Raw genomic sequence first — 55,851 nt, forward strand, 5'->3', positions numbered from 1 at the left:
TCCGCGTCCTCATCGTCGAAGACGCCGACCGCCTCACCGAGGCGGCGGGCAACGCGCTGCTGAAATCCATTGAGGAGCCGCCGGTGCGCACGGTGTTCCTGCTGTGCGCGCCCTCGGCCAACCCCGCCGAGATCTCGGTGACCATCCGCTCCCGCTGCCGCCTGGTCCCGCTGCGGCAGCCGTCGGTGCGGGCCGTCGCCGAGCTCCTGGAGCGGGTGGACGATGTGGACCCGTCGCTGGCGCTGCTGTGCGCCGCCGCGGCCCAGGGCCACGTGGGCCGCGCCCGCCGACTGGCCACCGACCCGCAGTCGCGCGACCGCCGCGACGCCATCCTCAACGTGCCGCGCCAGCTGTCCAACATCGCCGCCTGCTTCGTCGCCGCCGACGCCCTGATCGCCGCGTCCGAGTCCGAGGCCGACGACGCCACCAGCGATCTGGCCGACCGCGAGAAGACCGAGCTGGAGACCGCGCTCGGCAAGGGCGGCACGGGAAAGGGCGCCGCCAAGGCCGCCCGCGGCAGCGCGGGGCAGCTGAAGGACCTGGAGCGCCGCCAGAAGATGCGCCTCACCCGCGCCCAGCGCGACACCCTGGACCGCGCCCTGGTCGACCTGGCCGCCTTCTACCGCGACGTCCTGATGCGCCGCCTCGACGCCACCGTCGACCCGATCCACCCCGACGCGCGCTCCGATGTGGATGCCGCCTCCACCCGCTGGACCCCCGAGAGCATCATCCGCCGCATCGACGCGATCCTGGAGTGCCGCAAGGCGATCGAGCGCAACGTCCGCCCCCGAATAGCGGTGGAGACCATGATGGTCGGTCTGTGGCAGGGGTAAATCGGCCCCGGGACAAAGTAACCAACTAGTCACCGTTTCACGCTGTGTGCATATCCGTTGACGCTCGAGGTGTTGCGCAATAGATTGACGATTGTCAATCCGTCCGCCCCGGCATCGAACGGCATTCGACTCTGACGCCGCGTGCTTCCTGGTGCCGTGATGATCAAGGAATCATCATGCGAAAGTCCATTATGTATGGCGGTGGCGCCGCCCTGGCGACCCTCGCCCTGTTCGCCCTTCCCGTCCCCGCCCAGGCCAGTGGCCACTGGGACAACCCGCCCGGCGACCACATCGTCATCGACGTGGCCACCGTCAACGGCTCGGGCTGCCCCAAGGACACCGCCGCCGTGGCCGTGTCGCCCGACAACACCGCCTTCACCGTCACCTATAGCGCCTACCTGGCCCAGGCGGGCGGCAACTCCGATCCCACCGACTTCCGCAAGAACTGCCAGATCGACCTGAACGTGCATGTGCCGCAGGGCTTCACGTACGCCATCGCCAGCGCCGACTACCGCGGCTTCGCCAGCCTCGAGGCCGGCGCCACCGCCCTGCAGAAGGCCAGCTACTACTTCCAGGGCATGCCCGACACCACCACCGCCGAACACCCGGTGTCCAGCCCGTACGCCGACAACTGGGAGTACAGCGACTCCACCGACGTGGGCCAGCTGGTCTACAAGCCCTGCGGCGAGGAGCGCAACTTCAACATCAACACCGAACTGCGGGTGTCGGCCGGAACCGACTCCTCCAAGAAGAGCTTCATCGAGATGGACTCCACCGACGGCGACGTGAACACCGTCTACCACTTCGCGTGGAAGACGTGCCCGTAAAGCCCTGGCTCCACAGTGGCCGTCGGCGGGCGCGACCCGCCGGCGGCTCACCGGCCCGTCATGCGCAGCACGTCCAGGGCCTCGTCCAGCTGCTCCTCCGTCAGGGTTCCCGCGTCCACGTGGCCGCGCTCCAGCACCACCTCGCGGATGGTGCGGCGCTGCGCCAGCGCCTGCTTGGCGATCGCGGCGGCCTCCTCGTACCCGAGGTAGCGGTTCAGTGGCGTCACAATGGACGGCGAGCCCTCCGCGTACTCCCGCATCCGCTCGACGTTCGGCTCCAGCCCCGCGACGCAGCGCTCGGCGAAGACCCGGGAAACGTTGGCCAGCAAGCGAATCGACTCCAGGATGTTGCGGGCCATCACCGGCATCATGACGTTCAGCTCGAAGTCGCCCCCCGCGCCGCCGTGGGCCACCACGGCGTCGTTGCCGATCACCTGCGCGGCCACCATCCGCACCGCCTCGCACAGCACCGGGTTCACCTTGCCGGGCATGATGGACGATCCCGGTTGCAGGTCCGGCAGCCGCAGCTCGGCCAGGCCCGCGCGCGGACCCGAGCCCATCCAGCGGATGTCGTTGGCGATCTTGGACAGCCCCACCGCGATGGTGCGCAGCTGCCCCGACAGCTCCACCAGCGCGTCGCGGGCGCCCTGCGCCTCGAAGTGGTTGCGGGCCTCGGTCAGCGGCAGGCCCGTCTCCGAGGCCAGCCGGTCGATGACGGCCGCGGCGAAGCCCGGCGGGGTGTTGACGCCGGTGCCCACCGCCGTTCCGCCCAGCGGCAGCTCCGCCACCCGCGGCAGCGTCGACTCCAGGCGCTCGATGCCGTGGCGCACCTGCGCGGCGTAGCCGGAGAACTCCTGGCCGAGGCGCACCGGCGTGGCGTCCATCAGGTGCGTGCGGCCCGACTTCACCAGCGCGTCGAACCGGCTCGACTTGTCCGAAAGCGACTGGGCCAGGGCGTCGAGGGCGGGCGCCAGGTCGTGCACCACCGCGTCGGACGCGGCGATGTGGATCGACGAGGGGAACACGTCGTTGGACGACTGCGAGGCGTTGACGTGGTCGTTGGGGTGCACCGGGGTGTCGCTGTTGGCCGAGGCCAGCGTCGCGATCACCTCGTTGGCGTTCATATTGGACGACGTGCCCGAGCCCGTCTGGAAGATGTCCACAGGGAAGTGTTCGTCGTAGGTGCCCTCGGCGACCTCCGCGGCCGCCGCCACGATCGCCTCGGCGATGTCGGGCGACACCACGCCGAGCTCGGCGTTCACCCGCGCCGCCGCGCCCTTGATCCGGGCCAGGGCCTGGATGTGGCGCCGCTCCAGCCGCACACCCGAGATCGGGAAGTTCTCCACGGCGCGTTGGGTTTGCGCCCTCCACGCCGCCCAGGCCGGCACCCTCACCTGACCCATGGTGTCGTGCTCGATACGCACATTCTCCGTTTCGGTCATGACGCCATCCTCCCTCACTGGGTCACCCGTTCGGCGGTAATCTGGGCCACGCCTATAACACCAGGGGAGGCGCTGCCCGTGTCGGCACCCGACGAGCCGAAGTACGAATTTCCCGATCCGCCACCGCCGTTGGCACCTGTCCCGGCGGTGAAGAGTTTCGACATGCGCGGGGCACGGGTGATCATCGGCTTGGCCGGGCAGGGTTGGCGGGGCGATCTGCGGGCCGACGATCCGCTGATGCGCGGCGGCACCCTCATGGTCCCCGTACTGTCCGAAAGCGACTTCTACCGTTCCGAGGACGAGGGCTCCGAGGCACTGGCGGCCCTGCATCCGGCCGAGCACGTGTGGGTGGAGAAGCCCGACGAGGACGCCGAGCGGATCACCGCGCCGCGCCACCTGTTCGAGCGGCTGGTGGATGCCGAGACGCCGCCCAACCGCTATCCGGTGCCCGCCAGCGAGATGCACGGCCTCACGGGGCGTCGGGTCTGGTACTGGCGGGACGGCTCCTTCGCCTCGGATCTGCGGTGCGTCACCGAGGCCTTCGAGAACTCCAATGGGGACATCGCGGTTCGTCTGTGCCCCGAGCGGGACTGGTACCGTTGGGCCCGCACGGGCAAGGCGCCCATCATGGACGAAGCGCTGATCCATCTGGTGTGGGCCGAGGGCTGAGATTGCCTCATTGTGATGCCGCGCAACGGCTCCGATGATCGTTGGGCCGATGGATACGTTCGGTGGACATTTCGCTGAATACAGTCACCGTCACGGGGCGGAGCCCGGTAAATACACGGAATATTAATAGTTCTGCCAGGCAATACTTCGAACGGTGGTCGCGTCCGCACAATCGGCGCGGTACACTGAACCTCTTATGTATGCGGCATCCCTCGCTCATCTTCGCGACATGTGCCTGGCGCTACCCGAAACCGCCACTGCCGGCACCGGTGGAGACCCGATCTTCAGCGTCAGAGGGCAAACCTTTGCCATTGGCCACCGGGTCGGCGACCGAGAATCGGTGTGGTTCAAGGTATCGGCGAGCACCCGCAGCAGACTGCTCGGCCGCGGTGGCGGCCGTCGCTTCTTCACACCGCCGTACGTGGGCCAGCACGGCTGGCTCGGCGCCTGGCTCGACGACCACTGTGACTGGTCCGAACTGGACTCTCTCCTGCGCGAGTCCTACCGCATGACCGCGCCCGAGGCGCTTCGGGAAGCCTTGCAGCCCTAAGAGTCGCGAGACGTTGATCAGGCTCATCGCCTCGGCGCGCGTCTTGGCGTTGTCCCGCAACGTTCCGCGCACCGCCGAGGTCAGGGTCCTGGCCCCCGGCTTGCGAATCCCGCGCATCGACATGCACATGTGTTCACACTCGACGACCACGATGACGCCGCGCGGGTCCAGGTCGCCCATCAGCTGATCGGCGATCTGCGAGGTCAGGCGCTCCTGCACCTGGGGGCGGCGGGCGTACGCCTCCACCAGACGCGCCAGCTTCGACAGCCCCGTGATGCGCCCGTGCTCCCCCGGGATATATCCAATGTGGGCAACACCCGTGAACGGCAGCAGGTGGTGTTCGCAGAAGCTCGCCACCTCGATGTCGCGCACCACCACCAGTTCCTCGTGCTCCTCGGCGAAGGTCGTGGTCAACACCGCGGCCGGGTCCACCCGCAGACCCGCGAACAACTCCGCGTACGCCCGCGCCACCCGCGCGGGGGTGCGCTTCAGGCCCTCGCGGTCCGGGTCCTCCCCCACCGCGTACAGAATCTCGCGCACCGCGGCCTCGATGCGCTTCAGATCGACCCGTTGCTCAACCGGCTGCCCGCCCAGGCGGCCGTTGACAATGCGGGCCGCCTCGTGGTCCAGTTCCTCGTCATGCACGCGCTCAAGACTAGAGGCTGTGGCCTTTGTATGGATTCGTCGCTTCATGATTGTCGTCACCCCCCCCAGAGAGGAAAAATCATGAACCCCATGAGCAGGAGGCGCGCCCTGGTGCTCGGCGGCGGCGCCGCCCTGGCCGGCGGCATCGCCGTCGGCGCGTCCGGACTAGCCGGAGCCGACACCGAAACCCGGGCGAGCTGGCGGAAAATAGGCGTCGTCACCGCGAATATCGGACGCAAGCACCCCTCCAAGCGCGAGGCGGCGATCCGCGCCGTCCGCGACGGCGTCAGCATCGACGGCAAGCGGGTGCGCCCGTTCGTCGGCTGGCAGGAGATCCGCGAGGGCGACGCCGACGCCCGCGAGCCCGGCTGGATCGACCACTACTTCGGCACCGCCTACACCAACGTGTTCAACGGAAAGTCCCCCGCGCACATGGTGCCGCTGTCGGTGCCCAAGGAGTTCGACGTCGTGGACAAGCGGACCACGTACTGCCACGGCGGCCTCGCGCACGTCTCGCCCGCCCGGTACATCACCGAGGCGCTGGTGGCGGCCAAGGACGACCCGAAGCTGCGGTTCGTCTTCGCCAACACGCACTACGTGGCGGGCGCCTTCAACGGCAAGACCGACGGCCACGAGAAGTGGCGCGACGACGCCTGGCACAAGCACTTCGTCAAGCACCGCGACAAGGTACTGAAGTACTGGCGCGACCGCGGCTTCCCGGTGATCTGGACCGGCGACGTCAACCGCCAGTCGATGCCGCTGCTGATGCCGAAGTTCGAAAAGCGGGCCTTCGGCAAGGGCATCGACCAGATCGGCTGGGTGCCCGGCGGCAACGGCGTCGAGATCCGCCTGGTGTCGACGCACGCCATCGACATGGCCGTCGACGACCACAACGCCCGCGTCGCGGTCCTGAAGATCCGGCGCGGCTGAAAGGCAGGAGGCGCGACGCAAGCCGCCCCGCACCGGCGTCGGTGCGGGGCGGCTTGTTCGGTCGCTCAGCCCTGCGGCTGGTCCCCGGTGTCCGGAACGTTCACCGGCGGCTCGGGGGCCTGTGTGGACTCATCGTCGGGCTCGGCGCCCGCCGGCAGATCCACCGGGCCCCGCTCCGACGGGCGGCGCTTGCCCGACCCGTTGAACGGCGCCATCGGCGGGCGCTTCACCACGTCCGAGGCGATCCGCTCCAGGTCCTCGCGCTGCAGGGTCTCCTTCTCCAGCAGCTCGACGACCATCCGGTCCAGCACGTCGCGGTAGTGGTCGAGGATCTCGTACGCCTCGTCGTGCGCCAGCTCGATGAGGCCGCGAACCTCCTCGTCGATCGTCGCGGCGATCTCGTCGGAGTAGTCGCGCTGGTGGCCCATGTCGCGGCCCAGGAACGGTTCCGACGACGAGGTGCCGTACTTCACCGCGCCCAGCTTGGCGCTCATGCCGTACTCCATGACCATCGCGCGAGCCAGCTGGGTCGCCTTCTGGATGTCGTCCACCGCGCCCGTGGTCGGGTCGTGGTAGACGAGCTCCTCGGCGGCCCGGCCGCCCAGCGCGTACGCCAGGGTGTCGATCATCTCCGAGCGGTTCTGCGAGTACTTGTCCTCCGTGGGCAGCACCAGGGTGTGCCCGAGGGAACGGCCGCGCGGCATGATCGTCAGCTTGTGCACCGGCGCCGAGTGCGGCAGCGCCAGCGCCACCAGGGCGTGTCCGCCCTCGTGGTAGGCCGTGGACTTCTTGTCCTCGTCGCTCATGATCCGGGTCTTGCGTTCCGGACCGGCGACCACGCGGTCGATGGACTCCTCCAACGCGTCGGCGGTGATCGCCTTCTCGTTGGCGCGAGCCGTGAGCAGCGCGGCCTCGTTGATGACGTTGGCCAGGTCGGCTCCGGAGAAGCCCGGCGTGCGACGCGCGATCGTCTCCATGTCCACATTGGGCGCGAAGGGCTTGCCCCGGGCGTGGACCTGGAGGATGGCGCGGCGTCCGGCCATGTCGGGCGCGTCCACCGGGATCTGGCGGTCGAAGCGGCCCGGGCGCAGCAGCGCCGGGTCCAGGATGTCGGGACGGTTGGTGGCGGCGATCAGGATCACGCCGCCCTTGTTGTCGAAGCCGTCCATCTCGACCAGCAGCTGGTTCAGGGTCTGCTCGCGCTCGTCGTGGCCGCCGCCGAGACCCGCGCCGCGGTGGCGACCCACCGCGTCGATCTCGTCCACGAACACGATGGCGGGGGCGTTCTCCTTGGCCTGCTGGAACAGGTCGCGGACCCGCGAGGCGCCCACACCGACGAACATCTCGACGAAGTCGGAACCGCTGATCGAGTAGAACGGGACTCCCGCCTCGCCCGCGACAGCGCGCGCCAGCAGGGTCTTACCGGTGCCCGGTGGACCGAACAGCAGCACGCCCTTGGGAATCTTGGCGCCCAGTGCCTGGTACTTGGCCGGGTTCTGCAGGAAGTCCTTGATCTCCTGGAGTTCCTCCACGGCCTCGTTGGCGCCGGCGACGTCCTCGAAGGTGGCCTTCGGGGTGTCCTTGGTGATCTGCTTGGCGCGGGACTTGCCGAAGTTCAGGACGCGCGAACCGCCGCCCTGCATCTGGGACATGAACAGCAGCAACAACACCACGATGATGGCGATGGGCAGCAGCTGAATCAGGAAGGACATCAGGATGCTGTCCTGAGTCACCTCGGTGTTGTAACCGGGGACCTTCTTCTCGACGTTGTCGTACAGCTTCCCCATCCGCTGGCTGGGGTAGTACGCCTCGATCTTGTTGGTCTCGTCTCCGTCCTTGGACACGACACCGTCGCTGTTGACCTTGATGGACTTGTCGAGGTCGAGTTGGACGACCTGTTCCTTGTCCTTGATCAACGCCTTTTTGACATTGCCGTCGGCGATCTGCTGATTGGCCACCTTGCTGGTGGCGTCGGCGTAGTCGCTGCCGGAAGTGGCGATGCTGCCGACGATCACGGCGCCGAGAATAATGAGGATGATCCAGACCAGTGGCCTGCGGAACAAACGCGTACGCTCCATACTGTTGCGGACGCTTTGGCGCGTCCGGCCCCTCCTGCACTCGACGGTTGGGTGCGGTGGCGCGACCAAGGGCAGGCCACACCACCGGTTTTTAGTGGTCTACGACGGTACACCGTACCGCCTACCCACTCACCGACGTGGCGGGCACGGTTCTCAGCCCCGTCTCAGTTTCTGTCGCCAAGATCATCCGCTGCCAGGTGGCGCGCGCCGAGCGGGGGTGGCGCGGCTTACGGCGAGGTCAACTGGCAGGCTTGGCCCATGACGCCTTCACAGCAGCCGCCCATCGAGGCGCCGTCACACTGGTACGACGCGGACATCGACCGGATCATCGTGTCCGACAACGAGATCCGCGATCGCACCGCCGAACTCGCCAAGCAGATCGACGCCGACTACGCCGACTCCGAGGGGCTGCTGCTCGTCGGGCTGTTCAAGGGGGCCGTGATGTTCATGGCCGACCTGGCGCGGGCGTTGTCCATCCCGGTGGAGATGGAATTCATGGCCCTGTCGTCGTACGGGCAGCGCGTGACCTCGTCGGGCGTGGTTCGGGTGCTGAAGGACCTGGACAGCGACATCACGGGGCGCGACGTCCTGGTGGTGGAGGACGTCGTGGACTCGGGGCTCACCCTGTCCTGGCTGCTGAAATACCTCCCGACGCGGGGCCCGCGCTCGGTCGAGATGGTGTCGATGCTTCGCAAGCCCAAGGCACTGGGCTCGGGCATCGGTGTGAAGTACGTCGGCTTCGACGTGCCCGACGAGTTCGTCGTCGGCTATGGCCTTGATTACAACGAGCGCTATCGCGAGCTGCCGTTCGTCGGCGTGCTCAACCCATCCGTTTATTCAGGCGCTTCCTGACGTCGGGTCGGCGTGAGCCACAAGCGATCGCGCTCACGCCGTACCTCCACTCCCCCGGGCAACTGCACCGCCTTCTGGCCCCTCCACGCCGTGACCAGGGCGTCGAGCGCTTCGATGTGGACGAAGAACAGGTCGTCGGCGTCGGCGCCCTCCTCGATGACCCAGGAGCGCAACGCCCTGGTGCGCACGGCGCGCGGGACGGACGACAGCTCGCCGAGGCGCAGGCTTGGGGGGACTCCCCCTGCCGCGGCATGGTGGGAGGGGGCGGTCAGGTCTGGGGTGTCTTCGATATCCCGATCGCCGCGGCCGAGGGAGGTCGTGACGCGAGCGGCGGCGAGCGTTTGGGCGGCGTAGCGGTCCAGGGCGGCGAGGTCGTCGGTGATGAGGGTCGCGGTGCGGGCGAGGTTGGGGATGAGGCGCTCGCCGAGGGCCGCGGTGAGGTCGCCGAGGGACGCGCGCAGACGGGAGCGCAGGTAGGCGGGGTCGGCGTTGTGGGGGTCGTCCCACACGGGCAGCGACAGCTCGGTGCAGGAATCGCGGGTGTCGGTGCGGCGCACCCGAAGCAGGGGGCGGCGCAGCTTGCCGCGGCGGGCGGGCATCGCGGCGATGCCGCGGGGGCCCGAGCCCCTTGCCAGGGCCAGCAGGACCGTCTCGGCCTGGTCGTCCAGGGTGTGGCCCAGCAGGACGGCGGCGGCGTTGTGCTTGCGGCGCAAGCGATCCAGGGCGGCGTAGCGGGCGGTGCGGGCGGCGGACTCGGGGCCGCCGTCGGTGACGTCGACGTCGACGGCGGCGATGTCGACGGGGTCGAGGCCGCCCGCGCGCGCCCAGTCGGCCAGGGCGGCGGCGCGGTCGGCGGAACCGTCCTGGAGGCCGTGGTCGATCGTGGACAGTCCGACGCGCAGGCCGAGGCGGGGGGCGGCGAAGGCGCAGGCCGCCGCCAGGGCCATCGAATCGGGGCCGCCCGAGCAGGCGACCAGCAGCAGGGAGTCGGGTTCGAGGTCGGACAGTCCACGCCGAACGGCCACCCGCACGCGCGCGGTCGCGGGGGGGACCCTGGGCATCAGCCCGCGACCCGATCGATCCAGCGCTCGGGGTGGGAGATCTCGTCGCTGGTGGGCAGGGCCTCGGGCGCCGACCACACCAGGTTGAAGCGCTCGACGCCGACCTCGTCGACCACGGCCTCGGTGAACTTCTTGCCCTGGATGTACTGCTGGAGCTTGAGATCCATGCCCAGGAGGCGGCGCAGCACCTTCTGGGCGGGGTTGGCGGTGGCGCGGCGGGCGTCGAAGCGTTCGCGCAGGGTGGCGACGTCCGACACGACCTGGGGGCCGACCGCGTCCATCACGTAGTCGGCGTGTCCCTCCAAAAGGGTCATCAGGGCGGTGAGGCGCTCGACGATCGCGCGTTGCTCGGGCGAGGTGACCAGGTCGACGATGCTGGAGCCGTTGTCGGCGCCGCGCAGGGCGTCGGCCAGGAACTCCACGCCGCGGCGGGCGCGGTCCATCAGGCCCAGCCCGCTGCCCGGGGCGGCCGAGGCGAAGGCGTCTATTTCGGACATGAAGTGGCCGCGCAGCCACGGGACGCCGAACTGGGCGGCATGGGTCGCCTCGTGCAGGCACACCCACATGCCGAAGTCGGCGGGGTCGACGCGCAGCTCGCGTTCGACCTCGACGATGTTCGGCGCCACCAGCAACAGCTGCCCGTTGGCCTCGCCGAAGACCTCGTACTGGCCCAACACCTTGCTGGACAGGAAGCCCAGCACGGCCCCCGCCTGCGCGCCCGCCACCCGCGAGCCCACCAGGCGGGTCGCGGAACTCGGCTCGCCAGAAAGCTTGCGCGCCATGGGATCGAGCACCTTCTTCAGGCCCTCGATGTTGGCGGCGGCCCAGGCGGCGCGGTCGACCACGCGGGTGGCGTGGGGCGTCGACGGCGACAGCGACGTGAAATCCGCCACCCGATCGGTCGCCTCGGCGGCGCACTCCCGCAACCGCGTCACGGCCGCGGTCGCGTGCTCCAATCCGATGTCGGGGCCCGCCCGCCCGATGGTGCGCGCCGTCGCGGCGGCCAGGTCCCAGTCAACGAACTGCGTCATGCCACCAACGGTAGGCGATCGGCGCGCACACCACCCTCATCCGCGAGGACCCGAACCGCGAGCCCGAGTCGACGCCAGCGGTGCGGCGGGCTAGATCGGGCCTCGGGGTTCCGTGGCCGAAGCTCGCGGAGAAGAAGGACCAGGCCAATCGGATGGCCCAGGGCTCGATCGCCGAGTCCACGCCGGCGCTTCCGCGGCGGACCTCCCCCTGCCACGGCATTGACGGGGGACAGTCCAGCCATCGACGCCGATCTTGGCCTCGACCCTGTGAGTCCACAGTGGCCTAGTCGGGCCCGACGTAACACCACGACCACTCCCGTTCACGAGGTCGTCCACAACACCGCGACGGGAGGTGCGGCCACAGCTGACGGGCCCATCACGGCGCGGGCGACCACACCCCAGACGCCACCGACCCCGCCGATCACCGAACCCGCCAGTCACCCCGACCCAGCGCGTCCACAGTGGCGCTCGTGGGTTACGACGCATTGCCACGACCAAACCCACTCACAGGGCCATCCACAACTCCGCGACGGGAGGTGCGGCCACAGCTGACGAACTCGTCACGGCGCGGCCGACGGCACCCCAGACGCCGCGGGGCGCGTCGCGCGCCACGGCGCGACCCTCCCGGGCCCCCGCGCCGCGTTCGTGTGACACGCTGACGGACGTGTCTGACTTGTACGACGAGCAAGCCCCCGCCTCCGCCGAGCTGTTCGATCGGGCGCGCAGGGTGGTGCCGGGCGGGGTGAACTCGCCCGTGCGCGCCTTCCGCAGCGTCGGGGGAACGCCGCGATTCATGGTGCGCGGAACGGGCTGCTTCCTTTACGACGCCGACGATCGGCGCTACGTGGACCTGGTGTCGTCCTGGGGTCCGCTGATCCTGGGTCACGCGCACCCCGCCGTGATCACCGCGCTCACCGACGCCGCCGCGCACGGCACCAGCTTCGGGACGCCCACGCCCGGGGAGGTGACGCTGGCCGAGGAGATCGTGGCCCGCACCCCCGTGGAGTCGGTGCGGCTGGTCAACTCGGGCACCGAGGCCACGATGAGCGCGCTGCGTCTGGCGCGCGGGGCCACGGGGCGCGACAAGGTGATCAAGTTCGCGGGGTGCTACCACGGGCACGTGGACGGTCTGCTGGCCGCCGCGGGCTCGGGGGTGGCCACACTGGGGCTGCCCGACTCGCCCGGCGTGCCGTCGGGGACCACCGCGGACACGATCGTGTTGCCGTACAACGACATCGCCGCCGTCCGCGAGGCGTTCGCCTCCCACGGCGACGCGATCGCCTGCGTCATCACCGAGGCCGCCGCGGGCAACATGGGCGTGATCCCCGGGCGCAACGACTTCAACAAGGCGCTGTACGAGGAGTGCCACGCGCACGGGGCGCTGCTGATCCTCGACGAGGTGATGACGGGCTTCCGCGTCGCCGCGGGCGGGGTCGCCGACCGCGCCGACCTGTACACCTACGGCAAGGTGATGGGCGGCGGGCTGCCCGCCGCCGCGTTCGGCGGGCGCACCGACCTGATGGAACAGTTGGCGCCCAGCGGTCCCGTGTACCAGGCGGGCACCCTGTCGGGCAACCCGTTGGCGTGCGCGGCGGGCCTGGCCACGCTGCGGCAGTGCACCGACGAGGTGTACACGCGCCTCGACGAGACCGCCGCCCGCCTCAAGCAGCTGGCGTCGGAGGCGTTGACCCGCGCGGGCGTGAAGCACCGGGTCTCCTCGGCGGGCAACATGTTCAGCGTCTTCTTCACCGAGGGTCCCGTCAACGACTACGACGACGCCCGCCGCCAGGACACCGCCGCCTACGCCGCGTTCTTCCACGAGATGCTGCGCCGCGGCGTCTACCTGCCGCCCAGTTCCTTCGAGGCGTGGTTCGTGTCGGCGGCCCTGACCGACGAGGCGATGGACGTCATCGCCGAAGCGCTGCCGCCCGCCGCGGAGGCGGCGGCCTCCGCGGCGAGTTAGGGGCGTTACCCCCGGCCCGCGGCCCTTTGGGCCTCGACGAAGGGCAGGCGGTCGAAGATCAGCCAGACGCGGGCGATCCTGCCGTCGGTGACGGTCAACCATTCGGCGCCCGGTGCGCTGTCCCTGACGTCGGTGCCCGCCTCGTACATCAGCAGAGCGCTGTCGCCCGTGCCGTGCGATGCCAACAGCTCGGCGTGCTTCACGCGCTTGGCGAAGCCCCCGAAGAACTCGGCGTAGGACTCGGCGCCCGCGATGGGGCCCGAGGGCACCGTGCACTCGACGTCGGGCGCCAGATACCCCCAGGCCCGTTCGAGGTCGCCCTGGCTCCAGGCGCGGTAGTACTCCAGCGCGACGCGCAGTCCCTCGTCGACGTGATCGTTCATGTCTCCTCCTCTTTGTAGGCTTTGGCGACGTGGAGACACCCGAACCTCGTCGATCGGAACGCACGGTGACCGACATCACGTCGACCCTGGAGGCCGCGCGCCGCGGTGACCACGGCGCCTTCGAGGCCCTCACCCGCCCCCACCTGCGCGAACTCCACGTCCACTGCTATCGGATGCTGGGCTCGGTCGACGACGCCGACGAGGCGCTGCAGCAGACCCTGATCGCGGCCTGGCGCGGCATCGCCGACTTCGAGGGGCGGTCCTCGCCGCGCACCTGGCTGTATCGCATCGCCACCCATCGATGCCTCAACGCGATTCGGGACGGCAAGCGGCGTCCGCCGCCGGTGCCCGAGCCGCCGTTTCCGCCGCCGGCCGCCAACGGCAGCGTCGACGTCGGCTGGCTCCAGCCGTACCCCGACGCGCTGCTGGACGCCGACCCCGCCCGCCGCGCCCAGACCCGCGAATCGGTGGCGCTGGCGTTCGTGTCCGCGCTGCAGACCCTGTCGCCCCGCCAGACCGCCGCGCTGCTGCTGTGCGACGTGCTGGGCTTCACGAGCGCCGAGACCGCCGACATGCTCGACACCACCGCCACCGCCGTCAAGGGCCTGCTGCAACGGGCCCGCGCCAGCACCCCGCCCCCCGCGCCCCCCGCCGACGCGGGCGAGGAGTCGCTGGCGCGGCGCTTCGCCGCGGCGTTCACCGCCGACGACGTCGACGCCGTGGTCGACCTGCTCACCGACGACGCGTGGCTGACCATGCCGCCCGCCGACGAGGAGTACCGCGGCCGCGCCGCGATCGCCGGGATGCTCGCCGCCAGCGCCGCCGCGCGCGACGGCCGCCGCTTCATCCTGCGCGCCACCCGCGCCAATCGGCAGCCCGCGTTCGCCTGTTACCGCCGCGACCCCGAGCGGCCCATCGCCCACGGCACGGGCGTCATCGTCCTGACGATCGAGCGCGGCCGCGTCGCGGGGATCACGCGCTTCCTCGGGCGTCGGCTGCACGAACGCTTCGGAATGCCCGCATACATCGACGCCGCGTCGAAGCCCGCCGACGGGGAACTACTGTAAAAACCGTGAGTGAGCAACAGACCGTCGTGCACCTGCTGCGGCACGGGGAGGTCCACAACCCGACGAAGATCCTCTATGGACGCATCCCGGGTTATCGGTTGTCGGCGCTCGGCGTCCAGATGGCCGAGGTCGCGGCCAAGTCGCTGGACGGTCTGGACATCACGTACCTGGTGTCGTCCCCGCTGGAGCGCGCGCAGCAGACCGCCGTGCCGCTGTCGACCCAGTTCGGCCTCGACATCGACACCGACGACAACCTGATCGAACCCACCAACCACTTCGAGGGCAAGCGGGTGTCGGTGGGAGACGGGGCGCTGCGCGACCCACGCAACTGGTGGGCGCTGCGCAACCCGTTCGCCCCGTCGTGGGGCGAGTCGTACCTCAGCGTGGCGCAGCGCATGCGGGTCGCCCTGGAGTCGGCGCGCAAGCGCGCGCTCGGCCACGAGGCGGTGTGCGTGTCGCACCAGCTGCCGATCTGGACGCTGCGCCGATACCTCGCGGGCCAACGGTTGTGGCACGACCCGCGCAAGCGGCAGTGCGCGCTGGCCAGCGTCACGTCCTTCCACTTCACGGGCGACAGCCTCACCGGCGTCCGCTACAGCGAGCCCGCGCGGGCGCTGATCGACTCGGCCGACGCCTCGCCGTCCAAGGGAGCCTGATCAAGGTGCGGATGTCGCGTCGCAATCTGCTGTGGCTGGCGCCCGCGGCCGCCCTGGCGGTGGCGGGATGCACCAACGACCAGCTGGCCGGCAACAACGACAACGGCCAGACGATCTGGTACACCGACGTCGCCAAGCGCCCCAAGTCCCCGAAGCTGTCGGGCAAGGACCTCCAGGGCAAGGCCGTCCACACCCCCGCGTCGGGCGTGATCGTCGTCAACTTCTGGGCCTCGTGGTGCGCGCCGTGCCGCCGCGAGGGGCCCGAACTGGTGAAGGCCGCCAAGAAGACCAAGGGCCGGGCCGACTTCTTCGGCATCAACATCCGCGACGACAAGGACAAGGCCAGGGCCTTCGAAAGGGACCTCGGCGTCGACTACCCCTCGGTCTTCGACCCCTCGGGCCGCCTGTCCCTGAAGTTCACCTCCGTCCCCCCCAACACCATCCCCGCGACGGTGCTGGTGGACCCCAAGGGAAGGGTGGCGGCGGTGTTCCGCAAGGAGCTCACCGCCGACACGCTCGTCGAGGCGATCAAGGACCTCGACGCGAAGTTATGCCCCCGCACGCGAGCGCCCCGGCGAATGGTTCTACTGTCAGTAGAATTCGTTTGTCGTGTGAGGTTCACCCATGAGCTCCCCCTTCGCCGATCTGGCGTCCAACGGCCCCCTGTTGGTCGCCGTCGGCGTGTCGGCCCTGGCGGGTCTGGTGAGTTTCCTGTCGCCGTGCATCCTGCCGCTGGTCCCCGGGTATCTGTCCTATGTGACGGGCCTGTCGGGGACGGACGCCGCCGCGCCGCGCCGCGGCCGGGTGGCGGCGGGCTGCGGGCTGTTCATCGCGGGGTTCACCGTCGTGTTCACGGTGCTGAGCTTCGCGGTCTCCAGTCTGGGCAACGCCCTGGCGACCAACGCCGTGTGGCTGGAGCGGGTCGCCGGGGTGCTCATCGTCGTGATGGGCCTGGCCTTCGCGGGCCTGATCCCGGGCTTCGACCGGATCGTGCGGGTCCAGAAACTGCCGCGCGCCGGGCTGCTGGCGGCCCCGGTGCTGGGCGCGGTGTTCGCCCTGTCGTGGACGCCGTGCCTGTCGCCGACCCTGACGGCGGTGCTGGCGCTGTCGGTCACTCAGGGCGGAACCGGTCGCGGGGTCACGCTGGCCATCGCCTACTGTCTCGGGCTCGGCCTGCCCTTCCTGCTGTTCGGTCTGGGATTCCGCAAACTCATGGATGTATTCACATTTCTTAAACGACACTCGCGGCTGGTGGCCCGCGTCGGCGGCATCGCCCTGATCCTCATCGGCCTGGCGCTCGTCACCGGGCTGTGGGGCGACGCCATGAACTGGCTGCGCGCCGCCGTCGGCCCCGGGGAAGTGGGCATATGAGCACCACCGCGACACCCCGCCGTTCCGTCACCTCCATCCTCCGGCGCTGGTGGCGCCAGCTGACCAGCATGCGCACCGCCCTGGTGCTGCTGCTGTTCCTCGCCATCGGCGCCATCCCCGGTTCCCTGCTGCCGCAACGCAACCTCAGCGCCGACAAGGTCAGCCAGTACTACGCCGACAACCCCTCGCTGGCCCCGATCGTCGACCGCCTGTGGGGCTTCGACGTCTACTCCTCCCCCTGGTTCGCCGCCATCTACCTGCTGCTGTTCACCTCCCTGGTGGGCTGCCTGGTGCCGCGGCTGCGCGACCACATCCGCGCGCTGCGCCGCCAACCCCCCGACGCCCCGTCCCGCATGTCGCTGCTGCCCATGCACCGCGAACTGCCCAGCGGGCTGGAGGCCAAGAAGGTCGCCGACGTCTTGCGCCGCAACCGTTTCCGCGTCGCGGTGCGCGAGAAACCCGACGACGCCACCACCATCAGCGCCGAGAAGGGCTTCCTGCGCGACTCCGGCAACCTGCTGTTCCACTTCTCGCTTCTGGCCCTGTTGGCCGCCATGGCGTTCGGCGCCCTGTACGGCTGGCATGGCAACCGCATCCTGGTGGCCGGGGAGGACGGCGAGTTCTGCGACTCCCTGCAGCAGTACGACGAATACGGCCTGGGCCCCAACAAGGACGCCACCGACCTGCCGCCGTTCTGCCTGCGGCTGGACCACTTCACCGACGACTACCTGCCCAGCGGCCAGCCCACCAAGTACATCGCCTCCGTCCGCTACGGCACCGACGGCGCCGCGCCCACCACCCCCTACGACCTCCAGGTCAACCACCCCCTGGAACTGAGCGGCGCCAGCGTCTTCCTGCTCGGCCACGGCTACGCCCCCGTCATCACCTACCAGGACCGTTACGGCGACAAGCAGACCACCGTCGCGCCGTTCCTGCCCGACGAGGGCACCCAGACCAGCTCGGGCGCGGCGGTCTTCCCCGACGCCAACATCAACCCCAAGACGCACACGGCCGACAAGGACTCCGAGATCGCCTTCCAGGGAATGTTCATCCCGGCGGTCCCCGACCAGCCGCCCTACACCCAGTCCACCTCCCCCCTGCCGAAGAACCCCGCGCTGATGCTCACGGCCTACAAGGGAGACACCGGCCTGGACTCGGGCCAGCCGCACTCGGTCTACTCGATCGACCAGAAGCAGGTGTCCTCGGGCGCCCTGAAGGTCGTCGACATGAAGAAGAAGATGCTCAAGCTCCACCAATGGTCGACATTGGACGACGGCACCAAGGTCAAGTTCTCCGGCCTGCGCGAGTACGCCACACTGGAGATCCGCGACGACCCGGGCGAGACCTTCGTGCTGGCCTCGGCGGTGCTGATCCTGCTCGGGCTGCTGCCCGCCCTGCTGGTGCGCCGCCGCCGGGTGTGGGTGCGGCTGGGCGACACCGGCGAGCTCGGCGGCCTGGCCCGCACCGAATACGACGGCTTCGGCGAGGAATTCGACCGACTGGGCGAGGCCATCGCCGCCACGCCGACTCGCGAACCGGACAAGATTGGAAGCGATTGATGGGTACCAACGGACTCGCCGAACTGTCCAACGCGACGTTCGTCGCCGCGATCGTGCTGTACGCGGTCGCCATGTTCGGCTACGCGATCGAGTACGCCTTCTCGCGGCGCGCCAGCATGGCCGCCGAATCCGAAGTGGAACACCGGGAGCTGGTCACCGTCGGCGCGGGCGGCGATCTCCCCGCCGACGACGCGCCCGAGCCCGACGACGCGCCCGCCAACAACTCCGGCATCACCCCCGCCCAGGCGCTCGCGGCCGGGAAGGTCGGCCTCGTCGCGATGATCGCCGCCGCGGTCGTCCACGCCGCCACCCTGGCGCTGCGCGCCGGTGCCGTGGGCCGCTGGCCGTGGGGCAACATGTTCGAGTTCATCGTCGCGCTGTGCCTGGTGTGCGTCGTGGTGTGGACCGTCGTGGTGGCGCGCGGCCTGGTCGCCCGCCGGCTCGGCCTGTTCACGATGCTGGCCGTGGTGCTGCTGCTGGGCTGCGCCACCCGCGTCTACACCCAGGCCACGCCGCTGGTGCCCGCCCTGAACTCCTACTGGATCGCCATCCACGTGCTGGCCGCCATCATCGCCACCGGGCTGTTCCTCACCGGGTTCGTCACCGCCGTCCTGCATCTGATCCGCCGCAACTACCACCGCGTCACCGAACGCGGCGGCACCCTGCGCTTCCCCTTCACCATCGCCCCCCGGCTGCCCGAGGAGTCGAGGCTGGAGACCCTCACCTGGAGGCTGCACGTCCTGGCGTTCCCGATCTGGACCTTCGCGGTGATCGCCGGCGCCATCTGGGCGCGCGAGGCGTGGTCGCGGTACTGGGGCTGGGACCCCAAGGAGGTGTGGGCGTTCATCGCCTGGGTGGTGTACGCCGCCTACCTGCACTCCCGCGCCACCGGCGCGGGCGGCCGCAGGTTCGCGCCGTGGATCGCCATCCTGGGTTGGGGCGTCATCCTGTTCAATCTCTTCGGCGTCAATCTCTTCGTGCACAGCATGCACTCCTACGCCGGGGTGTGACGTCCCTAAAGGACTGACCGCGGTCCCCATTTCGTGCCAAAAGGCCTGACCGGGCTTTTCGGCCGACATACGCGGGGTTTATGGTTTCGGTGTTCAAACCGCCCCTTCGAACCGTGAAATAAGGACCTGATGAGAAAGCTTGTACGCGGCGGAATCGCCGTCGCCGCCGCCGGAATGCTCGCGTTTGGCCTGGCCGCCTGCAAGGTGTCCAGCAGCGGGAGCGGGGACGACGGCAAGAAGGACTCCGCATCATCGTCGCTGACCTGTGACGACCTGTCCGACCAGGTCAACAAGAACGCGCCGGACGACACCACCCCGATCTCCAAGTTCGAGCCGAAGAAGTTCGACAAGCTGGCCGGCTGGATGGTCGACAACGGCAAGAACTTCGAGAAGAAGGACCTGGGCAAGGCCGTTACCGAATGGGGAACCGACGCGGGAACCTACTTCGACGTGAAGAAGCAGATGTCCGACGCGGACCGCAAGAAGTTCGAGGACGCCGCCGGCACCATCGCCGGCAACTGCAAGAACATCGGCTTTGAGATCGACAAGACGCAGCAGTAGCTCTACCACCACTCCCTGGGCCCCGGCCGGACGAACGGAAGTCCACGGCCGGGGCCTTTCGCGTCCCCTACTCCCCAATTCGTGCCAGCAACCGCTTTCCAGGTGGCGGCGATCCCGGCCAAATCGCTAAGGTTCCCCGCGTTCCCTTTCCCCACAACAACTCCCTAAGGAACCGATGAGTCACTATGTACGCGGCGGTCTGGCGACCGTCGCCGCCGCCATGCTCGTTTTCGGGCTCGGCGCATGCGGCGCGATCAAGGAGGCGGCGTCGAACGCCTCGGACTGCACCGACCTCAAGTCCCAGGTCAAGGAGGATGCTCCCGACGACACGAAGGCGATCTCCGATGCCGACAAGGACGGGTTCGCCAAGCTCACCTCCTGGATGGTGAAGCACGGCAAGGAGTTCGACGACAAGAAGCTCGGCGACGCCGTCACCGAGTACGGCACCGACGCCGACGCCTACTTCCACGAGAAGAACCTGTCCGAGTCGAAGCACAAGAAGTTCGAGGACGCCAACAACACCATCGACGACAAGTGCCCGGGTCTCGGCTTCGGTTTCTCCGACAGTTAAACCCCGACAACCCCTTCGAGACCCCGACGGATGCCCGTCGGGGTCTTCGCGCGTCTCAGCGGACCAACAGGTCGGCGAGGGCGAACCCGAACAGGGCGATGCCGACGAAGCCGTTGGCGGTGAGGAAGGCGCGGTTCACCCGGGACAGGTCGTGCGGCGACACGATCGCGTGCTCGTAGACGAACGCCGCCGCCGTGGCCGCCAGCCCGACCCAAAACAGCCACCCGAAGCCGCAGGCCAGGCCGAACCACACGAACAGCCCGAAGGTGACGGCGTGGCTGACGGTGGAGGCGTGCAGCGCCGCGGCCACGCCGAAGCGGGCCGGGGTGGACCTCACGCCGATCTCGCGGTCGACGTCGACGTCCTGGCAGGCGTAGATCAGGTCGAAGCCGCCGATCCACAGGCCCACGGCCAGGCCCAGGACGATGGCGGGCCAGGCGCCCGCGAACGTCCCCGACACCGCCAGCCAGGAACCCACCGGCGCCACCATCTGGGCGATGCCCAGGATGGCGTGCGGGAAGCTGGTGAAGCGCTTGGCGTACGGGTAGACCACCAGCGGCACCACCGCCAGCGGCGACAGCACCAGGCACAGTGGATTCAGCAGGGCCGCGGCGGCGAAGAAGATCACCAGCGACACCGCGCTGCCGACGTAGGCGGTGCGCAGCGACACCGCGCCGGTGACCAGCTCGCGCTGGGCGGTGCGCGGGTTGCGGGCGTCGATGTGGCGGTCGATGATCCGGTTGGCGGCCATGGCGAAGGTGCGCCCGGCGACCATCGCGACGGTGACCAGGCCCAGCACCGGCCAGTCGACCCAGCCCCCGCCGTGGTGCTCCAGCCGCATGGCCGTCAGCGCCGCCAGGTACGCGAAGGGCAGCGCGAACACCGAGTGCTCGATGACGACCAGCTTGAGGAAGGAACGGGCGCCCGAGGCGATCGTGGTGCTCACAGGCCGTACTCCGTCCACCGTCTGTCCACTGTCGCCTTGACCGCGGCGGTCATGGTCGCCACGTCCGGCCAGCCCCGATCGTAGCCCTCGGTGGGCAGCTTGGCGGTGGCGTCGATCCCGGCCTTGCCGCCCCAGAACTGTTGGTACGACGCGTGATCCAGGTGATCGACGGGGCCCTGGGTCACCAGCAGGTCGTGGTCGTAGTCGACGTTGCCGAAGGCGCGCCAGGCGACCTCGGCCAGGTCGTGGACGTCGCATTCGTCGTCCACCACGACGATCAGCTTCGCCAGCGACAGCAGGTGCGCGCCCCAGATCGCGTTCATCACCTTGTGGGCGTGCTTCGGATAGCGCTTCCTGATCGACACGATGACGCAGTTGTGGAAGACGCCCGGCTCGGGCATGTTGTAGTCCACGATGTCCGGGATCAGGAGCTTCAGCAGCGGCAGGAAGATCCGCTCGGTGGCCTTGCCCAGGCCGTAGTCCTCCTGCGGCGGCTTGGAGGTGACGATCGAGTGGTAGATCGGGTCGGTGCGGGTGGTGACGCACTCGACGTGCAGCACCGGGAACTGCTCGACCGGTGTGTAGAAGCCGGTGTGGTCGCCGAAGGGGCCCTCGGGGTGCCGCTCGCCGGGCTCCACGTAACCCTCAAGGATGATCTGGGCGTGCGCCGGGACCTGGAGCGGCACGGTGAGGCAGTCGACCATCTCGACGCGCTCGCCGCGCAGGAAGCCCGCGAAGAGGTACTCGTCCAGGTCGGCCGGGAGCGGCGCGCCCGCGGCGTAACACACCACCGGGTCGGCGCCGATCGCCACGGCCACCGGCAGCCGCTCGCCGCGCCGCTCGGCCACGGCGTGGTGGGCGGTGGAGTCCTTGTGGATCTGCCAGTGCATGCCCAGCGTCTTGTGGTCGTGCTGCTGCAGGCGATACAGGCCCAGGTTGCGCTTGCCGGTCTCGGGGTGCTTGGTGTGCGTCAGGCCGAAGTTGTGGAAGACGCCGCCGTCGCCGGGCCAGGTCTGTAGGCCCGGCAGGCGATTCAGGTCGACCTTGTCTCCCTTGTAGACGACCTGCTGACAGGGGGCGGTGCGCACCTTCTTGGGCGGCACCGACTTCAGCTGCATCAGCTTGCCCAGGCCCTCGCGGATCCCGGCGAAGCCGACGGGCAGCTCCGGCTTGACCAGCTCGCCGATCCGCGCCCCGATCTCGTCCAGATCGGACACCCCCAGCGCCCTGGCGGTGCGCTTGGCGGTGCCGAACAGGTTGATGGCCACCGGCATGTCCCCGCGGGTGGGGTTGTCGAACAGCAGGGCGGGGCCGTGCTCGCGCACCACGCGCTGGGTGATCTCGCTGATCTCCAGGGTCGGGTCCACGGCGGCGGACACAGTCTTCAGGTCGCCGTCGGCCCGCAGCGCGGCCAGATACCCGCCCAGGTCCTCGAAGGGAAATTTCGCTGCCACGCCCCCATCTAACCCGACACGGGCACCACCGCCGACGCCGCCGTCGGGGCGCGGTGGATGTCGCGGGCCGCGCGGATGCCCGATTCCAGGGCGCCCTGGACCCACGCGTGATGAAGCGAACAGTGCTCGCCGGCGAAGTGGACGCGGCCCTCGGGTGCGGCGATGTCGGGAAGCAGCCGATCGAGCGTGCCGGGTTCGAACCGGGCGAAGGCCCCGCCCGCGTAGCGGTCGTTGGACCACGCCCAGGACGCGCCGATCTCGAACTCCTCGTGGATCTCGGGGTGGATGCGCGCCACGTCGGCGATCGCCCGTTCAACGCGGGCGGGCGCGTTCATCCCCGCCCAGGCCAGCGCGTCGCGGCCCCAGGTGCACGACGCCAGCAGCACGCCGCGCGGCGTGGCCGGGTCCGAAAAGGACGGATACACCACGCGCCGGATCGACAGCTCGGTGGCGGTGGTGCCGCCCACGATGTCGTACTTCGGGTGCTCCCAGAAGCGGTGGCGCACCTGGAGAAACACCTTGGTGGCGGCGGCGTAGCGCACCTGGTCGATGGCGCGGCGCCGTCGCGGCGACAGTGCGAAGTCCACACGCGACAGCGCTGGCAGCGGCAGCGTGCAGATCGCGTAGTCGCCGTGCACCGCGAACCGCCCGGCCGCCGTCTTGTAGTGCACCGTCACCGACTCGGCGTCCTGCTCCACCGCGATCGCCTCGGCGCCCATCCGCACGTGCCGCGACACCGGGCGAAACAGCGCCTCGGTGAGCCGGTCGGCGCCGTCGGCGATCTCGAACGCGTCGGCGAACGGGTTGTCGGCCGCGCCGCCCCGGTGCTCCAGCAGCTGCTCCAGCGACAGGTGGTCGCGGTCGTCGGCGACCGAGGGGCGGCCGTCCAGGTGCAACAGCGCGCGCGGGTTGCCCATGGCGAACGGCCGCAGCCCCACCCCCAGCACCTCGCAGTAGCGCAGCGTCAGCTCGTGCGACCGGGGGATCCGCGCCGCACCCGCCTCGGCGCACAGGCCCGGCGCGAAGCCCCGCAGCGTGTACACCCGCCCGCCCACCCGGTCGCGGGCCTCCAGCACGATCGGCTGATGCCCGGCGCGGGCGAGCTCGAACGCCGCCACCAGACCCGCCGCCCCGGCGCCGATCACGATCACCCGCTTGGGGACATCGGGGCCCTCCCCCAGCCCGCCGTCGGCGGTGGACAACGCCTCGGCGGACGGCGGCGGGGCCGCGTCCGGATCGGGCTCGTCGGATTCGGGGTACGTCTGTCGGCTCCCGTGTGCGTCCATGATCACCCTCCCGTGTCGAGGCCGATGTTAGGACGAAGACGTCACACGCGGGCGCCGCTTCACCCAAGCTTCACGTGATGCACCCTTGAGGTATGCGTTCTCCGTGGATCGTCGGCGTCTCGGGTGCCTCGGGCACCCCGTACGCCCGCGCCGTCCTGGGCGGCCTGCTGGACGCCGGCGAGGCCGTCGATCTGGTGGTGTCGCGCGCCGCCCGCCTCACCCTGCTGGACGAGACCGGCGAGTCGATCCGCGACGCCCACTGGAAGGACGACCTGGGCGCCTGGCTGGGCCGCGACATCGCCACCGACGACCTTCAGTACTGGCCCGCCGGCGACCTGGCGGCCGGGCCCTCCAGCGGTTCCTACCGCACCAGGGGAATGGTGGTGGTCCCCGCCTCCACCGCCGCCTGCGCGGGCATCGCGCTGGGGCTCAGCAAGGACCTGCTGCAGCGCGCGGCGGACGTGAACCTCAAGGAGCGGCGGCCGGTGGTGATCGTCCCGCGCGAGACGCCGGTGCCGCGCAGCCACCTGGTGCATCTGCTGGAACTCCACGACGCGGGGGCGACGGTGCTGCCGGCCAGCCCGGGCTTCTACGCGGGCGCCATGGAGGTGCAGCAGCTGGTGGATTTCGTGGCGGGTAAGGTCTTGGACGCGATAGAGGTGCCGCACTCCCTTTTCGAACGCTGGAAGGGCGAGTTGGGTTCCGGCCGCTAGTCGACCGTGGCGGTGTCGCCGAGTTCACCCTCGAGCAACGCCCGCACCTCGGATTCTCGGAAACGGCGATGGCCACCGGGCGTCCGGATGCTTCCGATGCGACCCGCGGCTGCCCAACGAGTCACGGTCTTCGGATCGACCCGGAACAACGCGGCAACCTCGCCGGGAGTCAACAGTCGATCGTTGTCCATGACTCCTCGCCCCTCTTGAAAACGTACTGAATGCCCTGGTAGGCACGTATGACCCCATTAGAGCACCAAACGGGGCATTACACCAGGTGATCATCGACATCTTTCGGTCAGGTTAGGCTCGCCGGATGGACGATATCGACCGGCGAATCGTACGGCTGCTGCAAGACAACGCCCGGATGTCGTATGCCGAACTGGCCCGGCAGGTCGGCCTCACCTCCCCCTCGGTGCAGGAGCGGGTCTCCAAGCTGGAACGCAACGACGTCATCACGGGTTACCGCGCCCAGGTCAACCCCGAGGCGGTGGGGCTGGGGATCACCGCGCTGGTCGGCCTGGTGACCACGGCCGGCAGCGAATACGCCGACGTCGCCGATGCCGTCCAAGACATCGACGAAGTCGAATCCTGCTACTTCATGGCGGGCCAGGAGTCGTACCTGCTGATGGTGCGGGTCGGCGCCATGGCCGAGCTGGAGCACCTGGTGACCCGGCTCAGCCGCCTGCCCGGCGTCGGCGGCACCCGCACCACCGTGGCGCTGTCGACCAAGTGGGAGTCCCGTCCCCAGACGCGAGGTCTGTCACACGATTAGGGTGTCCGGCATGGACACCCTCGACCGCTGCTGCGACCAGACCCGTGGCTGGGTCAACGACGCCATCGCCGCGGTCGCGGCCGACGCCAACCGCAGCGCCGACACCCACCTGCTGCCGTTCCCGCTGTGCGGCGACTGGGGCATCGACCTGTATCTGAAGGACGAATCGGTGCACCCCACCGGAAGCCTGAAGCACCGGCTGGCCCGCTCGCTGTTCCTGTACGCGCTGTGCAACGGCTGGATCACCGAAGGCACGCCGGTGATCGAGGCGTCCAGCGGCTCCACCGCCGTCAGCGAGGCGTACTTCGCGCGGATGCTCGGCCTGCCCTTCATCGCCGTGATGCCCGCGACCACCAGCGGCGAGAAGATCGCGCTCATCGAGTTCCACGACGGCGTCTGCCACCTGGTGGAGGACCCGTCGAAGGTGGTGTCCACGGCGCGGGCGCTGGCGGCCGAGCGCGGCGGCCACTACATGGACCAGTTCACCTACGCCGAGCGCGCCACCGACTGGCGCGGCAACAACAACATCGCCGAGTCGATCTACCAGCAGATGGCGGCCGAGCGGCACCCGATCCCGGCGTGGATCGTGGTGGGAGCGGGCACCGGCGGCACCAGTGCCACGGTGGGCCGCTGGATCCGCTACCAGCGGCACTGCACCAAGCTGTGCGTCGTGGACCCGGAGAACTCGGCGTTCTTCGACGGCTGGCGGGACCACGACCCCGAGGCCACGGTGGCGGCGGGTTCCCGCATCGAGGGCATCGGGCGGCCCCGGGTCGAGCCGTCGTTCATCCCGACCGTGGTGGACCGCATGATGAAGGTGCCCGACGCGGCGTCCGTCGCCGTGCTGCGCGAGGCGTCGGCGAAGCTGGGACGGCGGCTGGGCGGCTCGACGGGCACCAATCTGTACGCCGCGTTCGCGCTGATCGCCGAGCTGCGCTCGCGGGGCGAGACCGGCAGCGTCGTGACCCTGCTGTGCGACTCCGGGGATCGCTACGCCAACAGCTACTTCAGCGATTCCTGGGTGGACGGTCACGGCCTGGATCTGGCCCCCTACACCGAAACGGCGCGCCGCTTCATGTCGACCGGGGAGTGGGTCGAGCCGTCCTAGCCGCCAAAGATCCGTGACCACCACGGATGCGGCCGCGGGCTCGGCGACGGATAGTCGTACGTGACGCGAGCGCGTTCGACGCCGAGGCCTGGCGGGTCGGCTTCGGACCGCTCCGCGAACCTCACCCCCGCGGGGAGTCGGCCAAGCGTTCCTCCAGGCGCCGGGCCTCGGCCAGGCGGTGCTGCTTTTGGTAGAGCTTCAGCGCCCGCCTCCAGACCTCCCGCGCATGCTGGGGACGGTCCATGGATTCGTGGACCGTCCCTAGACTGTCGAGGGCGTTGGCGACCGTGTAGCTGTTTCCCAGTTCCCCGTACAGGTCCACCGCTTGACCATAGTGGACTATTGCCCGCGCGTGGTCGCCCTGTCGGTGGGTGATGAACCCCAGGCTGTCGGCGGTGTCGGCCATGCCGCGGGTGTCGGCGGACCGCGAGCTCAACGCGAAGGCCCGCTCGCAGCAGCGGCGCGCGGCGTCCAGCTCGCCGAGATGGGCCCGAAACCAACCCTCGGCGTTCAGCGACCGTGCGTACCAGGTGTCGTCGCCCAGCTCCCGCGCCAGGTTCAGCGCGTTCTCGTTGTGGCGCAACGCCTCGCCGTCGTCGAGCTGGCGGTGCCGCAGCTCGGCCAGGGCGGTGTGCACCAGGTAGCGCTCGCGCCGATTGCCGACGGCCTCGGCCAGCCGCAGACCCGCCTCCAGGTACCGCTCGGCGGCGTCGAACTGCCGCACCCGGGTGAGGCTGTCGCCGACGTAGCGCCGCATCATCGCCTCGGCCTCGCGGTCGCCAACCCGGCGCGCGGCGTCCAGGCCCCGCATCCAGCATTCCCGCCCCTCGACGCTGAGCCCGCGCAGCCACTGGTAGGCGCCGATGGCCCAGGCCAGTCTCCAGGTGCGGCCGTCCAGTCTCCTTTCGGCGGCGAGCTTCTGGACGGCCACCAGCGTGGGGTACTCGGCGTCGAACCAGGATTCCGCGGTGTCCTCGTCCAGAGCGACGGGCACGCAACCGGGCACGGACGGCTCGAGGTCGACGACCACGTGGCCGACGCCGAGCAGCGCCGCGGCGGCGCCGTGCGCGGTGTGCAGGTAGAAGTCGATCAGGCGCAGCAGCGCGGGCTCCGACTCCTCGGGCATCGACGCGGCGGACTCCTTGGCGTACAGGAGAACCAGGTCGTGGGAGCGGTAGCGGCGCGCGGCGGTGCGCTCGATCAGGTTGGCGCGTTCCAGCTCGTCGAGCGCGGCCCGGGCGGGACCCGCGGCGAGGCTGTCCACCGCGCGAATATCCACATCGGATGACGGGCTCGCGCCAAGCAGCGCGAACAGCCGCGCGGCCGGCGCCGACAGCACCCGCAGCGAGCCCGCGAACACCGCGCGCAGACCCACGGAGAGCTCGCCGGTGTCCAGGGCGTCCAGCCGGGTGTCCGTGTCGGCGAGTTCGGCGGCGATGGTGGACAGCGCGTGGTCGGGATGGCTTGCGGCGCGGGCCGACACGATGCCCAGGGCCAGCGGCAGCCCCGCGCAGTGGCGCACGATCGCGTTGGTGGCGTCGGGCTCGGCGTCCAGGCGCTCGGGCCCGAGCCGGTCGGCCAGGGCCCGGCGGGAGTCGGCGTCGCCGAAGGCGCCGAGCCGCAGCTGGCGCGCGCCATTGGTCGCCGCCAGGGCGGTCAGGGGCGCGCGGCTGGTGATGAGGACGGTCGCCTCGGTGCCGCCGGGCAGCAGCGGCGTCACCTGCGCGGTGTCGCGGGCGTTGTCCAGGACGAACAGCATCCGGCGCCCCGCCGCCATGGAACGGAACAGACCCGCGCGCGACTGGGCGCCGTCGGGAATGGACTGCGTGGGAACCCCGAAGCCCTCCAACAGTTCCCGCAGCACGGCGTGGGCGTCGAGGGGGTCGTCGGCGGGTTCGAAGCCGCGCAGGTTCACGTACAACTGTCCGTCCGAGAACCGCTCGAGGCGGCGGTGCGCCCAGTGCAGGGCCAGCCAGGTCTTGCCGATCCCGCCCGGCCCCGACAGCACGCACACCAGCGGCCCCGCCGCGGAGTCGGCCATGTCGTCCAAATGATCCACATCGGAGCTTCGACCCGCGAAGCCGTTGGGCGGCGCGGGAAGCCCGCGATTGCCGTCGAAGCGCGGCGCGATCACCCGCTCCCGTTCGCCGTACACCGCCAGCGCCCGCCGGTTCCTCACGCCGCACTTGTGCAGGAGGGAGGAGACGTGGCTTTCCACGGTGCGCACCGAGATCCGCAGCCGCTCGGCGATCTGCGCGTTGGTCTGATGCGCGCCGATCAGGCCCAACACCTCGGACTCCCGCGCCGTCACCTCGCGGGCCGCGTCGCTACTCACGTCCACATCTTGACAAGCCGCGGCCGAAACCGCCACCGTCCGTGTCGACGATTTCCTTGACAGGGCACCATAGGGCGATGTCATCGCGTTACGCCGCCGGCCAGACGGCCCTGGTGATCGCCGTCGGGGCGGCCGAACCCGTGGTCGGCGCGGTGCGCGCCAAGCACGACCCGACCGTCGCCTACGGCATCGTTCCACATGTGACGGTGATGCACCCCTTCCTCCCCGCCGCCGACATCGACGACGAGACGCGCGCCGAGCTCGCCCGCGTCTTCGCCTCGGTCGACGCCTTCGACGCGACCTTCGCGCGCTGCGGCAGGTTCCCCGGCCTGGTGTACCTGGCGCCCGAGCCCGCCGGTCCCTTCAGGGCCCTCACCGCGGCGATCACCGAACGCTGGCCGACGATCGTCGCCTACGAAGGAAAGTACGGCGACCCCGAGCCCCACATGTCGGTCGCGTTCACGAAGGACGACGCCGTCGCGGCGGGCGTGTGCGCCGAGCTCGAACCCGCGCTGCCCTTCGCCACCCGTGTCGAGCGCGCCGAACTGGTGGCGTTCAACGGAAGCGCCTGGGAGTCGGCCGGGGTCTTCCCGCTGGGCGGCTGAGACCGTCGCTCCCCCGCGCTACGGTGTCGGAACCCATCGACGCGGGAGGCACCCCATGGCGAGCTTCGCCCTGATCCACGGCGCGGGCAGCACCGGCTGGGACTGGCATCTGGTCGCCGCCGAGCTGCGGGCCCGCGGGCACGAGGTGCTCGCCCCCGACCTGCCCTGCGGCTCGGCCACCGCCACCCTGGACGACTATGTCGCCGCCGTCGTCGACGCGATCGGCGACCGCGAGGACGTGGTGGTCGTGGCGCATTCGCTGGGCGGATTCACCGCCCCGCTGGTGTGCCGGCGGGTGGCGGCCCGGCTGCTGATCATGGTGACGGCGATGATCCCCGCGCCCGGCGAGCGGGTGGCGGACTGGTGGACCAACACGGGCTACGACAAGGCCACCGCCGGCGACACCCACACCGACGACGAGATCTTCTTCCACGACGTGCCGCCCGAGCTGGCCGCGGCGGCCAAGGCCCAGGCGGTCACGCAGGCCGACGCCGCGATGCTGCAACCGTGGCCGGGCGAGCGCTGGCCCGACGTCCCCACCCGGTTCATCGTCTGCCGCGACGACCGCCTCTTCCCCGCCGAGTGGATGCGCGGCCTGGTCGCCGAGCGCCTCGGCATCGCGCCCGAGGAGATGGACGGCGGCCACTACGTCGCGCTGTCCCGACCCCTGGACCTGGCCGACATGCTGGAGTCCTACCTGAAATTAGGCACGACAGTAACTCCGGTCGCGCTGCCTCGTTGAGCCCCGTGAATGTCAATACCGACATTTGCCACATAGCACACATGGGGGAAGAATGAAACTGGCTCGTACCGCCGCCGTCGTAGTCGGAGCTGCCGCCGCCATCGGGTTCGCCGCACCGGCCTTCGCGTCCTCGCACGTGGCCGAGCACCACGCGGGCGAAACTCCGAACATCCTCGCCGCGGGCGACCGTCTGTGCGCCGTCAACTGGCACGGACGGGTGGCGGATGGCATCTCCGTCAACAACAGCAAGATCAACGACACCTGCGTCCGCAACGCGGGCCACATGGACAAGGACGCCATGATCTCGGTGCTGAACGACGCGTGCGTCGGCAACTGGGACTGGACCAACGTCCTCAACGTCCTGGACTCCAACAGCACCAGCGTCGACGACGTGTGCAGCGATCACTGATCGCATTAGCTGACTGGTAGGCCCCGCCGCGGGCCTGCGCGGGTTTTCTCTTTGGCGACGGGACCGGCATCGACGGTGATGCCGGTCCCGTCGTTTGTCGTTCTTATTGAGGACCGAATCTGTCCGCATACCCCCATATCGTTGGTCTCACCTACAAGACATGAGGAGCGAGGACGATGACGATTCTGGTCACTGGAGCAACGGGAAACGTTGGGCGCCACCTGGTTCGGCAACTGGCGGACGCGGGCCACAAGGTGCGCGCCCTGACCCGCGACGCCTCCAAGGCGCGGCTGCCCGAGGGGGTCGAGGTGGTCACCGGCGACCTCACCGACATCGCCGGACTGGCCCCGGCCTTCGACGGCGTCGAGGCCGTCCACCTGATCAACTTCGGCGGCAACGACTACGGCCTGCTCGACAACGGCGCCGAGCTCGTCGAACTCGCCGTGAAGTCCGGGGTCAAGCGGGTCACCATGCTCACCGGATGGGAGCGGGGCTCGCTGGACGCCGCGGTCGAGGCCAGCCCCCTGGCGTGGACCCGCCTGATGCCCGGCGAGTTCATGTCCAACACCCTGGAATGGGCCGAGCCGATCATCCGCGACGGGCGCATCGAGCAGCCCTTCGGCGGCGGGTACAGCCCGCTCACCCACGAGGCCGACCTCGCCTCGGTGGCGCTGGTCGCGCTCACCACCGACGGCCACGGTGGACAGACCTACAAGGTCAACGGCGCCGAGGTGCTGACCAAGTACGAGCGGCTGCGAATCCTCGGCGAGGCCACCGGCCGCGAGCTGGAGTTCGTCGACCTCACCCCCGCCGAGGCCACCGAGCGCTGGAAGGCCGCCCACCTGCCCGACGAGACCATCGCGTTCCTGCTGCGGGTCTTCGGCGACCTGCCCACCGACCCCTACCCCCTGGAGTCGGACGTGGAGAGGGTGACCGGCAAGCCGCCGCGCCGCTTCGCCCAGTGGGCCGCCGAGCACGCCCCGCGCTTCCGGGCCTGATCGGCCAGCACATCCACTTCGGACTATCCGGCACCGAGCAGGCCGGAGTCCCCACGAGGATGCGAGTCAGGCACGGTCTCGAGTGATCACGAGGATGTCCCACGTCCTTTGGTCACTGTGGAAGACCGTGCCTGACAACGGTTAGGTGACCGGCGCGGTCCACATCTGGCGCCGCATCGGACGGCTGTAGCGCTTGCGGTCCCGATAGGACTCGGGATCGCGCTTTTTGTGGAAGTCGTCGAGCAGCCGATCATATCTGTCGTGGTAGGCGTTCAATATCCGCGGAACGACCGAACGGGCTTCGCTCAGGAACTTTTCCTCGCTGAGGGTGTCCAGTGTGCGCGGCGCGATGGTGACCTTCCACCTCCGCCAGCCCCGGCACGCCAGGGTAATCGAGCCACGCGACGACATGGCCTCGAATTCCAACTGTTTGCGCTTGGCGAACAGCTCCTCCTCCGCCGTCGACAGCGGCTCTTCGTCCTGATCGGACCGAAAGGCACCGGGGGTGCGTGAGCGTGCGGTGAGTGCCGCCTTGCGGTAGCCGACCCACACGAGCTGGCACAGCCCCTCGAACTGGCCCTCCATCGCCGAGGTGGTGTACTCGCGGTAGGCATTTCCGAGAAACTTGATGTCGAAGGCATTGCGCCCCTTGATACGCGCCTTGATGCGTTTGTCCGGTGAGGACACGCGCAGGTCGAGGCGCTCCATGAGTTGTGCGTAGGTTTCCATTGACCCTCCCCGGTGGGCCGGCATGCGCACGGGCAGCGGCGCACGGCGGCCCACATGAGTCGCCTAGTTCGTCGGCGGTTTGAAGTCGTCTTCGAATTGCTTGTCGATGTGCGAATTGCCTTGGCCGTCATAGTCGATGGGGACGTTGCCCTTGGCGTCGGCCACGAACGGCCCGACGATCTTCTTGCGAATCCCGGACTCGGTAATCTTGCCGGCGAGCTTGCCGAGGGCCTCCTTGACCGTGTTCTTGCGTGTGGTCTTGTCGCCGTCGATCTTCTTGATGGCGTCGAGAATGCTGAAGTAGCAGTCCCAGGCGTCGTCGGTGGTCAGATTGAACGGTGTGGGTTTTTCCACCGGTACTGCTCCCACGATGCCGGCGGCCTGCGAGGCACTGGCCGCCAACAGCGGCAACGCGATCGGCGCGTCCGCGCCCGCTGTGGCCGCAGTGGAGGCAACAGTGGCGACCGCGGCGATGACCGTCAGGAACAACTTCGCCGATCCGTCGGGAGAGGCGCAGGCGCCGTCCCAGTCGCCGGCCGCCTTCAGCGCGGTGTCCACAAGGCTCTCGGCGTCGGCGCGAGTGCGTATGTAGACCGCTTGGTGGGCCTCCAGGGTCAATTGCAGGGAGTTGAGCATGAAACGCTGCTCCTGGACGGCCTGGCCCTTGCCGATGTAGAACGGGGCGAAGTTTGTCTTGAACGCGTTCGCCGACTCTCCGGTCCACCCGGGGTCATCGGGGGTACCGTCCCCGCCGACCTTCTTCAGCGCCGACTGGATGTAGTCGGCCACGTGGTGGCCCGGGATGGTGTCAAAGCCCTTGGCCTCCACGGTCTTGTCCCACAGGTTGTCGCAACCCAGCCGCAGGGCGGCGGTGGACAGCGCGTCGATACCTTGCTTGAAGGAGCCGGGATCGGTGGCGATGAGCTCCTGCAACTCCTCCTTCAGATAGTTGGTGGACCCGTAGCCGTACCCGTCGAAGGTCACGGGGTCGCCCCCGGATCCGTTGTCGGACAACCCGCCGTCGTTGTGTTTCAGCTTCTTGACGAGATCGTCGATCTTGCCGTTCATCCGGTCGATGTATTGCTGCCCGGACATCTTGTCGATGAGGGGTTCCAGGTCGTCGAGTGCGTCATTCATTCGGTTTAGCGCCCTTCCGCGTGCCGGACAAGGTCGTCATCCGATCGGGTGTTATCGGACCAGCCGTCGGGGCCGAGTTTGGGCAGGGACGTCAAGTCGGCGTCGTGCTTCAGTTCCGTGGCGGCGGCGGAGTCGTGGGCGGCGAGGTCGTAGGCGAGGAGCCGTAGCACGTTGCCGGCCTCCCACATGTTGCTGTCGCAGTCCACGATGATTCGTGAGGTCTGTGTGAGCGCCTCGGTCCAATAGCCTTGATCCGGCACCGAAACCGATGTGACATCGCCATCGATGTCCTTATAGACCCCAGCCGCGGCAGGTAGGTCCTCCTTGCCCGCCAAGTGGAGTTGATAGAGGTCTGCTCCCAGGGTTGCCAATGTCATTCTCCCTATGGTTCGCGCCGCAGGGGATCGCGGCATGTGAAGTGCTTCCCGATCGCGGAGTACCACTCCGCTCGATATTGTCTATCTACAAGAGATGCCGAGATAGAGAGCAATCGATGGCAACACGCCATCCCGAATTTCCCGCTGTTTCAAGGCCTTTCCATGTCAAGCGTCGGCGCGATAGCCGCGGTGCTGCTCCCGTTAGCTAGCTATGGATCCCGCATCTCCGTCAAGGCTTTACGGATAGCCACATTACACGACATCGACGCAATCATCATCATCAATGTGTGCCAACCACTGACCTAATTCCGCGCAAAGTGGACGATGCGGTTGGAACGACTCGAGGGCGCCTGACCTGGCACCAAACGGTTGCGTGCCTCCATATCTGAGATCTCGGACGATCTCTGCGGGCGGAGCATACTGGGGGCCATGAGCGATCTAAGGCGCCTTGGTCGAGCAGTTTCGGTGGCTTGTGTGGTGGCATTGACGGTGGGGGCGTGCTCGTCCGGCAAGTCCGAAAAGGTATTGCCGAACGCCACGGCGCAATGGACTTCGCATGTGGGCGCCCCGTCGTCCAGCGATGTCATTGCCACCGACAAATACGTGTTCGTGGAGACTCGGAATGCCTCGAGTTCGCGTGACGGCTTCCAGGTCCTGGACGCCGCGACAGGTGAAAGGAAATGGGATCTTCCTCCGGCGGACGATGATCGTCTGATCTGGGTCGGCGACACCGCGGTCGTGGTGACGGAGCACGGCGATGACGGCAAGCAGACCACTGTGTACAGCTCCTCGACGGGAAGGAGGATGTACACCACCGGCCCCGAGGACATCAACACGACGTGGCCGGTCGTCACGAACGACACGTTGGTTCAGGGCAATGAAAGTGCTGCCGCCAGCCATAGCGGCGCCGAGGCGATCGGGATCGACCTGGCCACGGGGAAAAAACGCTGGTCCACCGACCTCCCGGGCAAGCCAGGATCCTTTATGGATTTGTCGGTGGCCGCGCCGAAATCGGACGGGGAACTTCAGGGCGGCACCGAAAAACACACACTTCAACAAGCCAGCACGACGCCGCTCGTCTTCGCCGGCACCGGCCAGGACCCGGAGGTCATGGACTCCACCGTTTCGCTGGACACAGCCACCGGGAATACGAAGTGGACATGGAAGAAACCGCTCAACGGCAAGACATCCGGCCATGACGTAGGAACATTGAGCAATGGCGACTTTTGGTATGTCCGAGGATCCTGCCCGGACACCAGCATCGACGTGATCGACGCCAAGGACGGGAAGGTCACGACGACGCCGGCCGAGCGCACCTTCTTCGACAGCGAGGGCTCTTCGACCTGTGAGGGGGGCGCCGACGACGGCGTCTTCCCCGTCGAAAAGACCCTGGCCATGGCGCAAAACGACAAGCACCGTCCCGAAGTCATCGACCTCACCACAGGAAAACCTATGTGGACCGCGAAGGAATCCGGTACGCCGCTGGTTCTGCACCGTAAGGTGGCGATCTACAGCGCGGCGGGCGAGAAACGACGCTCGGATACCAGCGCCGTCGATGTGGCCACCGGAAAACGGCTGTGGAAAGAACACGGCGACGACACGCTTAACCGGCCCGGGTGGGTGGAGTCCGCATGCGACGACCTCGTATTCTCCTCCGACCAGACGTACACCTACGCCTTCGACCTGCGTACAGGCAGGGGGCGGTGGCGGACGGCCGGGAACCTAGAAGCCATCGACGCCGACTTCTACTTCGTCATCAACAAGAAGGGGCTCACCGCCATCCCGCGATGAGACACGCCGCCAAACAGGCCCAACCAAAAACCGGCTCCCCAGATCTCTGGGAAACCGGCTGTGAGCTGGTGTAACACTTGCGGTCCCGACGGGATTTGAACCCGCGACCTCCGCCTTGACAGGGCGGCGAGCACTCCATGCTGCTCCACGGGACCTGGTCCGAGGTGAACCCGGTCTGTTGTGCGTGCCCCCAACGGGATTCGAACCCGTGCTACCGCCTTGAAAGGGCGGCGTCCTAGGCCACTAGACGATGGGGGCGCTGGGCCATCATGTCATACGGTCGCTTTCGGCCACGTGCCATATATCGATGACCTCGCATGCCACCGTCCGCGAGCCGTCGGAGGCTTGGAAAGCATACGTGATGGGTTCGCGAACCCCAAATCGGGGGGTCGGCTCAGTGTGCGGTGGCCAAGGCGACCACTCCGGCGAGCACGAGGCACGCCCCGGCGACCCGGCGTCCCGCCTGGGGTTCGCGCAGCAGCAGCCACGCGAAGACGCTGCCCACCACGATGCTGAGCTCGCGGGCGGGGGCCACCAGGCTGACCGGGGCGAAGCGGTAGGCGAACAGCACCAGGATGTAGGCGGCCGGGGCGATCGAGGCCACGGTGAGGATCGGGCCGCGGTATTTTGTCCATATCGGATGGATCTCGGTGCGGTGCTTCCAGGCGTGCGGGGTGAGCAGGGCCGCGCGCACCAGGTTGTTGCCCCAGTCGTAGAGGATCGGCGAGATCGCCAGCGGACCCACCGCCCAGGCGTCGAACACGGTGTAGGCGGCGATGAAGACGCCGGTGAGGACGCCGTAGCCGATCCCGGCGGCCAGGGCGGCGTCGCGGCGGCCCGGCTGGAACCCGATGACGAAGATGCCCCCCACCACGCCGGCCGCGCCCGCCAGGCCGACGACGCCGGTCTTCTCGTGGAACAGCGCGATGGCCAGACCCACCGACAACAGCGGCCCGGTGCCGCGGGCCAGCGGGTACACCACCGACAGGTCGCCGCGCTGGTATCCGCGTTGCAGCACAAGGGAATACGCCACGTGGAGGACGCCGGTGACGAGGATCGCGCCCGCCAGGGCCCAGCTGAGGCGGGGCGGGTAGGCCACCGCCGCCACGGCGACCACGGGCAGGTAGATGACCCCCGAGCCGAGGGAGTTGATCCACACGAAGACGGCACCGGCGTCGGCGGCCTTCTTGGCGGCGAGGTTCCACAGGGCGTGGCAGACGGCGGCGGCGCCAACCAGGACGATGGCGAGGGGGTCCACCCGGGACACGCTAATGGCGCCGCGGGCGGCGCGGGCTGGGTTTGTGGCGACGCTCACCGGTACCGTAGCGGCGTTGTCGGACACGAGAAGGGCATCGGGATGTCACAGCGGTTGGTCGTCGTCGGCGCCGGGACCATGGGTGCCGGGATCGCCTATGTCGCGGCGGGAAGCGGATGCGACGTGGTGGTCGTCGACGTGGACGCGGGGCGCGGCGCCGCCGCGCGGCAACAGATCCGGGGCTGGGCCGACAAGGCGGTAGCGCGCGGACGGTCCACTGAGGCCGATGCCGCGGCGCTGCTGGAGCGGCTGGGCGTTATGACGAATCTCACCGAGGTGGCGCCTGGGCCCGACGTGGTCGTCGAGGCGGTTCCCGAGAACGTCGACCTGAAGCGGCGGGTGCTGGCCGACGCGGAGGAGCTCGAGCCGAAGCTGTTGGGCTCCAACACCTCCAGCATCTCCATCGACTCGCTTGCCGCGGGACTGCGCCGCCCCGAACGCTTCTGCGGCCTGCACTTCTTCAACCCCGTGTACGCCATGGCGCTGCTGGAGATCGTGGTCGGCGAGGCCACCGACGACGACGCCCGACGGGCCGCCCTCGGCCTGGCCGACCGCCTCGGCAAGCAACCCATCGTGGTGCGCGACTCCCCCGGCTTCGCGACCTCGCGGCTGGGCAACGCGCTGGGGCTGGAGGCGATCCGGATGCTCGAAACCGGCGTGGCCTCGGCCGTCGACATCGACCGCGCGATGGTGCTGGGCTACCGCTACCCGATGGGGCCGCTCGAACTGTCCGATGTGGTGGGACTCGACGTCCGGCTCGACATCTCCCGCACCCTGCAAAGGGCGTACGGCGACCGCTTCTCGCCCCCGCAGCTGTTGCTCGACATGGTCGCCGAGGGCAAGCTCGGCAGGAAGACCGGCGAGGGCTTCTATCGCTGGATCGACGGCGAGAAGGTGAACCCGTGAATCTCGACACCCTGCTGGTGGACGAGCGCGACGACCGCCTGGTCGTCACGCTGAACCGCCCCGACAAGCGCAACGCCATCGACCAGGCCATGGTGGACGACCTGCACCGCGTGTGCTCCGCACTGGAGTCCCGGCCCCGGCTGCTGGTGCTCACCGGCGGCGACCAGGGCACCTTCGCCGCGGGCGCCGACATCGCCCAGCTTCGCGACCGCGACTCCTCCGATGCCTTGCGCGCCATCAACTCCGGCCTGTTCGCCCGGATCAGGGCGCTGCCGCTGCCCTCGGTGGCGGCGGTGGACGGGCCCGCGCTGGGCGGCGGCGCCGAGCTGGCCTACGCCTGCGACATCCGGGTGTGCTCGGACCGGGCGTTCTTCGGCCAGCCGGAGGTGCGGCTGGGCATCCTGGCCGGGGCCGGAGCCACCCACCGGCTGCCCGAGCTGGTCGGCGAGAGCCTCGCCAAGGAGCTGCTGTTCACCGGGCGCCGCCTGCCCGCCGCCGAGGCGCTGGCCGCCCGGCTGGTCAGCCGCGTCACGGAGCCGCGGGACCTGTTGGCGGCGGCCCATTCCGTCGTCGACGACATGGCCAAGGCCTCGCCGCTGGCCCTGCGGCTCACCAAGCTCGCCGTCGACGCCCCCGAGGGCGCGCACCCGCGCGTCGAGCTGGCCGCCCAGGCGGTGCTGTTCGACGACGCCGAGAAGCACCGCCGCATGACCAGGTTCCTGGAGAAGTCCTTAGAGGTACATCCCGGTGGGCGGGGTGTCGTCGTCGGCGGTGATGGACTGCTTGTCGAAGAAGCGCCGACCGCCGAACTTGGTCTGGAGCCGGTCGTCCAGGTCGTCGGCCAGGCGGGTCATCGACTCCACCGCCAGCATGAGGTGCCGGGGCTGGAAGTCCCTGCCGTACACCGGAACCGAGGCCCAGATGGTGCCGTCGGCGTAGTAAAGCCGCCCGATCGGCAGCCGCCGGGTCAGCTCGGACAGCTCGCGGTAGAGGCGCTCGGTCGGCGCCACCTCGGTGAGCAGCGGCGAATACACGTCCACAATGGCGGGACGATCGCCGGGCTTGATGAACACCATCGCCGAGCCCGCGCGCACGCTGATCTCGCCGCTCTCGTCGATGGCCAGGTGCGCCGGGGTGGTGCGCTGCATCGCCGCCACGACCGTGGTCACCATGTCCGCCAGGGGGCCCGCCGCCGACGGCGTCGGAGCGGGCTCGTCGTCGTCCTCGGGCTCCTCGCCGCGCATCAGCGGGCGGGCCGGGGCCAACACCAGGCTCGCACCGTCGCCGTCGCCCACCGGGCGGTAGTCGTAGGTGAGAAACGCCGGGTGCGGCGCCCCGTACACGTCGCGCATCGTCCGCGACACGATGGTCGCCAGGCGATCGGCCTCGTCCGCGGGCGAATCCAGCCCGAAGCGATCCGCGGTGCCGTCCAACACACCCGGCGGCTGCCAACCCAGCGCCACCAGCTGGCCCACGGCCGCGCGCCCCAACTGCGCCGTGCCCGGCGGCAGGGTGGCGTTGCTGGTGGCGTCGGCGCGGATCTGGCTCTCGGCGGGCACGCTCAGCGCCACGTCGTACACGGCATTGCCGGTGCCGGCGCTGGTCGGATCGAGGATCAACGACAGGTCCGCCCCCACCGGCAGGCCGGGAAGCACCGCGGCCAGGGCGGCGGTGAAGTCATGCCACGCCGTGGCGACTTTCGCGGTCAGATCCGGAGCGTTGTCTTCCATGTCCGCTGACATTACTGACCGCCCGGGCATGATCGCCAGCCCGTGTACCTCACGCGTGTGCGAGCCCTCAGGTACTAGATTGGAACCGGGAGGAACCATGGCTCACGACGATCCCGCGTTCGGCAAACCCAAGAAGGCGGCCGCCGGCGTACCCGGCGTCCTGTCCGGCCTGCGCTACGCCCTCGGCAAACCCGGCGTCCAGCGCGGCTCGCGCGCGCTGCTGCGCATCAACCAGGTCGACGGCTTCGACTGCCCCGGCTGCGCGTGGCCCGAGCCCGCCGACCGCGGGCACATCGAGTTCTGCGAGAACGGCGCCAAGGCCGTCGCCGAGGAGGCCACCCGCAACCGCGCCGACATCGAGTTCTTCGCCGCCCACCCGATCTCGGAACTCGCCGCCTGGGACCACCACCGGCTGGGGCGCGTCGGACGCATCGCCCACCCGATGGTGCGGCGGCCCGGAAACGACTGCTACGAGGCGATCTCGTGGTCCGACGCGTTCCGGCTCATCGCCGACCAGCTGCGCGGATTGGACAGTCCACATCAGGCGGTGTTCTACACCAGCGGACGCACGTCCAACGAGGCCGCGTTCGCGTATCAGTTGCTGGCCAGGGCATACGGCACCAACAACCTCCCCGACTGCTCCAACATGTGCCACGAGTCGTCCGGCGTCGCGCTGTCACAGACCATCGGCATCGGCAAGGGCTCGGTCACACTGGACGACATCCACGCCGCGTCGCTGCTGGTGGTCGTCGGCCAAAACCCCGGCACCAACCACCCCCGGATGCTGTCGGCGCTGGAGAAGGCGAAACGCAACGGCGCCAAGATCCTGGCGATCAACCCGCTGCCCGAGGCCGGGCTGCTCAACTTCGCCAACCCGCAGACCCCGCGCGGCCTGGTCGGCGGCGGCACCCCGCTGGCCGACGAGTTCCTCAAGGTCCGCCTCGGCGGCGACCAGGCGCTGTTCGCCGCCTTCGGCGCCCTGCTGCGCGAATGGGGCGCGGTCGACAAGGAGTTCATCGACGCCCACACCGCGGGCTTCGACTCCTACCAATCATCCACACTCGACTGGGACGCGGTCGAGGCCGCCTGCGGGCTCACCCGCGCCGAGATCGAGACCGGCGCGCGGATGCTCGCCGCCAGCGACGCCACCATCGTGTGCTGGGCCATGGGCCTCACCCAGCACCGCGACGCCGTCGCCACCATCCAGGAGATCGTCAACGTTCAGCTCCTGCGCGGCATGATCGGCAAGCCCGGTGCGGGCCTGTGCCCGGTGCGCGGCCACAGCAACGTCCAGGGCGACCGCACCATGGGCATCTGGGAGATCCCTCCACCCTGGACTTCCAGGCTCGAGGAGGAATTCGGGATCACGGTGCCCCGCGACACCGGCTTCCACACCGTCGACGCGATCCGCGCCATGCGCGACGGCCGCGCCAAGGTCTTCGTCGGGCTGGGCGGCAACTTCGCCTCCGCCGGGCCCGACACCGCCGTGATCGAGGACGCCCTGCGCGGCTGCGACCTCACCGTCCAGATCTCCACCACCCTGAACCACTCGCACGTGGTGCCCGGCCGCACCGCCCTCATCCTGCCCACCCTGGGCCGCACCGAACGCGACACCCAGGTCGCCGGCGACCAGTTCGTCACGGTGGAGGACTCGATGAGCTGCGTGCACTCCTCGCGCGGCCGCCTCGCCCCGGCCTCGCCGTACCTGCTCAGCGAGGTCGCGATCGTGTCCCGGCTCGGCCGCGAGCTGCTCGGCGACGACCTGCCCTGGCGGGACTTCGCCGCCGACTACCGCGCGGTGCGCGAGCGCATCGCCCGCGTGGTGCCCGGCTTCGACGACTACGAGCGCCGGGTGCGCGGCGTCGGCTTCACCCTGCCGCACCCGCCGCGCGACTCCCGCAGCTTCAAGACCACCGACGGCAGGGCCCACTTCACCACCAGCCCGCTGTCCACCATCGAGGTCCCGCGGGGGCGGCTGCTGCTGCAGACCCTGCGCAGCCACGACCAGTACAACACCACCATCTACGGCCTCAACGACCGTTACCGCGGGGTCAAGCAGTCCCGCCGCGTCGTGTTCGTCCACCCCGACGATCTCGAGGCCGCGGGAGTCGCCGACGGCGAACACATCGACGTCGTCAGCGAATGGAAGGACGGGGTTTCCCGTCGCGTCAACGACTTCCGCGCGGTGGCCTACCCGATCGCCCGCGGCTGCGCGGCCGCCTACTTCCCCGAGGCCAACCCGCTGGTGGCACTGGACTCCACCGCCAAGGGCTCCCACACGCCGGTGTCCAAGGCCATCGTGGTGCGTCTCGCCAAGCGCGCATAGCAACGGGGGGCACGGCTCGCGCCGTACCCCCCGTTGCTTCCCCCTCGATCACGCGCCGGTCTGCGGGGGTTGCTCCCCCGACGGCGGCGGCGTGTAGTACTGCTGCTGTTGCTGGCCACCGGTCTCGGTGTAGTGCTGCTGCTGTTGCTGCTGCTGCACGTCCATTCCGGAATCGGTGTACTGCTGCGAGGTGTAGGTCGACTGCCCGAACTCCGGCTGTTGCTGCTGCCGGTTGGACATCTGGGTCTTCAGGTTCGACGCCTCGTTCTCGGCGGCGCCGAGCATCCGCTCCCAGCGGTTGCGCATCGGCATCACCAGGCCGCCGCCGACGCCCACGACCACCACGCCGACCACCATGGCCAGCGCCGCGATCAGGATCGGCTCGGTCACCGTGGTGGCGATGCCGATCTGGTTGAGCGCCGCGATACCGGCCACCGCGATGATCCCCACCTGGGCCACCCGCGCCATCGGCCGTCCATAGGAGACCGAACTCATGACGCCCGACACCAGGTTGAACACGGTGTCGCCGATGGCGAAGGCCACCACCATGATCACGCCCGCGATGAACAGCTGCGGCAACCAACCGACCAGGTCGTTGATCACGTTGCTGACCGGGTTGGCCCCGAAGACGTTGAAGGCCATCTGCAAGGCGAACAACATGATCAGCGCGTAAACCAGGGTGCCGGTCAACTCGCTCGCGGTGTACTTGCCGGTGAACCGCCGCAGTCCGCCCCGCTCGGTTATGCGATCCAGCCCGACCCGGGCCAGCAGCTTCGAGATCCCCTTGCGCAGCAGCTTCGCGATGATCCAACCCACGATGAGAATGGCCACGAAGGCGACGGCCTTTGGTAGGAACCGACCCACGTCGTCCAACGCGTTTTGGAGACTCTGCGAAATGTTCATGCCCCGCACGCTAGTGCCGCATGTTCCGATTCGGGGTAGTTTGCCGGAATTGACCGGCTATTTTGGTCGGTCCCGCCCGGGCTCGCCCTCGCCGGTGGGCCAGGTCCGCCAGTTGCGCCACGCCCGGCTCGGCGTCGGCCCCCGCTGCCCCTGGTACCGCGACCCGTAGATCGCCGACCCGTACGGATGCTCGGCGGGCGAAGACAACCGGAACAGGCACAGCTGCCCGACCTTCATCCCGGGCCACAGCGTGATCGGCAGGTTCGCCACATTGGACAATTCGAGGGTGACGTGCCCGGAGAACCCCGGGTCGATGAACCCGGCCGTCGAATGCGTCAACAACCCCAGCCGGCCCAGGGAGCTCTTTCCCTCGAGCCTCCCGGCCAGGTCGTCGGGGAGCGTGATCATCTCGAGGGTGGAGCCGAGCACGAACTCGCCGGGGTGCAGGACGAAGGGCTCGCCGTCGGGGACCTCGGTGAGCGCGGTGAGTTCGTCCTGCCGCTCGGCCGGGTCGATGTGGGTGTACTTCTGGTTGTTGAAGGCGCGGAACCACCGGTCCAGGCGCACGTCCACACTGGAGGGCTGGATCAGGTCGGGGGCGAAGGGCTCGACCCCGAGGCGTCCGGATTTGATGGCGGCCACGATGTCACGGTCCGACAGGAGCATGCCCGCGATGCTAGACCGAATTGCCCGTTTCCCGCGCACCGGGCGTGCGCGACCCGGGCTCGCGCCATCGGCTACAGTAGGGTGCCTCGCGAATGTAGTTCAATGGCAGAACATCAGCTTCCCAAGCTGAATATGCGGGTTCGATTCCCGTCATTCGCTCCAAATAAGACATTCGGCCCGAGTCGGCCGACGAACACCTGACGGCGGCGTACGCGACGCGCCTGGCGCCGCCCGGCCCCGCTCAGGACCCTCCGAAGATCAGGTCGAGATGGGCGTCCAGCGCGGCGATCGCGTCCTTCTCCGCGAACTGCCGCGACAGCAGCTGCATGCCGAGACCGTCGACGAGCGCCATCAGGCCGATCGCCGCGAGGTCGGTGTCGATGCCGTGCGCGCCGGCCGCGCGCAGCTGGCCCGCGATGAACCCGCGCATCCCCGCCGAGCCCTCGCGCAGTCCTTCCTGGATCGCGGGCTTCACCGCGGCGTACGCGAGGAACGCGAGCCCGACGTGGCCTTCGAGCCGCCGGGTCTCGTCGAGGGGCAGGATCTGGAGGAGGACGCCGCGGACGAGTTCGCGCGGTGTCGCGGCGGCGGCCTCGGCTTCGGAGCGGGCCCGGATCCGGTCCGCGACCATGCCGAGCGCGAACGTCATCATCTCGTCCTTGGTGCGGAAGTAGTGCTGCACCATCCCGGTCGAGACGCCCGCTTCGGCGGCCACCTGGCGCAGGCTCACGCCTGCCAACCCGTGCGTGGCGGCTAGCCGCGTCAGCGCGTCGGCGAGCAGCTCTCGGCGTTCACGATGGTCGACCTTGGACGGCATACGGCCACTTTACATTGCACCTGTATTGTCTTAGCTATACATTGCAGTCGTATTGGAAAAAGATGTGGTCGGTCATGCAGGACGTGGTCGGCACGAAGGAGGTGCGCGGATGGACGTGCTCGAGCTGACGGAGATCGACGGCGGACAGCGGGACCTGGTGGGGGGCAAGGCCGCCGGTCTCGCCGGGCTGATCCGCTCCGGGGAGCCGGTGCCGGACGGCTTCTGCGTGACGACCGAGGCGCACCGGAGCGGGCAGGTACCGCGCTCCGAGGTGCTCGCGGCGTACGAACGCCTCGGCGGCGGACCGGTCGCGGTCCGCTCCAGCGCCACCGCCGAGGACCTGCCGCACGCGAGCTTCGCCGGTCAGCAGGACACCTACCTCGATGTCGCGGGCGGCGAGGCGCTGATCGAGGCGATCGAGGCCTGCTGGGCCTCCCTGCATACCAAGCGCGCGACCGCCTACCGCGAGGCCAACGGCATCCCGCACGATTCCGTGAGGATGGCGGTCGTCGTGCAGCGCATGGTCGACGCCGAAGTCGCGGGCGTGCTGTTCACCGCCGACCCGCTGACCGGCTCGCGCAGCGCGTGCGTGGTCGACGCCGCGCCCGGGCCGGGGACGGCGGTCGTCGACGGCACCCAGGCGGCGGACCACTACGTGCTGGACGGCACGGAGGACGGCGAGCGCGGCTGCCTCGCGCCCGCCCGCCGGAAGGAACTGCGCGGGGCCGGTGAGCGGATCAGGGACCTGCTCGGCGCGGAGCAGGACATCGAGTGGGCCTACGACCGGGCCGGAAGGCTGTGGCTGCTACAGGCGCGCGACATCACCACCCTCTTCCCCGCGCCCCCGCCGAGCGCGAAACCGGGCCCGCGCCTGTACGTCGAGTTCGGCCATGTGCAGGGGATGCGGCGGCCCGCGACACCGATGGGCATGTCGACGCTGAAGGCGATGCTGGCGGGCATGCTCGCCGCGTTCGGCCTCACCGTCGAGATCGTCGGCATCGGCGGGCGGCTGTACGGCGACCTGACCGACGCGCTACGCGATCCCTCGACGCGGCGGCGGCTGGTCAAGCTGATGGCGGTCGATTTCGGGCCGCGCGCGCAGCGGGCGGTCGCACACCTCCTGGACGATCCGCGGTTCGCGCCGCGGAAGACCCCCCGTCGACGCCATGCCGCCGCCGTGAAGGCCGGGCCGAGGGCGGTCGCCGGGATCCTCGGCGCGCTGGCCCGTCCGGCGCGGGCGCGCGCCCGCGTCCTCGGCGAGATCCAGCGCCTCCGCCAACGGCCGGTCACCGATCCCGCCACCGCGGCGGAGCTGTTGGACCTGGTCGAGCACGACGCGGCGCCCAGCACCCTCACCGACGCCATCACCTGGCCCGTCGTCACCGGACTCGCCGTGTCCGCCGCACTGCCGCCGCTGCTGAGGGACATCGCGAGTCAGGACGAGATCCACACGGTGCTCGGCGGCATGCCGCACAACGTGACGATCGAGATGGACCTCGCGCTGTGGCGGGTGGCGCGGCGAGCAGCGCCCCACCGCGAGCTGCTGCTCGGTACCCCGCCAACCGAACTCACCGCGGCCTGGCGGGCGGGCGAGCTCCCCGACTTCGGCCTCGACGCATTCCTTCAGCGGTACGGCATCCGGTCGGCCGCCGAGGTCGACGTCGGTGTACCGCGCTGGGCCGAAAACCCGACGCCGGTGTTCACGATGCTCGCCAACTACCTGCGGGTCGCCGACCCCGAGCAGGCCCCGGATCGCCGCTTCGAGCGCGCCGCCGACCGGGCCGAGTCGATGCTCGCCGAGCTCGCCGTGCGTGCCCGTCGCAGGCGGGCGCTGCGTGGCCGCCTCGCCGGCTTCTTCCTGCGCCGCTCGCGGGAGTTGTCCGGGCTGCGCGAGGCGGGCAAGTTCGCCGGGCTTTACGCCTTGCGCGACCGGCGCCGCCGCCTGCTCCTGATCGGGGCGCAGCTCCAGGCGAAGGGTTTGCTCGCGGACGCCGACGACGTGATGTTCCTCGAACTCCCCGAGCTGCGCACCACAGTGGAGACCGGTGCCGACCGGCGCGACACGATCACCGCCCGGCGCGCGGAGTACGAGCGCGAGCTACGCCGCCGCGCCGTTCCGGTCGCCCTGCTCTCCGACGGTACGGATGTGGAGACGCTCCTGCCGGCCCCGCCAGTCGACGGTCGGACGCTCACGGGAACAGGTGCGGCGTCCGGTCGCGTCACCGGCCACGCCCGTGTGGTCCGCGACCCCTCGGACGCGTCCATCGAACCCGGGGAGATCCTCGTCGCGCCGACGACGGACCCGGGCTGGACACCGCTGTTTCTCACGGCCGGCGGCCTCGTCACGGAGACCGGCGCGGTGATGGCCCACGGGCCGACCGTCGCGCGCGAGTACGGCATTCCGGCCGTCATCTGCGTCCCGGACGCCACCACGCGCATCCGCGACGGGCAGCTGATCGCCCTCGACGGCGCCACGGGGACGGTCACGCTGGACTGCTGAGCGGGCCGGCGGGGCACCGGCGGGGTTGGCCAAATCACCATTAATTGAGATACTTGCATGCGTTAGCCCCGTTTTCTCATTCCCCGCCCCGGATGTGACGCATGCCCGTACCAAAATTCTCGTTCAGACACGCCCTCGTCATCGCCGTCGCGGCCCTCGCCGCGCTGGCGCTGATCAGCATCGCCGCGCCGCGCACCGCCCAGGCGCTGCCGGCCGACATTCCCTCCAAGGCCACCGTCCAGTCCGAGCTCAATGGACTGACCGTGGCCACGGAGGGCTCCATGACCGGCTACTCCCGCGACAAGTTTCCCACCTGGATAACGATCTCCGGTACCTGCAACACTCGCGAGTGGATTCTCAAGCGCGACGCCGACCAGGTCACCGAGGGCGCGGACTGCTACCCGACGTCCGGCACCTGGTACAGCTACTACGACGGCGTCATCAAGACCGACCCCTCGCAGGTGTCGATCGACCACGTGGTGGCCCTGGCCGAGGCGTGGCGCTCGGGCGCCAGCTCCTGGACCACCGCCAGGCGCCAGGACTTCGCCAACGACGTCAACGGCACCCAGCTGCTGGCCGTCGACACCTCGGTGAACAGCTCCAAGGGCGACCGCGACCCCGCCTCGTGGAAGCCGCCCCGCACCGGCGCGTACTGCCTGTACAGCAAGCTGTGGATTCACTCCAAGTCCAAGTGGGGACTGAAGCTGCAGTCGGCCGAGAAGACCGCCCTGCAGTCGATGTTGAACACCTGCTCCTACTGAGACACCGGGCGCCCGTTCAGCTCCTTGCCGAGGTGGCGGGCGCCCTCCTCGTTGGCGTAGACGCCGAAGGGTTCCACGGGGACGTAGCCCAGCGAGGCGTACAGCGCCAGCGCCTCGGGCTGCTCGGTGCCGGTCTCCAGGATCATGCGGGCGCGGCCGGCGGCCGCGGCGTCTTCCTCCAGTTTGGCCACCATCGCGCGGGCCAGGCCGCGGCCGCGCGCGGCGTCCACCACGTACAGCCGCTTCATCTCCGCGTCGGATTCGCCGTGGGAGCGCCAGCCGCCGCTGGCGACGGGGTTGTCGCCGTCGTAGGCGAGGAAGTAGGCGCCCGACGGGGGCACGAAGTCCTCGGCGGTCAGTACGGTGTCGTCGCCGCCGCCGTAGCGGCGGTGGTATTCGGCCTGCACCATGGCGTCCAGGCGGCGGGCGTCGGGGCTGTCGTAAGGCTGGAGGCGGAGATTCGCGGACACGAGATTCAGCATGACACCGCCGGGGCGCGTCGTCACGTCCGTTTGTGGTGGCGGTCGTTACGCCGCGGCGCGGGCGCCCACGCCTCCCACCTGTCCATTCGGTCAGAGAAATACCGCCGAATCGCCGGTGCCCAAACGTGTGCTTTAAGGGCGATGTCGGGGCATGCTGTGGACAGCAGGCGCTTTCCTTGAGACGTAACAGGCTTTGACACCGATGGCTAAAAACCGTGCCCCACGCAGGGTGCGCACCGACGCCCGGACCGGCATCGGTGCGGCCGTGGTGCTGCTGGTCCTCATCATCGTGGTCGAGGCGGCGGCCGGGCCCGGCCCGGAGGTGCTGTCCCTTCTGGTCCTACCGCCGTTCATCGCCGCGGCCTTCGCGCCGTGGCGGCCGGTGGCGGTGCTGGCCGGGCTGAGCGTCATCACCGCCGTGCTGCTGGTCTTCTCCGGTTTTCCCCAGCTGTCGACGGTGCCGATGGGCGTGCTGGTGGACTGGGGCACCGTCCTCGTCGGTGCCGGCAGCGCGGTCGCGGTGTCGGTGACCCGGCAGCGCCAGCAGGCGCGGTGGTCGGCGCTGTCGCGGCTGGCCTCGGTGGCGCAGCAGGCGGTGCTGCGTCCGATCGGGCCGGTGGTGGGCCAGCTGAAGCTGGCGGGGCGCTACGTGTCGGCCAGCGACCAGGCCGACATCGGCGGCGACCTGTACGAGGCGATCGACACTCCGTACGGCGCGCGGCTGATCATCGGGGACGTCCGGGGCAAGGGCCTGCCCGCGGTGCGGCTGGCATCGACGGTGCTGGGTTCCTTCCGGCACGTGGCCTACGAGCGCGCGGACCTGCGCACGGTGGTGTCCGATCTGGACCGCGCGGTGGCCCGGGGCGCCAGCTACGAGGACTTCGTGACCGCGGCGTTTCTGGAGATCCGCGGCGGCATCCTCACCATTCTCAACTGTGGACATCCCCCGCCACTGTTGCTGCGCAACGGAAAGCTGGAATTGTTGGAGCCGCTGGCGGCGGCGCCGCCGCTGGGCTTCATGCCGGTGGCCAAGCCGCTGACCGTCCGCCTGGAGCCGGGCGACCGCCTGCTGCTGTACACCGACGGGCTGGCCGAGGCCCGCCGGGACGGGGTGTTCTTCCCGGTGTCCGAGAGAGCCTGGGGCCTGCTGGGCCACGGGTCCATCGTGGATGGTTTGTCGTCCCTGGAGAGCGCCCTGCGCTCCTGGGTGGGCGGCCCGCTGGGCGACGACATCGCGCTGATGCTCGTGGAGTACATCGGGGCCGACGCCGACTCGGAGACCAGCTGGCGCGCGGACGGCGAGGCCACCACCAAGGCCGAACAGCATTGAGGCGGTGGCCGGAATCCCCGGCCACCGCCTCTCCCCAGCCCCACCGGGAGTTGGTTGTCGAATAAGGTCTCGGCACGTTCCTGGTCACCCAGCAACGTGTCCATATCGGTGTGTTGCACCGCCGCGTGTCGGGAGAAGCGATGCCGTCCGATGTAGCCGCGGCGGTTCAGTGTCCAGGCCAGTAAAATTCTCATCAACATCTGCCTTCGTCCTCCACTGTGTCCTCCAGTCGGTCCGGTTGGCGTCCGCCGCCGCCAACCCATCCCCCGCATCAAGCACAACGATCCGGACGGGCAAGCGGTGACGGTTGTCTATATGTCACCTATCCGACAGTTGCGCGGCGCCGCGCTCACTCACCGTGACATTCAACCCCCTCCGCTTGCCGAAGTTACCGGCGAGTAATACCCTTGGTTTACTGAGCAGTAGGAGGCTGGCAATGACGCACTACAAGAGCAACCTGCGGGACCTCGAATTCAATCTCTTCGAGGTCTTCGACACTGGCAAGGACATGGGCCAGGGGCTGTTCGCCGACATCGACCCCGACACGGCGCGCGACATCCTGCGCGAGGTGGCGCGCATCGCCGAAAACGATCTCGCCGCACCCTTCGCCGATGCCGACCGGACCCCGCCGGTCTTCGACGCGGCCACCAACACCGTGAAGCTGCCCGAGGGCTTCAAGAAGGCGTACCAGACGATGATGGAGGGCGAGTACTGGCGCCTGGACATCTCGCCGGAGCTGGGCGGCACCAACGCGCCGCGCACCCTGTGGTGGGCCTTCGCCGACCTGGTGCTGGGCGCCAACCCCGCGCTGTGGATGTACGCGGCGGGCCCGAGCTTCGCCAACACCCTCGGCAGGGAGGGAACCGACGAGCAGAAGAAGTGGGCCCGGCTGTTCGTCGAGAAGGAATGGGGCGCCACCATGGTGCTGACCGAGCCCGACGCGGGCTCCGACGTCGGCGCCGGACGCACCAAGGCATACCTTCAGCCCGACGGCTCCTGGCACCTGGAGGGCGTCAAGCGCTTCATCACCTCGGGCGAACACGACCTCACCGACAACATCATCCACTATGTACTGGCGCGCCCGGTCGGCGTGGACGGCGTCGGCGGGCCGGGCACCAAGGGCCTGAGCCTGTTCGTCGTCCCGAAGTACCACTTCGACGCCGAGACCGGCGAGCTCGGCGAGCGCAACGGCGTCTACGCCACCAACGTCGAGCACAAGATGGGCCTGAAGGTCTCCACCACGTGCGAGATGACCTTCGGCGAGAAGCAGCCCGCCAAGGGCTGGCTGATGGGCGAGAAGCACGAGGGCATCCGTCAGATGTTCCTCATCATCGAATACGCCCGCATGATGGTCGGCACCAAGGCGATCGCCACGCTGTCCACCGGCTACCTCAACGCGTTGGAGTACGCCAAGAACCGGGCGCAGGGCGCCGACATGCTGCAGTCCACCGACAAGGCGGCGCCGCGCGTGACCATCACGCACCACCCGGACGTGCGCCGTTCGCTGCTGCTGCAGAAGTCCTACGCCGAGGGCCTGCGCGCCCTGGTGTGCTACACCGCCGCCTGGCAGGACAGGATGCGGCTGGCCGCCGACTCCGGCGACGCCGAGACCCTCAAGCTGGCCTCGCGGGTCAACGACCTGCTGCTGCCGATCATCAAGGGCTGCGGCTCGGAGCGCGCGTACGAGCTGCTCAGCTCGGAGTCGCTGCAGACCTTCGGCGGCTCCGGCTTCCTCCAGGACTACCCGATCGAGCAGTACGTCCGCGACTCCAAGATCGACACGCTGTACGAGGGCACCACGGCGATCCAGAGCCTCGACCTGATCTTCCGCAAGGTCGTCAGGGACGGTGGGGTCGCGCTGGGCACCGTGGCCGGCGAGATCGGCCAGTGGCTGGGCGCCGACGGCCCCGAGGAACTCAAGGGCGTGCGCGCGTCGCTGGGCGAGGCCCTGGAGAACGCGCAGGCGATGCTGGGCACGCTGGGCACCGCCCTGGGCGCCTCGCAGCAGGGTCAGCCGCGCGAGCTGTACAAGGTCGGGCTGCACTCCCGTCGCCTGCTGCTGGCCATGGGCGACGTGGTGATCGGCTGGCTGCTGGGCCGCCAGGCCGAGGTCGCGCTGTCCAAGCTGGAGGCCGGTGCCGAGGGCGCCGACCGCGACTTCTACACCGGCAAGATCGCCGCCGCCCGGTTCTTCGCGTCCGAGGTGCTGCCGCGGCTGTACTCCGACCGCAAGATCGTCGAGGCCGCCGACCTGACCGCGATGGACATTCCCGAAGAGGCCTTCTAAACCGGCTCCGCTCAAAAAGCGGCCCCGCGAGCGATGTGCTCGCGGGGCCGCTTCGGGTTTTTGCGGGTGCTATTCGTTCAGCGCGAAGCCGGGCTTGGATCGCGTGGCGTACGGTGCGACGTCGCCGTAGCGGGCGTCGTTGTACGGGGTCTCGTTCTCGACGCCCTCGGAATCGCGGTGACCGCCGCCGCCGCCGTTACCACCGCAGCCGCCGATGATCGGGCAGCTGGTGGAGTCGCCGCCGCAGTTGGGGTCGGTGTTGGGATCGCACTGCGGACTGGAGGTGTCTCCGCCGCCGCAGTTGGGGTCGGTGGTGGGGTCGCAGCTGTTGGAGCTGTCACCGCCGCCGTTGTCGCCGCCACCATTGTCGCCGCCGTTGTCGCCGGTGTCTCCGGTGGAGCTGTCACAGGCCTGACCATCGAACTTGGGGTCGTTGTTGCAGATGTCGCCGTGGTAGACGGGCTTGTCGAACACCGACGGGTCGGCGTACTTGCCGAGCTTCGTGGCCTTCTCCATGAACCGCAGCCAGACGCTTCCCGACTGGCCGGCGCCGAAGGCGGGGGAACCGGCGGCGTCGGTCACGTTGGCGTTCTCGTTGCTCTTGTCGCCGACCCACACCGCCGCCGCGAGGTGCTTGGTGAAGCCGGTATAGACCGTCGAGGAGTTCTGGCCGCTCGTGCAGTCCTTCGCGTCACCGCCGCAATATCGTTCCCAGGTTCCGGTCTTGCCGGCGAACTGCTGATTGGAGTCTCCGTCGACGTAATCGCCCTGGCCGTTGTGAAGGGACTCGGCCGGGGTGATCTTCTCCAGGACGTAGGTCGCGTCCTTGGCCACCGCGGGCGAGAAGACCGACTTCGGCTGGATCTTGTCGCCCGCCTTGAACACGGTGGAGCCGTCGGGGTTGGAGATCTTCTTGATGAAGTGCGGCCGGTTGGCGGTGCCCCCGTTGGCCGTGGTGGCGTTGGCGGCCGCCATGCCGATCATGGTCACCGGGTACTGGCCGAAACCGACCTCGTTGTCGACCAGCTTTCGGGGATTCGCGTTGTCGTTGAGCAGCGCGTCCCACTTGTGGTCGTTGAGGTTGATGGTGTGGACCTTGTTGTCGTCGCTCTTCAGCGGGACCTGGATGTCGTAGAGGCCCATGTCGCGGGCCATCTTCAGCACCTTGTTGGCGCCGTACTTGTTGGTCATCGCGTACGTGGGGGTGTTGAGCGACTTGCGGATGAAGTCCGTCATCGAGATGTGCGGGAAGTTCTCGTCCTTGCCCTCGGCACAACAGTTGTGCACCGGCCCGGCGTCGCCACGTTCCTTGAAGTCGCGTGGCGTCTCACCGTCCCATATGGACTTGATGTTGGACGGACTCTTCTTGTCCGCCAGGGCGGTGATCATCGTGAACTGCTTGAACGACGAGCCCGGTGGGTGAAAACCCGCGGCCTTGTCGGCCAGGGTTCCGTCGTCCGAGCCGCCGTAGTACGCCACGATCTCGCCCGACCCCGGATCGACCGAGACCAACGCCGCCCGGTTGTTCTTGGGCGCGTTGTCCTTCATCCAGCCCTTCTTGCTGCTGGCGGCCTCGATGGCGGCCTTCTCCAGGTCCTTGTTGATGGTGGTCTGGATCGTGTAGCCCTTGGTCCGGATGTCCTGCTCGGAGATGCCGTAGATCGCCTCGGCCTCCTTGACGACCTCCTTGTGGGACACGAAACCGGTGGGTTCGGTGGCCCCGGCGTTGGCCGCGCCGCTGGTGCCCGTCACGGTCTTGGGCAGCGGGTCCTTCATGGCCTTGTCGTACTGGGCCTTGGTGATCCACTTCTCCTTGAGCATGCCGCCCAGGCAGTACTCGACGCGCTCGGTGGACCACTTCGTGGTCTTCTTCTTGCCCATGCCCAGCGGGTCGCGCGGGTCGTAGACGCCGTTGGGCGACTTCACCTGGGCGAAGATCAGCGCCGCCTCGTTGACGGTGAGGTCCTTCACGGGCTTCTTGAACCACGCCTCGGCGGCGGCCCCCAGGCCGTAAGCGCCGCGTCCCATGTAGACGAGGTTGAGGTAGTGCTCGATGATGGTGTCCTTGCTGTACTTGTCGTCCATCTTCATCGCCATCACCGCCTCCTTCGCCTTACGCAGGTAGGAGTGGTCCTCGCGGAGGTTCTCGACGGTGCCGACGTACTGCTGGGTCAGGGTGGACGCACCCTGCGTGCTGCCCCCGGTGACGTTGTTCCACAGGGCGCGCAGCACGCCGGTGAAGTCGACGCCCGCGTGCTCGTAGAACTTGCGGTCCTCCGTGGCCAGCAGCGCGTACTTGACCTCCTTCGGCACGTCCAGGTTCTTCGTCGCCTTGCCGTCGTGCTTCGGGACGTGCACGTCCTTGCGGTTGGAGATGCTGGAGCCGATCTTGGCCATCGGCGAGCCGTCGGAGTAGGTGATCGTGGTGTTCTGGTCCAGGGCCTTGAGGATGTCCTCGGGCAACGGGACGCTTTCGAAGTAGATCGAGCCGGCCACGGTTCCCAGGCCCAGCAGCATGACGATCACGCAGGCCGCGGCGATCAGCCGACGGCGGCGCTTCTTCTTTTTCTTGGCCTTCTTCTGTTCCGAGGCTTCCTCCTCGGACAGTTCGCGGGTCGGGCGTCGCTTGCCGCCCACCCGGGCGCTGCCGCGCGCGGGACCCGAGCCGGTCGGCTCCGAGCCGGGCACCCTGGCACGCCCCGACGTCAGCGGTTCGTCGTGCGGCGAGGAACTTCTCACCGAGGCCGAGCCGGACGCACCACCACCCCCGTAGCCGCCGGCGTAATCGTCGCCGCGCTGTCGCGGTGCGTAGTCGCCGTAGTCGTCGTATCTATTGCCGTCGTACCGATCCCGGCCGTAGTCATCGGAGCCGCTGCCATAGCCCCGGGGTCCGTAATCGCTCATCGTTGTGTGATACCCGTCCGTCGGGGTCGAGATATGTCACGTGCCAGGCCATGCGATGCGGTCAACGAGCGCCGCGCCGCCAATGGGGTGACGTTGGTTGTGATGGCCGCCTCGGCATCGGCTCGGCCCACGGCGAAATACTCCACCACGTGGTTCCAAGCGCAGCCGCGACATACCTCGACGACGTATACGTCAATGTGCCGGTACTCGCGCGCGAGCACCGCCAGTTCGGCTCGGTTGCGCGCCTGCCCCGCGGAGGCACGCAACTCTTCGCCGAAAATATAGTGCACCAGCCACAGATTTTCACGACGGCAGATGGGGCACCGTCGCGTGGACTCTTCGCCGTGGAACCGGCTCGCGCTGAGCAGGTACGGGGATGCGTCGCAGGCCTCCGCGACGTCGACCCTGCCCGAGCGGACATCGCGCAGCAGCGTACGCCGCCGCAGCGAGTAATCCACGTTCGCCGATGTCGATTGCACCTCGCCAGCGTACTTGGCTTGGGCGGCAACACCATCGGCCGTGTCCGCCTTGTCGGTTTTCGGGGCTTTTCCGTGTCGGCTTTTGGCCATCCGGCCCAGTGGCGATCCCGCGAAAACGGGCCGATCCGGCGCCGAGGAGTAACGTGTTGACATATCGGTCCGATACATCACTACGCGACGTCAAGGGAGCAACGGTGCTGGAACTGGCGGTGCTCGGCCTCCTGCACGAGTCCCCGATGCACGGCTACGAACTGCGCAAGCGCCTGACGACCCTACTCGGGGCGTTTCGCGCGGCGTTCAGTTACGGCTCCCTGTACCCGACCCTGCGCCGCCTGCGCGAGCGCGGCTGGATCACCGAGGACGCGGCGACCCCGCGCACCGAGGCCCCGCCCCTCACCGGACGGCGCGGCCGCATCTCCTACCGGCTGACACCCGAGGGAAAGGAGCGCTTCGCCGAACTCATCGCGTGCACCGGCCCGGAGGCCTTCGAGGACACCGGTTTCGGCGTGCACTTCGCGTTCTTCTCCCGCTGCGAGCCCGCGGTGCGGATGCGCGTCCTGGAGGGCCGCAGGCGCCGCGTCGAGGAGCGCCGAGAAACCTTGCGCGACACGGTGAATCGCGCCACCGAGCGGCTCGACGCGTACTCGCTCGAGCTGCAACGCCACGGGCTCGAGGCCTGCGAGCGCGAGGTGCGGTGGCTCAACGAGCTCATCGCGTCGGAACAGGCCGGTCGTCCGCCGTCGGTGTCGTTCGGCGACGGCGACGAGCCGGGCGACCGCGGCAAGTAACCAATTCACACACAAGAGAAGGAGGCATCCGAGATGGGCAGTGTCCGTGTCGCCGTGGTCGGCGCCGGCAACTGTGCTTCGTCGCTGGTGCAAGGCGTCCAGTACTACAAAGACGCCGATCCGTCCCAACGGGTACCCGGCCTGATGCACGTCCAGTTCGGCGACTACCACGTCGGCGACGTCACGTTCGTCG

51 protein-coding genes, 3 tRNA genes and 3 pseudogenes (1 of these 57 only partly in view) are annotated in these 55,851 nt (G+C 69.1%); 33 read left to right on the forward strand and 24 right to left on the reverse strand.

What is annotated here, in order from left to right; translation table 11 throughout:
- Positions 1-833, forward strand: an 833-nt coding sequence (locus VE172_RS08420) for a DNA polymerase III subunit delta' (RefSeq protein ID WP_324799823.1), incomplete at its 5' end; no start/stop codon positions are given.
- A gap of 191 nt (positions 834-1,024) precedes the next feature.
- Positions 1,025-1,660: a DUF4360 domain-containing protein gene (locus tag VE172_RS08425; RefSeq protein WP_414715074.1), complete on the forward strand. Its 636-nt coding sequence runs from the start codon at positions 1,025-1,027 to the stop codon at positions 1,658-1,660.
- A gap of 47 nt (positions 1,661-1,707) precedes the next feature.
- Here the strand turns inward: VE172_RS08425 and VE172_RS08430 are convergent, their stop codons facing one another.
- Positions 1,708-3,102, reverse strand: coding sequence for a class II fumarate hydratase (locus VE172_RS08430; protein ID WP_324799829.1), 1,395 nt, complete (start codon positions 3,100-3,102; stop codon positions 1,708-1,710).
- 147 nt (positions 3,103-3,249) lie between these two features.
- Here VE172_RS08430 and VE172_RS08435 point away from each other — a divergent pair, with 147 nt between their 5' ends.
- Entirely contained in the window at positions 3,250-3,771 is a 522-nt protein-coding gene (locus VE172_RS08435; protein ID WP_324799831.1) for a hypothetical protein, read from the forward strand.
- A 229-nt stretch (positions 3,772-4,000) separates the two neighbouring features.
- Entirely contained in the window at positions 4,001-4,321 is a 321-nt protein-coding gene (locus VE172_RS25395) for an MmcQ/YjbR family DNA-binding protein (RefSeq protein ID WP_349258310.1), read from the forward strand.
- Between the two features lie 12 nt (positions 4,322-4,333).
- Here VE172_RS25395 and folE read toward each other — a convergent pair.
- Positions 4,334-5,014 (reverse strand): annotated as a pseudogene (folE, locus tag VE172_RS08440) (GTP cyclohydrolase I FolE); the annotation flags it as partial.
- A 42-nt stretch (positions 5,015-5,056) separates the two neighbouring features.
- Here folE and VE172_RS08445 point away from each other — a divergent pair.
- Entirely contained in the window at positions 5,057-5,896 is an 840-nt protein-coding gene (locus tag VE172_RS08445; RefSeq protein WP_324799835.1) for a hypothetical protein, read from the forward strand.
- A 65-nt stretch (positions 5,897-5,961) separates the two neighbouring features.
- Here the strand turns inward: VE172_RS08445 and ftsH are convergent, their stop codons facing one another.
- Positions 5,962-7,974 (reverse strand): ATP-dependent zinc metalloprotease FtsH, encoded by a 2,013-nt coding sequence (ftsH, locus tag VE172_RS08450; protein ID WP_324799838.1) that lies wholly within the window; start codon positions 7,972-7,974, stop codon positions 5,962-5,964.
- Positions 7,975-8,232: 258 nt separating this feature from the next.
- Between ftsH and hpt the strand changes: the two genes are divergently transcribed.
- A complete protein-coding gene (gene hpt / locus VE172_RS08455) occupies positions 8,233-8,826 on the forward strand; it encodes a hypoxanthine phosphoribosyltransferase (RefSeq protein ID WP_324799840.1) in 594 nt (197 codons plus the stop codon).
- On the opposite strand, the gene tilS is transcribed toward hpt, so the two are convergent.
- Positions 8,808-9,887 carry a tRNA lysidine(34) synthetase TilS gene (tilS, locus tag VE172_RS08460; RefSeq protein WP_324799843.1) on the reverse strand — a complete coding sequence of 360 codons (1,080 nt, stop codon included), beginning with the start codon at positions 9,885-9,887 and terminating at the stop codon, positions 8,808-8,810. The two genes, hpt and tilS, sit on opposite strands and share 19 nt — an antisense overlap.
- A complete protein-coding gene (locus VE172_RS08465; protein WP_324799845.1) occupies positions 9,887-10,918 on the reverse strand; it encodes a zinc-dependent metalloprotease in 1,032 nt (343 codons plus the stop codon). The genes tilS and VE172_RS08465 overlap by 1 nt, the downstream gene beginning before the upstream one ends.
- 664 nt (positions 10,919-11,582) lie before the next feature.
- Between VE172_RS08465 and hemL the strand changes: the two genes are divergently transcribed.
- Positions 11,583-12,881: a glutamate-1-semialdehyde 2,1-aminomutase gene (hemL, locus tag VE172_RS08470; protein ID WP_324799848.1), complete on the forward strand. Its 1,299-nt coding sequence runs from the start codon at positions 11,583-11,585 to the stop codon at positions 12,879-12,881.
- A gap of 5 nt (positions 12,882-12,886) precedes the next feature.
- On the opposite strand, the gene VE172_RS08475 is transcribed toward hemL, so the two are convergent.
- Complete coding sequence (locus VE172_RS08475) at positions 12,887-13,264, reverse strand: nuclear transport factor 2 family protein (RefSeq protein WP_324799851.1); 378 nt, start codon at positions 13,262-13,264, stop codon at positions 12,887-12,889.
- Positions 13,265-13,329: 65 nt separating this feature from the next.
- Here VE172_RS08475 and VE172_RS08480 point away from each other — a divergent pair, with 65 nt between their 5' ends.
- The 8 genes and pseudogenes from VE172_RS08480 (at position 13,330) to VE172_RS08515 (ending at position 20,059) form a co-directional block, all read left to right on the forward strand.
- Positions 13,330-14,331 (forward strand): RNA polymerase subunit sigma-70, encoded by a 1,002-nt coding sequence (locus VE172_RS08480; protein WP_324799854.1) that lies wholly within the window; start codon positions 13,330-13,332, stop codon positions 14,329-14,331.
- 5 nt (positions 14,332-14,336) lie between these two features.
- Complete coding sequence (locus VE172_RS08485) at positions 14,337-14,987, forward strand: histidine phosphatase family protein (protein WP_324799857.1); 651 nt, start codon at positions 14,337-14,339, stop codon at positions 14,985-14,987.
- 11 nt (positions 14,988-14,998) lie between these two features.
- Positions 14,999-15,436, forward strand: a pseudogene (locus VE172_RS25680) (TlpA family protein disulfide reductase); the annotation flags it as partial.
- 175 nt (positions 15,437-15,611) lie between these two features.
- Entirely contained in the window at positions 15,612-16,358 is a 747-nt protein-coding gene (locus tag VE172_RS08495; protein ID WP_324799861.1) for a cytochrome c biogenesis CcdA family protein, read from the forward strand.
- Positions 16,355-17,917: a cytochrome c biogenesis protein ResB gene (gene resB, locus VE172_RS08500; RefSeq protein WP_324799864.1), complete on the forward strand. Its 1,563-nt coding sequence runs from the start codon at positions 16,355-16,357 to the stop codon at positions 17,915-17,917. Before VE172_RS08495 ends, resB begins: the two co-directional genes overlap by 4 nt.
- Positions 17,917-18,927 carry a c-type cytochrome biogenesis protein CcsB gene (gene ccsB / locus VE172_RS08505; RefSeq protein WP_324799867.1) on the forward strand — a complete coding sequence of 337 codons (1,011 nt, stop codon included), beginning with the start codon at positions 17,917-17,919 and terminating at the stop codon, positions 18,925-18,927. Before resB ends, ccsB begins: the two co-directional genes overlap by 1 nt.
- A 129-nt stretch (positions 18,928-19,056) precedes the next feature.
- Entirely contained in the window at positions 19,057-19,488 is a 432-nt protein-coding gene (locus VE172_RS08510) for a hypothetical protein (protein ID WP_324799870.1), read from the forward strand.
- Between the two features lie 175 nt (positions 19,489-19,663).
- Positions 19,664-20,059, forward strand: a complete 396-nt coding sequence (locus VE172_RS08515) for a hypothetical protein (protein WP_324799873.1) — start codon at positions 19,664-19,666, stop codon at positions 20,057-20,059.
- A 55-nt stretch (positions 20,060-20,114) separates the two neighbouring features.
- On the opposite strand, the gene mqnP is transcribed toward VE172_RS08515, so the two are convergent.
- Genes mqnP through VE172_RS08530 form a run of 3 tightly spaced genes read right to left on the reverse strand, consistent with a single transcriptional unit; the run spans position 20,115 to position 23,745 of the window.
- A complete protein-coding gene (gene mqnP / locus VE172_RS08520) occupies positions 20,115-21,005 on the reverse strand; it encodes a menaquinone biosynthesis prenyltransferase MqnP (RefSeq protein WP_324799876.1) in 891 nt (296 codons plus the stop codon).
- A complete protein-coding gene (locus VE172_RS08525; protein WP_324799879.1) occupies positions 21,002-22,459 on the reverse strand; it encodes a menaquinone biosynthesis decarboxylase in 1,458 nt (485 codons plus the stop codon). Before VE172_RS08525 ends, mqnP begins: the two co-directional genes overlap by 4 nt.
- Positions 22,460-22,467: 8 nt before the next feature.
- Entirely contained in the window at positions 22,468-23,745 is a 1,278-nt protein-coding gene (locus tag VE172_RS08530) for a flavin monoamine oxidase family protein (RefSeq protein ID WP_324799882.1), read from the reverse strand.
- Between the two features lie 92 nt (positions 23,746-23,837).
- Between VE172_RS08530 and VE172_RS08535 the strand changes: the two genes are divergently transcribed.
- A complete protein-coding gene (locus VE172_RS08535) occupies positions 23,838-24,458 on the forward strand; it encodes a UbiX family flavin prenyltransferase (protein WP_324799885.1) in 621 nt (206 codons plus the stop codon).
- Here the strand turns inward: VE172_RS08535 and VE172_RS08540 are convergent.
- Entirely contained in the window at positions 24,455-24,649 is a 195-nt protein-coding gene (locus VE172_RS08540) for a BldC family transcriptional regulator (RefSeq protein WP_324799888.1), read from the reverse strand. The genes VE172_RS08535 and VE172_RS08540 overlap by 4 nt on opposite strands.
- 125 nt (positions 24,650-24,774) lie before the next feature.
- Here VE172_RS08540 and VE172_RS08545 point away from each other — a divergent pair, with 125 nt between their 5' ends.
- On the forward strand, positions 24,775-25,233 hold the full coding sequence (locus tag VE172_RS08545; RefSeq protein ID WP_324799892.1) for an Lrp/AsnC family transcriptional regulator: 459 nt from the start codon (positions 24,775-24,777) through the stop codon (positions 25,231-25,233).
- Between the two features lie 10 nt (positions 25,234-25,243).
- On the forward strand, positions 25,244-26,341 hold the full coding sequence (gene cds1 / locus VE172_RS08550; protein WP_324799894.1) for an L-cysteine desulfhydrase Cds1: 1,098 nt from the start codon (positions 25,244-25,246) through the stop codon (positions 26,339-26,341).
- A gap of 121 nt (positions 26,342-26,462) precedes the next feature.
- Here the strand turns inward: cds1 and VE172_RS08555 are convergent, their stop codons facing one another.
- On the reverse strand, positions 26,463-28,676 hold the full coding sequence (locus tag VE172_RS08555) for a tetratricopeptide repeat protein (protein ID WP_324799896.1): 2,214 nt from the start codon (positions 28,674-28,676) through the stop codon (positions 26,463-26,465).
- A gap of 77 nt (positions 28,677-28,753) precedes the next feature.
- Here VE172_RS08555 and VE172_RS08560 point away from each other — a divergent pair, with 77 nt between their 5' ends.
- The 4 genes from VE172_RS08560 to VE172_RS08575 all read left to right on the forward strand — a co-directional run bounded on the left by VE172_RS08560 (position 28,754) and on the right by VE172_RS08575 (position 31,430).
- A complete protein-coding gene (locus tag VE172_RS08560) occupies positions 28,754-29,281 on the forward strand; it encodes a 2'-5' RNA ligase family protein (protein ID WP_324799898.1) in 528 nt (175 codons plus the stop codon).
- Positions 29,282-29,336: 55 nt separating this feature from the next.
- Positions 29,337-30,023 carry an alpha/beta fold hydrolase gene (locus tag VE172_RS08565; RefSeq protein WP_324799901.1) on the forward strand — a complete coding sequence of 229 codons (687 nt, stop codon included), beginning with the start codon at positions 29,337-29,339 and terminating at the stop codon, positions 30,021-30,023.
- A 52-nt stretch (positions 30,024-30,075) separates the two neighbouring features.
- Positions 30,076-30,432, forward strand: a complete 357-nt coding sequence (locus VE172_RS08570; protein ID WP_324799904.1) for a hypothetical protein — start codon at positions 30,076-30,078, stop codon at positions 30,430-30,432.
- Positions 30,433-30,608: 176 nt separating this feature from the next.
- Positions 30,609-31,430: an NAD(P)H-binding protein gene (locus tag VE172_RS08575; protein WP_324799907.1), complete on the forward strand. Its 822-nt coding sequence runs from the start codon at positions 30,609-30,611 to the stop codon at positions 31,428-31,430.
- Positions 31,431-31,571: 141 nt separating this feature from the next.
- Here VE172_RS08575 and VE172_RS08580 read toward each other — a convergent pair whose 3' ends face one another.
- The 3 genes from VE172_RS08580 to VE172_RS08590 all read right to left on the reverse strand — a co-directional run bounded on the left by VE172_RS08580 (position 31,572) and on the right by VE172_RS08590 (position 33,673).
- Positions 31,572-32,159 carry a hypothetical protein gene (locus VE172_RS08580; RefSeq protein ID WP_324799910.1) on the reverse strand — a complete coding sequence of 196 codons (588 nt, stop codon included), beginning with the start codon at positions 32,157-32,159 and terminating at the stop codon, positions 31,572-31,574.
- A gap of 63 nt (positions 32,160-32,222) precedes the next feature.
- Complete coding sequence (locus VE172_RS08585) at positions 32,223-33,296, reverse strand: hypothetical protein (protein ID WP_324799913.1); 1,074 nt, start codon at positions 33,294-33,296, stop codon at positions 32,223-32,225.
- Between the two features lie 5 nt (positions 33,297-33,301).
- A complete protein-coding gene (locus VE172_RS08590) occupies positions 33,302-33,673 on the reverse strand; it encodes a hypothetical protein (protein WP_324799916.1) in 372 nt (123 codons plus the stop codon).
- 429 nt (positions 33,674-34,102) lie between these two features.
- Here VE172_RS08590 and VE172_RS08595 point away from each other — a divergent pair, with 429 nt between their 5' ends.
- Positions 34,103-35,464 (forward strand): outer membrane protein assembly factor BamB family protein, encoded by a 1,362-nt coding sequence (locus tag VE172_RS08595; protein WP_324799918.1) that lies wholly within the window; start codon positions 34,103-34,105, stop codon positions 35,462-35,464.
- An 80-nt stretch (positions 35,465-35,544) separates the two neighbouring features.
- Here the strand turns inward: VE172_RS08595 and VE172_RS08600 are convergent.
- From VE172_RS08600 to VE172_RS08610, 3 genes are all read right to left on the reverse strand, one after another.
- Positions 35,545-35,619: transfer RNA gene (locus VE172_RS08600), tRNA-Asp, on the reverse strand.
- Positions 35,620-35,649: 30 nt separating this feature from the next.
- Positions 35,650-35,722: transfer RNA gene (locus tag VE172_RS08605), tRNA-Glu, on the reverse strand.
- A 136-nt stretch (positions 35,723-35,858) separates the two neighbouring features.
- Positions 35,859-36,722, reverse strand: coding sequence for a DMT family transporter (locus VE172_RS08610; RefSeq protein WP_324799921.1), 864 nt, complete (start codon positions 36,720-36,722; stop codon positions 35,859-35,861).
- Positions 36,723-36,821: 99 nt separating this feature from the next.
- On the opposite strand from VE172_RS08610, the gene VE172_RS08615 reads away from it, so the two are divergent.
- Both VE172_RS08615 and VE172_RS08620 read left to right on the forward strand, forming a co-directional pair.
- Positions 36,822-37,685 (forward strand): 3-hydroxyacyl-CoA dehydrogenase family protein, encoded by an 864-nt coding sequence (locus tag VE172_RS08615; protein ID WP_324799924.1) that lies wholly within the window; start codon positions 36,822-36,824, stop codon positions 37,683-37,685.
- Positions 37,655-38,413 (forward strand): annotated as a pseudogene (locus VE172_RS08620) (enoyl-CoA hydratase/isomerase family protein); the annotation flags it as partial. The gene VE172_RS08615 and the pseudogene VE172_RS08620, both read left to right, overlap by 31 nt.
- Positions 38,414-38,416: 3 nt before the next feature.
- On the opposite strand, the gene VE172_RS08625 reads toward VE172_RS08620, so the two are convergent.
- Positions 38,417-39,415: a T3SS (YopN, CesT) and YbjN peptide-binding chaperone 1 gene (locus VE172_RS08625; protein ID WP_324800014.1), complete on the reverse strand. Its 999-nt coding sequence runs from the start codon at positions 39,413-39,415 to the stop codon at positions 38,417-38,419.
- 97 nt (positions 39,416-39,512) lie between these two features.
- On the opposite strand from VE172_RS08625, the gene VE172_RS08630 reads away from it, so the two are divergent.
- Positions 39,513-41,741: an FdhF/YdeP family oxidoreductase gene (locus VE172_RS08630; protein ID WP_324799927.1), complete on the forward strand. Its 2,229-nt coding sequence runs from the start codon at positions 39,513-39,515 to the stop codon at positions 41,739-41,741.
- A 48-nt stretch (positions 41,742-41,789) separates the two neighbouring features.
- On the opposite strand, the gene VE172_RS08635 is transcribed toward VE172_RS08630, so the two are convergent.
- Positions 41,790-42,644, reverse strand: a complete 855-nt coding sequence (locus VE172_RS08635) for a mechanosensitive ion channel family protein (protein ID WP_324799930.1) — start codon at positions 42,642-42,644, stop codon at positions 41,790-41,792.
- A 57-nt stretch (positions 42,645-42,701) separates the two neighbouring features.
- The gene (gene dcd / locus VE172_RS08640; RefSeq protein WP_324799933.1) at positions 42,702-43,310 is read right to left on the reverse strand and encodes a dCTP deaminase; all 609 of its coding nucleotides are present in this window, start codon (positions 43,308-43,310) and stop codon (positions 42,702-42,704) included.
- An 88-nt stretch (positions 43,311-43,398) separates the two neighbouring features.
- Between dcd and VE172_RS08645 the strand changes: the two genes are divergently transcribed.
- Positions 43,399-43,472: transfer RNA gene (locus tag VE172_RS08645), tRNA-Gly, on the forward strand.
- A gap of 79 nt (positions 43,473-43,551) precedes the next feature.
- On the opposite strand, the gene VE172_RS08650 is transcribed toward VE172_RS08645, so the two are convergent.
- Positions 43,552-44,127 carry a TetR/AcrR family transcriptional regulator gene (locus VE172_RS08650; RefSeq protein ID WP_324799936.1) on the reverse strand — a complete coding sequence of 192 codons (576 nt, stop codon included), beginning with the start codon at positions 44,125-44,127 and terminating at the stop codon, positions 43,552-43,554.
- Between the two features lie 109 nt (positions 44,128-44,236).
- Between VE172_RS08650 and VE172_RS08655 the strand changes: the two genes are divergently transcribed.
- Both VE172_RS08655 and VE172_RS08660 read left to right on the forward strand, forming a co-directional pair.
- Positions 44,237-46,627: a PEP/pyruvate-binding domain-containing protein gene (locus VE172_RS08655; protein WP_324799938.1), complete on the forward strand. Its 2,391-nt coding sequence runs from the start codon at positions 44,237-44,239 to the stop codon at positions 46,625-46,627.
- Positions 46,628-46,728: 101 nt separating this feature from the next.
- Complete coding sequence (locus VE172_RS08660) at positions 46,729-47,388, forward strand: HNH endonuclease family protein (protein ID WP_324799942.1); 660 nt, start codon at positions 46,729-46,731, stop codon at positions 47,386-47,388.
- Here VE172_RS08660 and VE172_RS08665 read toward each other — a convergent pair.
- Positions 47,382-47,798, reverse strand: a complete 417-nt coding sequence (locus VE172_RS08665) for a GNAT family N-acetyltransferase (protein WP_475525650.1) — start codon at positions 47,796-47,798, stop codon at positions 47,382-47,384. The genes VE172_RS08660 and VE172_RS08665 overlap by 7 nt on opposite strands.
- A gap of 274 nt (positions 47,799-48,072) precedes the next feature.
- On the opposite strand from VE172_RS08665, the gene VE172_RS08670 reads away from it, so the two are divergent.
- A complete protein-coding gene (locus VE172_RS08670; protein ID WP_324799948.1) occupies positions 48,073-49,200 on the forward strand; it encodes a PP2C family protein-serine/threonine phosphatase in 1,128 nt (375 codons plus the stop codon).
- A gap of 436 nt (positions 49,201-49,636) precedes the next feature.
- Entirely contained in the window at positions 49,637-51,487 is a 1,851-nt protein-coding gene (locus VE172_RS08675; protein WP_324799951.1) for an acyl-CoA dehydrogenase, read from the forward strand.
- A 69-nt stretch (positions 51,488-51,556) separates the two neighbouring features.
- Here VE172_RS08675 and VE172_RS08680 read toward each other — a convergent pair whose 3' ends face one another.
- Together VE172_RS08680 and VE172_RS08685 are read right to left on the reverse strand one after the other, a co-directional pair.
- The gene (locus tag VE172_RS08680) at positions 51,557-54,391 is read right to left on the reverse strand and encodes a transglycosylase domain-containing protein (RefSeq protein ID WP_324799954.1); all 2,835 of its coding nucleotides are present in this window, start codon (positions 54,389-54,391) and stop codon (positions 51,557-51,559) included.
- The gene (locus VE172_RS08685) at positions 54,388-54,960 is read right to left on the reverse strand and encodes a DUF5318 family protein (protein WP_324799957.1); all 573 of its coding nucleotides are present in this window, start codon (positions 54,958-54,960) and stop codon (positions 54,388-54,390) included. The genes VE172_RS08680 and VE172_RS08685 overlap by 4 nt, the downstream gene beginning before the upstream one ends.
- Positions 54,961-55,064: 104 nt before the next feature.
- Here VE172_RS08685 and VE172_RS08690 point away from each other — a divergent pair, with 104 nt between their 5' ends.
- On the forward strand, positions 55,065-55,658 hold the full coding sequence (locus VE172_RS08690) for a PadR family transcriptional regulator (RefSeq protein ID WP_349258312.1): 594 nt from the start codon (positions 55,065-55,067) through the stop codon (positions 55,656-55,658).
- 33 nt (positions 55,659-55,691) lie between these two features.
- A protein-coding gene (locus VE172_RS08695) for an inositol-3-phosphate synthase (protein WP_324799962.1) crosses the window boundary here: on the forward strand, positions 55,692-55,851 show its start. It continues 920 nt past the right edge of the window; the window shows 160 of its 1,080 coding nt (coding positions 1-160); it begins with the start codon at positions 55,692-55,694; its stop codon lies off the right edge, out of view.

This window comes from Stackebrandtia sp., assembly GCF_035643755.1.
Lineage (GTDB): Bacteria > Actinomycetota > Actinomycetes > Mycobacteriales > Micromonosporaceae > Stackebrandtia.

Excerpts from the sequence above, each read along its gene's own strand:
- VE172_RS08425 (WP_414715074.1), top strand. The coding sequence starts at position 1,025 with ATGTATGGCGGTGGCGCCGCCCTGGCGACCCTCGCCCTGTTCGCCCTT.
- VE172_RS08430 (WP_324799829.1), bottom strand. The coding sequence starts at position 3,102 with ATGACCGAAACGGAGAATGTGCGTATCGAGCACGACACCATGGGTCAG.
- VE172_RS25395 (WP_349258310.1), top strand. The coding sequence starts at position 4,001 with ATGTGCCTGGCGCTACCCGAAACCGCCACTGCCGGCACCGGTGGAGAC.
- VE172_RS08445 (WP_324799835.1), top strand. The coding sequence starts at position 5,057 with ATGAGCAGGAGGCGCGCCCTGGTGCTCGGCGGCGGCGCCGCCCTGGCC.
- ftsH (WP_324799838.1), bottom strand. The coding sequence starts at position 7,974 with ATGGAGCGTACGCGTTTGTTCCGCAGGCCACTGGTCTGGATCATCCTC.
- hpt (WP_324799840.1), top strand. The coding sequence starts at position 8,233 with ATGACGCCTTCACAGCAGCCGCCCATCGAGGCGCCGTCACACTGGTAC.
- tilS (WP_324799843.1), bottom strand. The coding sequence starts at position 9,887 with ATGCCCAGGGTCCCCCCCGCGACCGCGCGCGTGCGGGTGGCCGTTCGG.
- VE172_RS08465 (WP_324799845.1), bottom strand. The coding sequence starts at position 10,918 with ATGACGCAGTTCGTTGACTGGGACCTGGCCGCCGCGACGGCGCGCACC.
- VE172_RS08475 (WP_324799851.1), bottom strand. The coding sequence starts at position 13,264 with ATGAACGATCACGTCGACGAGGGACTGCGCGTCGCGCTGGAGTACTAC.
- VE172_RS08495 (WP_324799861.1), top strand. The coding sequence starts at position 15,612 with ATGAGCTCCCCCTTCGCCGATCTGGCGTCCAACGGCCCCCTGTTGGTC.
- resB (WP_324799864.1), top strand. The coding sequence starts at position 16,355 with ATGAGCACCACCGCGACACCCCGCCGTTCCGTCACCTCCATCCTCCGG.
- ccsB (WP_324799867.1), top strand. The coding sequence starts at position 17,917 with ATGGGTACCAACGGACTCGCCGAACTGTCCAACGCGACGTTCGTCGCC.
- VE172_RS08510 (WP_324799870.1), top strand. The coding sequence starts at position 19,057 with ATGAGAAAGCTTGTACGCGGCGGAATCGCCGTCGCCGCCGCCGGAATG.
- VE172_RS08515 (WP_324799873.1), top strand. The coding sequence starts at position 19,664 with ATGAGTCACTATGTACGCGGCGGTCTGGCGACCGTCGCCGCCGCCATG.
- VE172_RS08530 (WP_324799882.1), bottom strand. The coding sequence starts at position 23,745 with ATGGACGCACACGGGAGCCGACAGACGTACCCCGAATCCGACGAGCCC.
- VE172_RS08535 (WP_324799885.1), top strand. The coding sequence starts at position 23,838 with ATGCGTTCTCCGTGGATCGTCGGCGTCTCGGGTGCCTCGGGCACCCCG.
- VE172_RS08540 (WP_324799888.1), bottom strand. The coding sequence starts at position 24,649 with ATGGACAACGATCGACTGTTGACTCCCGGCGAGGTTGCCGCGTTGTTC.
- VE172_RS08545 (WP_324799892.1), top strand. The coding sequence starts at position 24,775 with ATGGACGATATCGACCGGCGAATCGTACGGCTGCTGCAAGACAACGCC.
- cds1 (WP_324799894.1), top strand. The coding sequence starts at position 25,244 with ATGGACACCCTCGACCGCTGCTGCGACCAGACCCGTGGCTGGGTCAAC.
- VE172_RS08560 (WP_324799898.1), top strand. The coding sequence starts at position 28,754 with ATGTCATCGCGTTACGCCGCCGGCCAGACGGCCCTGGTGATCGCCGTC.
- VE172_RS08565 (WP_324799901.1), top strand. The coding sequence starts at position 29,337 with ATGGCGAGCTTCGCCCTGATCCACGGCGCGGGCAGCACCGGCTGGGAC.
- VE172_RS08570 (WP_324799904.1), top strand. The coding sequence starts at position 30,076 with ATGAAACTGGCTCGTACCGCCGCCGTCGTAGTCGGAGCTGCCGCCGCC.
- VE172_RS08575 (WP_324799907.1), top strand. The coding sequence starts at position 30,609 with ATGACGATTCTGGTCACTGGAGCAACGGGAAACGTTGGGCGCCACCTG.
- VE172_RS08580 (WP_324799910.1), bottom strand. The coding sequence starts at position 32,159 with ATGGAAACCTACGCACAACTCATGGAGCGCCTCGACCTGCGCGTGTCC.
- VE172_RS08585 (WP_324799913.1), bottom strand. The coding sequence starts at position 33,296 with ATGAATGACGCACTCGACGACCTGGAACCCCTCATCGACAAGATGTCC.
- VE172_RS08590 (WP_324799916.1), bottom strand. The coding sequence starts at position 33,673 with ATGACATTGGCAACCCTGGGAGCAGACCTCTATCAACTCCACTTGGCG.
- VE172_RS08595 (WP_324799918.1), top strand. The coding sequence starts at position 34,103 with ATGAGCGATCTAAGGCGCCTTGGTCGAGCAGTTTCGGTGGCTTGTGTG.
- VE172_RS08615 (WP_324799924.1), top strand. The coding sequence starts at position 36,822 with ATGTCACAGCGGTTGGTCGTCGTCGGCGCCGGGACCATGGGTGCCGGG.
- VE172_RS08625 (WP_324800014.1), bottom strand. The coding sequence starts at position 39,415 with ATGGAAGACAACGCTCCGGATCTGACCGCGAAAGTCGCCACGGCGTGG.
- VE172_RS08630 (WP_324799927.1), top strand. The coding sequence starts at position 39,513 with ATGGCTCACGACGATCCCGCGTTCGGCAAACCCAAGAAGGCGGCCGCC.
- VE172_RS08635 (WP_324799930.1), bottom strand. The coding sequence starts at position 42,644 with ATGAACATTTCGCAGAGTCTCCAAAACGCGTTGGACGACGTGGGTCGG.
- dcd (WP_324799933.1), bottom strand. The coding sequence starts at position 43,310 with ATGCTCCTGTCGGACCGTGACATCGTGGCCGCCATCAAATCCGGACGC.
- VE172_RS08650 (WP_324799936.1), bottom strand. The coding sequence starts at position 44,127 with ATGCCGTCCAAGGTCGACCATCGTGAACGCCGAGAGCTGCTCGCCGAC.
- VE172_RS08655 (WP_324799938.1), top strand. The coding sequence starts at position 44,237 with ATGGACGTGCTCGAGCTGACGGAGATCGACGGCGGACAGCGGGACCTG.
- VE172_RS08660 (WP_324799942.1), top strand. The coding sequence starts at position 46,729 with ATGCCCGTACCAAAATTCTCGTTCAGACACGCCCTCGTCATCGCCGTC.
- VE172_RS08665 (WP_475525650.1), bottom strand. The coding sequence starts at position 47,798 with ATGGTGCAGGCCGAATACCACCGCCGCTACGGCGGCGGCGACGACACC.
- VE172_RS08670 (WP_324799948.1), top strand. The coding sequence starts at position 48,073 with ATGGCTAAAAACCGTGCCCCACGCAGGGTGCGCACCGACGCCCGGACC.
- VE172_RS08675 (WP_324799951.1), top strand. The coding sequence starts at position 49,637 with ATGACGCACTACAAGAGCAACCTGCGGGACCTCGAATTCAATCTCTTC.
- VE172_RS08680 (WP_324799954.1), bottom strand. The coding sequence starts at position 54,391 with ATGAGCGATTACGGACCCCGGGGCTATGGCAGCGGCTCCGATGACTAC.
- VE172_RS08685 (WP_324799957.1), bottom strand. The coding sequence starts at position 54,960 with ATGGCCAAAAGCCGACACGGAAAAGCCCCGAAAACCGACAAGGCGGAC.